The organism is Microcella alkaliphila (genome assembly GCF_002355395.1).
GTDB lineage: Bacteria > Actinomycetota > Actinomycetes > Actinomycetales > Microbacteriaceae > Microcella > Microcella alkaliphila_A.
In genome coordinates this window covers 1305902-1363572 of record NZ_AP017315.1, presented here as the reverse complement: position 1 = coordinate 1363572, position 57671 = coordinate 1305902, and the positions used below count along the sequence as shown (strand labels likewise).

The following is a 57671-nucleotide window of genomic DNA, read 5'->3' as shown; positions in this document are numbered from 1 at the left end:
AACGCAGCTCCGACGAGCGCTCCCCCGAGCGTGATCACCAGCACGGCACCCACTTGCGCTACGGCTTGGCCGAGCGACCCGGTCGCCGCGAAGCCGATGCCCTCCGCCAATAGTGCCACGACGACGCCGCCCGCGCTCAGTCCCGCGAGGATGCCCAGGGCGACGCCCCGCAACGGCCGCCGCGCCCCCCGCACCGCTCCCCCGACGACGCCCGCCGCGAGGCCCGCAGCCGCGACAGCGACGGGCACGAGAGCGACGGCAGCGAGCGCGACCGCGGCCGCCCCGACCACGGTGCCAGCAACGGGGTCGGCTGGGTGCGCGGGGCGTCCGGCGATGCGCACCAGCAGCATCCAGCCGATAGGACCGGCGATAGCGCCGATCAGAACGGAAACGAGGATGCTGACGGTCACCTCATCGAGCCTGCCTTCCGCAGCCACGACAGCGGCCAGGACAGACGACGCACCCAACGTGCACGACGCGAGGGTTCTCGTCATGGGCAGTCGCGGGCCGTGGGGCGAACATTCCGCACTCTCGCGCAGGACGAGCATGACTCCGAGAAGCACGCCAGCGGGCGCGGCGAGACGCGGCAGCGCGCCGCCCAGGTCGACAGCACCGAGCGTCGTTTCGAGCAGCGGAGGCACGGCGACGAGCTGGACGACGGCGACCGGGGCGACGACGAGGGCGGCACCGAGCGCAGCGGTGACGCTCCGTGCGACGACGCCGACTCCCCGCACCAGGAGGAGAGCGATGGCCGCTCCCCCTGCGGCAGCGACCGCCGCCGCGGACGCGGTTCGGGTCGCGTCAAGCGTTCCGGCCAGGGCGAGAACCGCGAGCGCCCCTGCCACTGCCGCGGACGCGGCGGCGATGCCGGTAGCACGCCCGGCACGCCGGGTGGGTGGGGCAACGACGAGGATGGCCGCGATGAGAAGCACCGCCGAGGCGAGCGACGCGACCGCGGACACGCCGGGCAGGGGGGCGAGAGCTGTCACGACGCAGGCGTCCTCTCTCCGGTGGGCACACACACGACGACGGGGCGCCCTCTCGAGTGAGAGTAGCGCCCCGCCGAAGGGGTGGTGCGAGGGGTTACTTCTGCTCGACGAAGTCGTACGCCTCGCCACCGTGGATCACGGTGTCGATGCCGGCGACCTCGTCCTCGTTCTTGACGCGGAAGCCAATCGTCTTCTCGATCGCGAGCCCCAAGATGAAGGCGACGACGAACGAGTAGATCAGCACGCCGAAGGCGGCGATCGTCTGAACGATCAGCTGGCCGAAGTCGCCACCGGTGAACAGGCCGGTGTCGATCGCGAAGAAGCCCAGGTAGAGGGTTCCGATCATGCCGGCAACGAGGTGCAGGCCCACCACGTCGAGCGAGTCGTCGAAGCCGAGCTTGAACTTCAGCTCGATCGCGAGGGCGCTCACGGCACCGGCGATCACGCCGAGCACCAGCGCCCAGCCGGGCGACAGGTTCGCGCACGCCGGAGTGATCGCGACGAGTCCGGCGACGGCGCCCGAGGCGGCACCGACGGCCGTCGGCTTGCCGTCCTTGACCTTCTCGACGACGAGCCAGCCGAGGATCGCGGCAGCGGTGCAGCCCAGCGTGTTGACGATGATGAGGCCGACACCCGCGTTGCCGCCGCCGAACGCCTCGGCGCCCGCGTTGAAGCCAAACCAGCCGAACCACAGGAGCGACGCGCCGAGCAGCACGAGCGGCACGTTGTGGGGCTTGTGGGCACCCTTCTCGAACACGACGCGACGGCCGAGCACGAGGGCAAGGGCGAGCGCCGCAGCGCCGGCGTTGATGTGCACTGCAGTGCCACCGGCGTAGTCGATGACCTCGGGCAGGCCCATCAGCTCGCCGAGCGAGTAAGCCCAACCGCCACCCCACACCCACGCGGCGACGGGGAAGTAGACGAGCGTGGCGAAGAGGCCGACGAAAATCATCCAGGCACCGAACTTCGCGCGGTCGGCGATGGCGCCCGAGACGAGCGCGACGGTGATGATGGCGAAGGTCGCGCCGAAGGTCACGCCGACGAGGCCGTCATTGTCAGCGACCATGCTGCCGAGGGCGAAGTCGGCGAATGGATTACCCGCGAATTGGAACGGGCTGTCGACGGCCGACATCGAGTAGCCGAAGAGAATCCACAGCACGCTCACGAGTCCGAGCGAGCCGAAGCTCATCATCATCATGCTGACGACGCTCTTGGCCTTGACGAGGCCGCCGTAGAAGAACGCGACGCCCGGGGTCATGAGCAGTACGAGGGCGGTGGCCGTTACGGCCCATGCAAGTTCGCCGGTATCCATCAGGTAGTACCTCTCGAGTTCGGATTGCGAGGAAGCGTGACCGAGCTCGGGGGCCTCGTGGTGGCTGAGGTCGCCGTGGTCACACTCGACAGTGTCAACCCGGCGTGTTTCGTCGGCGGTTGCGCCCTGTTTCTGTCGTGTTACACGCGGCGGGCGCAGATTAACATCGCATTTCCGATCTCCGGATGCACGCTGTTACGACCGTTCAGATTCGCTGCGATTCGTCAGGGTCACCGAACGCATCATCGGCCAGCTGGTCGGGCGTGGTGAACGATGCGGGCCGCGCCCCGGTGAGATACCCCGCTCGCGCGAGAGCGAAGCCGCCGATCGAGGAGGTGACGAGCTGGCCGATGATGGCGACGACTCCCTTGATGAGGTTCGCGACCGTCGGGTCGAGAACGAGGAGTCCGACGATGAGCAGTGCGACTCCGAGCCCAGCCGCGGCTGCGATCGCGCAGGCGCGGGTGTAGAAGTCGGGGAGTCGAATTAACCCGATCGCGCCACTCAGGATGATGAAGGCGCCAACGACGAGCATCGCGTTGCCGACGATGGTCTGCACGGTATCGAGCATCAGCGCTTCCTCCCCTGCAGCAACCGCGCGAGCGACAGAATCGTCAGGAAGCCGAGGATCGCCGCGACCAGAATGATGTCCAGAACGGCATCGACACGGAGCAGCAGGCCGAACACCACCATCAATCCCATGAAGGCAAACAGGATAAGGTCGCCAGCGATTGCACTATCCGCCCTGGTAGGACCGAGGACGATCCGCACGATCGCAAGCGCCACTGCCGCGATGAGCATCACCACGACGATGACGGCCACAATGGGGTCAATCATGCGGGGGCGTCCTTTCCTCCGTCGGCTCGGGGCCGCGACCGAGTGGCACGCAGCATGCGCCGTTCGAGATCGACGATGCTGGAACGGAAAGCCTCAGCGTCGGCGTTCACGAACATCCCGTAGACGTAAACATCGCCGCGATCGCGGTTGATCGCCATCATGATCGTGTCGGGGGTGAGCGCCACGAGGATGACCAGCAGGGTCTCCTCGGTCTCCGTCAGATCGTACAGATGAACCTTCACGATGCCTGGCGTGGCAGCTTTCGTGGGAAAGAGCATCACGGCAAGCACCCGAACGCTCGCGACAACGAGCTCACCAAGGAACCAGCCGAGGAAAATCAGGATGCGCAGCGGCCATGCCCACGGGGAATTCATCCGCCAATCACCGCCGTTATGTAACTCGTGGTATCGAGGAGACCGGCGGCCGCCTGCTGAGAGAGCCCGAGGAGAAACTCTGCGCCGATTCCGAGGCATATGGTGATCACCGCGAGTTGGAGAGCGGGAAGCGCGAGGCGGAGCGGTACGCGAGGTCCGTGGTGATCGTGGGCGTCTTCACGACCAGCGACCCACCGGGTAGCGTCGCGTTCACGCGAGCGCTGGACCTCTGCGTCGACGGCCGTCCCGTCAGCGGGTTCGTCATCGAGCAGACCCTCGCGGTTCCGGACACGCGATTCCGCCGCCAGCCGCTCGCTGTCCTGCGGAAGCTTGCCGTTGAATACGGCGGCCCAGATTTTCATCATCGACAGCAGTGTGAACAGGCTCACGACAATCGCGACGATCCCGACGACCACCTGACCTGCGTCGATGGTCGCGAGAATCAGGCTGAACTTCGCGACGAAGCCCGAGAAGGGAGGCAAGCCAGCGAGCGACAGCGCCGCTATCACGAACGCCGCGGTGACCAGCGGCTCGCGCGTGCGCATCCCCCCGAGTCGATCAAGACGCCCGCTTCCGTACGTCTGCTCGAGCGCACCGGTCGACAAGAACAGCGACGCCTTCACAATCATGTGGTGCAAGAGGTAGAAGATGCCGGCCGTCAGACCCAGCTGTGTGAAAAGGCCGACGCCCACGAGGATGTATCCGATCTGGCTCACCATGTGGAAGACGAGAATCGCGCGCATGGTCGGTTCTCCCATTGCGCCAAATACGCCGATCACCATCGTGAGCGACGTGATCACGAGCGCGATGACGAGCCAGGTCGCGTCGCCGTCGAACACCACCGCGTAGATGCGGTAGATCACGTAGATGGCGACTTTCGTGTGCAGACCTGAGAACAGTGCCGTCACAGCGGGCGACGTGACGACGTACGTACGCGCCAACCAGCCGTGCACGGGGAATACGGCTGCCTTCACCGCGATCGCGCCGAGACAGACGGCGGCAGCCACCGCCGTGGCCGGGTTCTCGGCCGCGGCACCCGCCAGCTCGGCCAGATTCACGGTGCCCTCAACGGCGTAAATCAGGCCGACTCCGCCGAGGAACAGCGTCGAGGCGAGGAGGTTTACCGTCACATATAGTCGCGCACCACCGAGGTCGCCCTGGCGGCTCAACACCAACAGCAAGCCGTACGACGGCAACAACATGACCTCGATGAACACGAAGAGGTTGAATAGGTCGCCCGTGAGCAGTGCACCCGCCACACCACCGGCGAGGATCAGCACGAACGAGGCGATCGACGGGCTCTGCGCCTCGCCACTCGCGATCATGTACTGGAAGCTCACGACCGCCAGGATCGACGTGACGGTGAGCACGAGCGACGCGAAGAGATCAGCGACAAACGGAATCGAGATGCCTCCCGGCCACAATGCGACCTGGTGGGCGATGACGGACCCATCGGCGGTCAGCACGACCAGTAGGACTGAGCCAGCGAGCATGGCGAGCAACGACACCATCCCCAGCACGCTGCGTAATACATGCTGTCGGGGCAGCGCGAGCAGAATTCCGCCGACGAGCAACGGAGCCCCGGCGAACAGGGGCAGCAACAACGAGACGACGTCGGTCATGAGCGCGCCTTCCCCAGGTCGTCGTCGACGTCAGCAGGGGTGAGCGAGTCGGGCTCGGTGTCGTCGTCGCGCCGGCCAATCGCCGCGAAGGTCGCCATCACAACGGTGATCGAGAACGCGATGACGATCGCCGTCAGAACGAAGGCCTGAGGCAGGGGGTCAGCGGCCTGTGAGGTGTCACCGCCGAAGAAGGGCGCGTCACGCCGGGCGACGCCTCCCGCCGCGATGAGCAACAGATTGATTGCGTGGGTGAGCAAAATGAAGCCAAAGATGATGCGCATCATGCCGCGCTGCAGGACGAGATAGACGCCTCCCGCCATCAGCAGGCCGATTGTGAGGGCGAGACTCATACGGACACCTCCTCGCGGTCGCGTGCTGCTGATCGTGTCGCGCGCTCGACGATTTCGCCGTGGCGCTCGCGCACCCCACCGAGCTCGTTGAGCACGGCGATCACCATGGCGACAACGGCGAAGTACACACCAAGGTCGAAGATCAGGGCGCTGGTGAAGGCGTACTCACCACCCCAGGGCAAGGGGATGTCGAAGCGGATGGGGCGCAGGAACGACCCGACCGCCATCCCGGCAACACCGGTGAGCACGGCGACGATGATTCCGGAGGCGAAGAGTCCGCGGTACGGCCAGCGGACAGGCGCGAGACGGTCGGCCGATGCGCCCAGGTAGAAGAGGGCGAAGCCCGTCGCCCCGACGAGTGCCGAGATGAAGCCGCCGCCCGGCTCGTAGTGACCGCGCAGCAGCAGGTACAGCGACAGCACGACGATCACGGGCGCCGTCCAGTGCGCCACGACCCGGATGGGCATCGTGTTGTCGTGGCTGCGGGCGAGGGCGGAGGTCTCGGGCACGGCGAGGGCAACGTCGCGCTCGCCGATGAGCCGGCGGGTCCCGAGCACCGCCATCACGACGATGCCGGCGACCGCCACGACCGTGAGCTCGCCGAACGTGTCCAGCGCGCGATAGTCAACGAGGATCGTGTTGACGATGTTCTCGCCGCCGGTGTCGGCGTAGACGTTATCGAGGAAGTACTGCCCGACGGCGGAAATCTCTCTTCTGCCGGTGAATGCGAGTGTCGCGAGAGTTGCCGCAACTCCGACACTGAGAGCGATCGCCGCCGTGACTACCGTCCGTTGCCGCGACACGCGATGGAATCGGCGCGGGAGGCGACGGAGGATCAAGACGAGCGCGACCACCGTCAGCAGCTCGACCAGCAACTGGGTCAGGCCGACGTCGATCGCACCGAGGGCGAAAAACCAGATCGCAACAGCGAAACCGGCACCACCCACGAGCACGAGAGCGGTCAAGCGCGAGCGCACGAGGACAGTCGGAATCACCGTCACCGCAACGAGCGCGAGCAGCACGGCGTCGGTCCACGGCTCATCCGGGTCGACGAGGGTGCCCGCCGTCGGGGCCACGACGATCGCCGCCACCCCAACCATGCCGAGCAGGATCCATGGCGCTCCGAGGTGCAGGGCCTGCCCGTCGGTGCGGGTGAGATCACCCACCCGCGCACCGAGCGCGATGGATCCCGTGCGCAGCTTCTCGACAACGTCGATCGCCGTGAAAGACAAAATGCGACGCTCGAAGACCCGATCGAGCCGTCGACGCTGGCCAACCACAATGAGCCCGAGAACAATGATCGTGATCGACAGTGCCAATTCGAGTGTGAACCCGGCAAATAGCGCAAAGGTGGCCGTGTACGCCTCCCCCGCGGCGGCGCTTCCCGCCGCACCAGTCAGCGGGTGCAGCCAGACGATTGCGGGACCGAGCACGAGGCCGGCGAGCGCGGGCGCGAGGGCCGGGGCGAGAAATGCGGGCGACGCCTCGGAGACCTTCTGGGGCATCCGGTGCGTGTCGAGCGTGTCGTCCACGCGGTCGGTGCCCCGGTAGTCGGTGAATCCACCGAGCAGGATGCGCGCGGTGTACGCGAACGTCGCCGTCGCGGCCAGTACCCCGGTCGCCGCGAGCGCCACACCGAGCCATGCCGGGCCGCCCGGGTCGGCGAGCCCGCCAAGCAGGTACTCCTTGGCGACGAAGCCGAGCAGCGGGAAGATGCCCGCCATCGACAGCCCCGCAAGCAGGGTCGTCGCGAAGGTCACGGGCATGCGGCGCGCCAGCCCCCGCAGCAGGCGAATGTCACGCGTTCCGGCCTGCTGGTCGACGATGCCGACCACCATGAACAGGGCCGCCTTGAACAGCGCGTGACCGAGCGTGTAGAGCGCAGCAGTGGTGAGCGCGCCCGGAGTGCCGATGCCGATGATCGCGACGATGAAGCCGAGCTGACTGACCGTCGAGTACGCCATGATCTCTTTCAGATCAAAGCGGCGCAGGGCAAAGACGGCGCCCATGATGGCGGTGATGAGGCCCGTGGTCACGAGGATCGACTGCCACACGACCGTGCCGGCGAGCGCGGGCGAGAACAGCAGCAGCAGGTAGATGCCCGCCTTCACCATGGCGGCGGCGTGCAGGTAGGCGCTCACCGGAGTCGGGGCGACCATCGCGTCGGGCAGCCACATGTGGAAGGGGAACTGCGCCGACTTGGTCATCGCTGCGACCGCGACGAGCACGGCGACGGCCGCGGTGAACCCGCCATCGGCCTGCCAGGCGTCACTCGCGAGGGCCTCGCTGACGACGGTGGTCCCGGTGCGGGCGATGATCAACACGACGGCGAACAGCAGCGCGAGACCACCCATCGCCGTCACGAGCAGGGTGCGCACGGCGGGGGCGCTCGCCTTGCGTCCCGAGCGGTTGATCAAGAAGAACGAGCAGAGCGTCGTCAGCTCCCAGAACACAAACAGCAGCACGAGGTCGTCGGCGAGAACGAGACCGGTCATCGCGAAGGCGAATAGCAGCATCCAGGCGTAGTAGCCGGTGTGTCGGTGAATGTCACGGCCCGACAGGTAGCGCGCTGAGTACGCCATGACGAGGGCGCCGATGCCGAGCACGATGATCAAGAACAGGGCCGACAGCCCATCGAGCCGAAGGCGCAGAGCGATGTCAAGCGTCGGCATCCACGGCACGGTCTCGGTGATGACGCTGCCCGGTTCGAGAACGTCGGATGCGCGCATCGCCACGGTGACCACGAGGGCTCCGAGCCCTGCCGCGGCAATCCAACCGGCAGCCCGCCCGATGGCAACTGTCGCCGCCATCGTCACGACGACGATCACGAGCGTGGCACCCAGTACCATCGTCAGACTCATGGCGATCCTGCCGGGTGTGCGAATTCAGGTGTCATGAGCTCCTCGGATGCTGATCGTCGCGGTAGTGCACCGCCGCCACAGCGGTACCGCGGCGCGCACTCCGCGCTCCGCATTCGCCGACCAGACTTCCCGGCTCACCTGACTCATAGTCTACCGGCGCGCGCGCGCCGCGCACACTCAGGCAGCGCTCAGCGGGATCAGGGAATAAGCGTCCGCATGCCAATCACGGCATCGACGTGAGCGCGATCATGCGCGATACCGCGCGCAGGTACTTCTTGCGATACCCGCCCGCCAGCATCTCCTCGCCGAACACACGGTCGAGCGGGACGCCGGTGGCGATGATGCGAACCTGCGCGTCGTACAGGCGGTCGACGAGTGCGACGAGACGGAGAGCATCCGTCTGGTTCTCCAGGGTGCGCACTCCGGTGACGGCGACCGCCGTGACCCCCTCAATGAGCCCGACATAGCGGCTCGGGTGCACGGTGGCGAGGTGTCGCAGAATGTCGTCGAACGCGTCCAGCGTGACGGTGCCCGCGACGCCGTCGATCGCGCCCTCCAGCTCGGCCTCGTCGACGGTGACGGCGGTTCCCTCAATGTCGCGCTTGCGGTAATCGACGCCGTCAATGCGCACGGTGAGAAAGCGGTCGGCAAGTGCGTGAATCTCGCGCAGGAAGTCTTGGGCGGCGAACCGACCCTCGCCGAGGGCGTGCGGCGGGGTGTTCGAGGTGGCCGCGATCCGCGATCCGCTCGCCACGAGTTCGCCGAGCAATCGTGACATGACCATCGTGTCGCCCGGGTCGTCGAGTTCGAACTCGTCGATAGCGATGAGCTGTGCGCCGCGGAAGTGCTGCACAGCCTCGCGGTAGCCGAGCGCCCCGACGATCGCCGTGTACTCGATGAAGGTGCCGAAGTATTTGCGGCCACGAGTGCGGTGCCACAGCGACGCCAGGAGGTGCGTCTTGCCGACGCCGAATCCGCCGTCGAGGTAGATGCCCGGTCGCGTGGGCGGCGCGGCTGGCTTGCGCCGGAACAGCCCGCCCTTCGCGGCGGGAGCGCCGTCGACGAACGCGCGCACCGCATCCACCGCCTCCTGCTGGCTGGGATGCTCGGGGTCCGGAACATACGATTCCAGACTCGCCGAGGCGAACTGGGGCGGCGGGACGAGGTGGCCGATGAGTTCGTCAGGCCCCATACCGGGACGGCGGTCGCACAGGCTGAGCGCAGTGGAGAGGGGCACCGGGTTCTCATCTAGTCGGCGGCGGGGAGATCTCAATTCTACTAGCGTGGCGGAATGCTGCTGCGCCGCGTGCTGCCCGTCAACGGCGGCGAGCTCGACCTCGACACACCCGACGTCGACGAGCGCCTCGCCGAGTGGTACCGGCCAACCGGCGCGGGGCTGCGGCTCATGATGGTCACGACCCTTGACGGGCACACGGTCGGCGACGATGGCACCTCCGCGTCGATCAGCTCGGATACCGACCGTCGTGTGCTGCGCGCCGTGCGCGTGCACGCCGGCGCGATCATCGTCGGCGCGGAAACGGTGCGGCGCGAAGCGATCGGGCCGGCCCAGGATTCGGCGATCGTCGTCGTGTCGGGCAGCGGCGCGTTGGAGGGGCACCGACTCACGCCGTCCGCCGCCGAGCGCGAACTGATCGTGGTGACGACGGACAGTGCAGCAGGGCGGGCACGGGCCGCGCTCGGGTCACTCCCCCACGAGCTGCTGACCCTGCCACCCTCCGCCGAGGGCAGGCTCGAGGCGGCCGCGGTGGTCGACGCGGTGCAGGCGCGCGGCTACGACCAGCTCGTCTGCGAGGGCGGGCCGACGCTGGCAACTCAGCTGCGCGCATCCGGTCTCGTGGACGAGGTGTGTCTCACCACCGCGCCGATGCTCGGTGGCCGTGCGCCGTTCTCCGCCGACGACGAGGTGACGCGGCTGATCCCGCGCCAGATACTGGTCGACGACGAGGGGTTCAGCTACGGCCGCTGGGTTCCGGCAGCTGACTGAGCCAGGCGCCGATCGCCCGTTCGAAGCGATGCGGGTCGAAGTTCCACAGTCGCGTGTGGCCGGCGACGGCAAAGCGCTCGAGGCGCACGTCGCCCGGCGCTGCGGCGACAAGACGCAGGATCGGCTCGATGGGCACATCCGGGTCGTCGTCGCTGTGCAGCACGAGCAGCGGCACCCCGAGTTCGGCGGCGCGCGCCGTCGCGTCGAGCCGGTCGAGGTCGATGGGCGCAGCCCTGCCGGTGAGGCGCACTCCCCACGGTTCGCTCAGCACGCGGGTGGCCAGCGCCTGAATCGCGCGCGGCAACCCGCGACGCCGCGCCTGCCGCGAGAGCACCGCGCGCCAGTCGACCGCGGCTGACTCGAGAATCACCCCGTCGACGTATCGAGCCTCGGATGCGCGCAGCACGGTCTGCAGGACCGTCGCGCCACCCATCGACCACCCCATCAAGACGATCTGTCGTGCTCCGCGCTCGCGGGCGAAGCGAATCGCGGCGGCCACATCGCGCCACTCGTCGTCGCCGAGGCCGTAGCGTCCGTCGGGGGACGACGGCGCCTCACCGTCGTTGCGGTAGCTGATCAGAAGGCTCGTCCAGCCGCCCGCACGGGCGGTCGGCACGACACGCAACCCCTCGGCGCGCGTGACCCCGCGACCGTGCACCTGGATGATCCACCGCACGCTGGGGTCGGGAGCCGGCACCAGCCAGGCGGGCGCGGGGCCGAACTCGGTGTCGACGGTGACATCCTCGGCCTCGACGCCGAGGTCGACGGGAGTCAGGTAGTACCAGGCGCCCCAGCGTGCGCGCGTGGCCGTTTCCAGGTCGCCGCGCTCGACCGACAGCAGTTCGCGAATGACGACGCCCGGCCCGCGTCCGACGATCGTGCCCACCCGCGCATGCCCCCGACCGCGGTCGAACCACAGGCTGTAGCGGCCGGGCAGCTCTGTCTCGGAGGTCGCGGAGACGGTCACGGTGCGGGATGCACGGTCCACGCCGTGCAGGATGACCTCCTCCGGCCGCTCCCCCGGCGGCGTGACGACCGCGCGCGCCGCGTTGGCCGCTATCGCGAGAGCCGCGGCGCCGGTGGTGACCGCGATCGCGCCGAGCGCCGCGGTGGCGCCCCCGAGCACCCTCAGTACCGTTCGAGCGGCGTCTGGGCGGGGCCTCGCGGCGAGTCTCACGCGCCGACCGTATCAACTCGGCCTAGCCTCAAGGCGTGCCCGCGACCGAAACTCCTGCCGAGCGCTTCGACGCGATCGTCGCATCGATCGCGCGCGCGACGCCGCGCGATGAGTTGGTCCTCAGCGAGATTCCCGCACCGACGGGACTTGCCCCGTACGCACACGCACTCGCGGCCGATGTGAACCCGGCACACCACGCCGACGACTCCGACCTCGGCACCGGGCGGCTGATCGTCCTTTTCGACCCGGACGAACCGGAGGCGTGGGAGGGGGCGATTCGCATCATCTGCTTTGCGCAGGCGCCGCTCGAACACGACATCGGGGTCGACCCCTTCGTCGCCGACGTCGCCTGGTCGTGGCTCATGGACGGCCTCGCTGTGCGCGACGCACAGTTCACCGCCGAAAGCGGCACGGCGACGAAGGTGCTGTCGACGGGATTCGGCAGCCTTGCCCCGCAGGGCTCCGGCGCCCAGCTGGAGCTGCGCGCCTCCTGGAGCCCCACGAGTGACGATCTCGCCCCGCACGTGGAAGGGTGGACCGAACTCTTGTGCATGCTCGCCGGGTACCCGCCGACGCAGGAGGGTGTGACCCCGATCACCGCGCTGCGGAGGTTTCGTGGCTGAGGAGGCGGACGCGACACCGGTAGACTTGCCGATCGCTCGACCCGCCGAACCGCCGCGGTTGATCGACTCGCGCGACGACTACCTGCGCGCCGTGGAGTCACTTGCCGACGGTGAGGGACCGGTCGCGGTCGACGCCGAACGCGCGAGCGGTTTTCGCTACTCGCAACGCGCGTACTTGATTCAGGTGTACCGCCGGGGCTCACGCACCGCGCTGTTCGACCCGCCCGCGATCGAGCGCTTCGGCGAACTGCAGGAGGCCATCGGGGACGCCGAGTGGGTGCTGCACGCCGCCAGCCAAGACCTCCCGTGCCTGCGCGAGGTCGGCCTCGAGCCGGCAACCCTGTTCGACACCGAGCTGGGCGCCCGACTGGCGGGCTTTCCGCGTGTCGGGCTCGCCGCGGTCGTCGAAGAGACGCTCGGGCTGCACCTGAAGAAGGAGCACTCGGCGGCCGACTGGTCAACCAGGCCGCTTCCGGAGTCGTGGCTGACGTATGCCGCGCTCGACGTTGAGCTCCTCGTCGACGTGCGCGACCGCATCCATGACCGGCTCGAGCAAGCGGGAAAACTCACCGCCGCCGAGCAGGAGTTCGCGGCAGTACTCGCGAAGCCGACACCCGAGCCACGCGCCGAACCGTGGCGTCGGCTGTCCGGGCTGCACTCTGTGCGCGGGCAGCGCGCGCTCGCTGTCGCTCGAGAACTCTGGCTCGCCCGCGATGCGGCCGCCCAGGCGAGCGACATCGCCCCCGGACGGCTGATTCCCGACTCATCGATCGTCGCGGCCGCCCGCGCCATGCCCGAATCGAAACGCGAACTGGCGAGCCTGTCGAGCTTCCACGGCCGCGCATCCCGGTCGCAGCTAGACCGGTGGTGGGCCGCCATCGAAGCCGGACGCACCACCGATGACCTTCCCGCCCTACGCGTGCGGGAAGAGGCGACGCTTCCACCCCCGCGGTCCTGGTCGGATCGAAACCCAGAAGCGGACCGTCGTTTGCGCGCGGCACGCGAGGCGCTCACAGCGATCGGGGACGAGCGCGAGATCCCCCTCGAGAACCTCCTGACACCCGAGATCCTGCGGCGCGTGGCGTGGAGCCCGCCGGCCGAGCTCACGGCAGCAACGATCGGGCAGGCCCTCGCCGCCCTCGGCGCGCGCCCCTGGCAGGTTGACGCAACGGCACTAACAATCGCTTCCGCTTTTGTGGATGCTGACCAATCGGTAGACGAGGACGTCGCGGCCGATTCGTAGGTTCACCCAACCGGCTATCGCCGTGTGGTCCGCGTTCCTAGGCTGGACGAACACCGTTACCGAACTGGGAGGCACTGTGGCCGAACGAGCCGATGTCGTCTTCGTCGATGGGGTTCGCACCCCGTTTGGACGAGCCGGCGAAAAAGGCATGTACTGGAACACTCGAGCGGACGATCTCATCGTCAAGGCCATGATCGGCATGCTCGAGCGGAACCCGGAGCTGCCGAAGGACCGGGTTGACGAGGTCGCGATCGCCGCGACAACGCAGGAGGGCGACCAGGGCTTGACGCTCGGACGCACGGCGGCGATTCTCGCCGGACTTCCGCTCAGTGTTCCCGGATACGCGATCGACCGAATGTGCGCTGGTGCGATGACGGCGGTCACGACCGCGGCGGGCTCCATCGCCTTCGGCGCCTACGACGTGGCGATCGCCGGTGGTGTCGAGCACATGGGTCGCCACCCCATGGGAGGCAACGCCGACCCCAACCCGCGGTTCTTGGCCGAGAAGCTCGTGAGCGCCGACGCCCTCAACATGGGCATCACCGCCGAGCGACTGCACGACCGATTCCCGCAGCTGACCAAAGAGCGCAGCGACCGCTTTGGGATGCGCAGTCAGCAGAAGGTGGCCGCCGCCTACGAGGCCGGGCACATCCAGCCCGACCTGGTTCCCGTCGCGATCCGCAGCGAACAGGGCTGGGGCCTCGCGACCCAGGACGAGGGCTTGCGACCCGAGACCACGATGGAGGGCCTCGCGACCCTGCGCACTCCGTTCCGGCCGCACGGCCGCGTCACCGCGGGCAACGCGTCGCCCCTCACGGACGGCGCCACCGTCAGCCTGCTCGCGAGCGCCGACGCGGCTCGCGAGCTGGGCCTCCCGACCAAGATGCGCCTCGTCAGCTTCGGCTTCGCCGGCGTCCAGCCCGAGGTCATGGGCATCGGGCCGATCCCGTCGACCGAGAAAGCCCTCAAGAAGGCCGGACTCACGATCGACGACATCGGCCTGTTCGAGCTGAACGAAGCCTTCGCCGTCCAGGTGCTGAGCCTGCTCGACCACTTCGGCATCGATGACGACGATCCGCGCGTCAACCCCTGGGGCGGCGCGATCGCGATCGGCCACCCTCTCGCCAGCTCGGGCGTGCGCCTCATGATCCAGCTCGCTCGCCAGTTCGAACAGCACCCCGAGGTGCGATACGGCATGACCGCGATGTGCGTCGGTCTCGGCCAGGGCGGCACCGTGATCTGGGAAAACCCCCACTACGACGGAAAGAAGAAGTGACCGTGGCGAAAAGTGCCGTCAGCCAGTACACCCGCGAACAGTTCGACTCCCTCCTCGCCCTGAGCGACGACGAGGTCGTCACGCACTCGTATGTGCGCGACGTCGCCCTGCCGAGCGGCGGGAACCTCGCCCTCGTGACCCTCGACAACGGGCGCGACCACACACGGCCGAGCACGCTCGGACCGCAGGGACTGCTCGAGCTTGCCGCCGTCCTCGACGAGCTGAGCCAGCGTGCATCCGCCGGAGAGATTAAGGCGGTTGCCGTGACCGGTAAGCCGTTCATCCTCGCCGCCGGCGCCGACCTGTCGAAGGTCGGCGACCTGCCCGACCGCGAGGCGGGGCTCAAGATGGCGCAGCTCGGGCACTACGCCCTCGGCAAGCTGGGTGAGCTGGGTGTGCCGTCGTTCTGCTTCATCAACGGCCTCGCCCTCGGCGGTGGCGTCGAGGTTGCGCTGAACTGCGACTACCGCACGCTCGACTCGAGCGCCGCAGCTCTGGCACTGCCCGAGGTGTTCCTCGGCATCATCCCCGGCTGGGGCGGCGCGTGGCTGTTGCCGAACCTGATCGGCATCGAGAACGCCCTGAAGGTCGTCGTCGAGAACCCGCTTAAGAACAACCGCACCCTGAAGCCCGCGCAGGCGCTCGAACTCGGCATCGCCGACGTGATGTTCTCCCCGGCGAACTTCCTCGAAGACTCGATCCGCTGGGCCGACGGCGTCGTCACCGGGTCGATCAGCGTGAAGCGCCCGAACGCGCCCGGCAAGCTCGAGCGCGCCGTGAAGTGGGATGCGGCGATCGGCATCGCGCGCAAGATGCTCGAGAAGCGCATCGGCACGGTCGCGAAGTCGCCGTACGCCGCTCTCGACCTGCTGAAGGCCGCGAAGTCGAGCGACAAGGCCACCGGATTCGCCGCCGAAGACGAGGCGCTTGCCGACCTCGTGTCCGGCGACCAGTTCGCCGCGTCGATCTACGCCTTCAACCTCGTGCAGAAGCGCGCGAAGAAGCCAGCGGGCGCCCCCGACAAAGAGCACGCGAAGCCGGTCACGAAGGTCGGTGTGCTCGGCGCGGGCCTCATGGCGAGTCAGTTCGCGCTGCTGTTCGTGCGGCGCCTCAAGGTTCCCGTGATCATCACCGACCTCGACCAGGCCCGCGTCGACAAGGGTCTCGAGTACATTCGCGGCGAAATCACCGAGCTCGAGAACAAGGGCCGCCTCGACGCTGACGAGGCCAACCAGCTGCGCGCACTCGTGACCGGCACGGTCGACAAGAACGACTTCGCCGACTGCGACTGGGTCATCGAGGCCGTCTTCGAAGAGCTCACGATCAAGCAAGATCTGTTCGCCGAAATGGAGGGGATCATCTCCCCCGAGGCGGTTCTCGCCACGAACACGTCGTCGCTCTCGGTTGAGCAGATCGGGGCGAAGCTCTCGCACCCCGAGCGTGTCGTCGGCTTCCACTTCTTCAACCCCGTCGCGGTGATGCCGCTGATCGAGGTCGTGAAGACGCCGCACACCGACGAGGCGACGCTCGCCACGGCGATGGCGTCGGCCGCGAAGCTGCGGAAGAACGCGGTCATCACCGCCGACACGCCGGGCTTCGTCGTCAACCGCATCCTCGCGAAGCTCCTCGGCGAGGCGATGCACGCCGTCGAGCAGGGCACCCCCTTCGAGGACGTGGTGGCCGCGCAGAAGCACTTCGGCCTGCCGATGGACCCGTTCGTGCTGCTCGACCTCGTGGGGCTCAAGGTGGGAGCACACGTGCTCGACACGCACCACCGCGCGTTCCCCGACCGGTTCTTCGAGTCGAAGGCTCTGCACGAGCTCGCCGACGCCGGCGTCCTGCTTGAGAAGGACAGCAAGGGGCAGGCGAAGGGCATCGACAAGAAGGCGATCGCGATCGTCGAGAAGCACCGCCCGGCGGATGCTCGCCCCTACTCGGTCGCGGAGCTCACCGCCCGCCTCGAAGACGGCCTCGCCGACGAGATTCACCGGATGCTCCAGGACGGCGTCGTGGAGGCGGCCGAGGACATCGACCTGTGCATGATCCTCGGTGCCGGGTGGCCCTTCCAGATGGGCGGCGTGACGCCGTTCCTCGACCGCGTCGGAGCGTCGGAGCGCGCCTTCGGCGGCACCTTCCACGACCCGCGCATCCAGGGCGTGTCGTAGCGGCACCCCACCGCTGACAGACCGCGGCCCCCGGACCCTCTCGCTGCGAGGGGCCGGGGGCCGTTCGTCGTGATCGAGCGCCTGTGCTACTGCTGAGTGCTGCGGTCGTTCGCCGTCGTGTCGATCGTCGCGTCGTCGGGCAACGGGCGCGCCACCGGAATGCGGGTGCCCAGCACCTGCGCGACGAGGTCGCGCGCGATAGCCTGCGCCGTGAGACCCACCCGCTCGAAGATCTCACCGCGCGTGGCGTGCTCGAGGAATTCGTCCGGCAGTCCCAGCTCATCGACGGCCGTGTCCACACCGGCGGCACGCAGGTCTTGCCGAATACGGGTGCCAATACCGCCGACGCGAACGCCGTCCTCGATGGACACCACGATCCGGTGGTCGCGCGCCAGCTCGATGATGCTGCCCGCGACCGGAACGACCCAGCGAGGGTCCACGACGGTGGCGCCGATGCCCTGGTCGGCCAGTCGGTCGGCGACCTCGAGCCCCAGCTTTGCCATCGGGCCCACCGTCACGATGAGCACGTCCTTGTGCGGCGCCTCACGCAAGACGTCGACGCCGTCGTCGGTGCGACGGACCGCGTCGAACTCGGTTCCGACGCTGCCCTTCGAGAACCGGATGACCGTGGGGGCGTCGTCAACGGAAACCGCCTCTGCGAGTTCCTCGAGCAATCGCGTCGCATCCCGCGGTGCCGCCAGGCGAATGCCGGGAACGACCTGCAGGATCGAGAGATCCCACACCCCGTGGTGGCTCGCGCCGTCGGGGCCGGTCACACCGGCGCGGTCGAGCACGAACGTGACACCCGCCTTGTGCAGGGCGACGTCCATGAGCACCTGGTCGAAGGCGCGGTTGATGAAGGTCGCGTAGACGGCGACGACGGGGTGCAGGCCGCCGTAGGCGAGGCCAGCGGCAGACGCGACCGCGTGCTGTTCGGCGATGCCCACGTCGAAGACGCGGTGCGGGTGCTTCTCGGCGAGCTTGTGCAGCCCGGTCGGGCGCAGCATCGCGGCGGTGATCCCCACGAGGCGGTCGTCACGATCGGCAAGCCGCACGAGCTCATCGGCGAACACGCTCGTCCACGACGGCGCACTCGCGGTCTCGATCGACTCCCCCGTCTCAGGATCGATTTGCCCGACCGCGTGGAACTGGTCGGCGACGTCGGCGAGGGCCGGCTCGTAGCCCTTGCCCTTCTGCGTGATGGCGTGCACGATGACCGGCGCCTCGAACTCTTTCGCCTGCCGCAGGGCGCGCTCGACGTCGCGAATGTCGTGCCCGTCGATCGGCCCGATGTACTTAATGTCGAGGTTCGAGTACAGCGCCTCGTTGTTCGTAAAGCGCGAGAGGAAGCCGTGCAGGCCGCCACGCACGCCGCGGTAGAACGCGCGGCCGGGCGAGCCGAGGTGGTCGAACATGGCCTCGGTGCGGCGCCGGAACGTGCGGTACGACCGGCGCGTGCGCACGCTCGACAGGAAGCGCGCCATGCCCCCGATCGTCGGCGCGTACGAGCGCCCGTTGTCGTTGACGACGATGACCAGGTTGCGGCTGTTGTCATCGGTGATGTTGTTGAGCGCCTCCCAGGTCATGCCGCCAGTGAGGGCGCCATCCCCCACGACGGCGACGACGTGGCGATCGCCCTGGCCGGTCATCTCGTACGCGCGGGAAATGCCGTCCGCCCAGCTGAGCGAGCTGGAGGCGTGAGAGCTTTCCACGATGTCGTGCGGCGACTCCGCGCGTTGCGGGTAGCCGGCCAGGCCGTCCTTCTGACGCAGACGCGAGAAATCTTGGCGGCCCGTGAGGAGCTTGTGCACGTACGACTGGTGGCCGGTGTCCCACACGATGGCGTCGCGGGGCGAGTCGAAGATGCGGTGAATGCCGAGGGTGAGCTCGACGACGCCGAGGTTCGGGCCCAGGTGACCGCCCGTCTTCGACACCTCAGCCACCAAGAACCGCCGAATCTCGTCGGCGAGCTGCTCCAGCTGGGTGAGGGTGAGCGCGTCCAGGTCGCGGGGTTCACGGATCGTTCGGAGCAGCTCCATCCCTTCACGATACGGGGTTCCAGCAGAGCGCGCGCCACAAAGCCACGGCAGTTTTCTGGGGGTTCACTGGATGAATCCGGGATGCGCGAACGGCCCGCTGAACCATGAAGGATTCAGCGGGCCGTTCGACCGCGATGCGCGCCTAGACCAGGCTGCGCAGCACGTACTGCAGGATTCCGCCGTTGCGGTAGTAGTCAGCCTCACCGGGGGTGTCGATACGGACAACCGCGTCGAACTCGAGCGGCTGCTTGCCGGCGGGCGAGTGCGTCGTGGGAGTCGCGACGACCCGAACGGTACGGGGGGTGCGCCCCTCGTTCAGTTCGGTGATACCCGAGATTGCGATCTCTTCCGTGCCATCGAGGCCGAGGCTCTCGGCCGACTCGCCGGCCGGGAACTGCAGCGGCACGACGCCCATGCCGATCAGGTTCGACCGGTGGATGCGCTCGAAGCTCTCAGCGATGACCGCGCGGACGCCGAGCAGGCTCGTACCCTTTGCAGCCCAGTCGCGGCTCGATCCCGAGCCGTACTCCTTGCCGGCCAACACGACGAGCGGCGTGCCGGCCGCCGCGTAGTTCTGGCTGGCGTCGTAGATGAACGACTGGGCGCCGTCGTCGGTCGTGAAGTCGCGGGTGTAGCCACCCTCGACGCCGTCGAGCAGCTGGTTCTTCAGACGGATGTTCGCAAAGGTTCCGCGAATCATGACCTCGTGGTTGCCACGACGCGAGCCGTAGGAGTTGAAATCTTTACGCTCGACACCGTGCTCGGTCAGGTAGCGGCCGGCAGGGGTGTCGGCCTTGATCGAGCCTGCGGGGCTGATGTGGTCGGTGGTCACCGAGTCACCCAGCTTCGCCAGCACCCGGGCGCCCGCGATGTCGACGACCGGAGTCGTCTCCATCGTCATGCCCTCGAAGTACGGAGGCTTGCGCACGTACGTCGACTCGGTGTCCCACTCGAACGTGGCGCCGGCCGGGGTCGGCAGCGACCGCCAGCGCTCGTCGCCGTCGAACACCGAGGCGTACTGCGTGGAGAACATGTCGGTGTCGATGGACGCGTCGATGGTCTTCTGCACCTCGTCGGCGTCGGGCCAGATGTCGCGGAGGTAGACCTCGTTGCCCTCACTGTCGGTGCCGAGCGGGTCGTTCTCGAAGTCGAAGTTCATCGAGCCGGCGAGCGCATACGCGATGACGAGCGGCGGACTCGCGAGGTAGTTCATCTTCACGTCGGGGTTGATGCGGCCCTCAAAGTTGCGGTTACCCGAGAGCACCGCCGTGACGGCGAGGTCGTTCGCGTTGATCGCCTCGGAGATCTCGTCGGCCAGCGGGCCCGAGTTGCCGATGCAGGTCGTGCAGCCATAGCCGACGGTGTAGAAGCCGAGGGCCTCCAGATCGTCGGTGAGGCCGGCCTTCTCGTAGTAGTCGGTGACGACCTTCGAGCCGGGGGCAAGCGTGGTCTTCACCCACGGCTTCGCCTTCAGTCCCTTCTGGGCGGCGTTGCGCGCGAGCAGACCTGCCGCGAGCATGACCGACGGGTTCGAGGTGTTCGTGCACGACGTGATCGCCGCGATCGTCACCGCACCGTGGTCGATCGTGAACTCGCTGTCGCCCACCGTGACATCGACGGGCTTCGACGCGGCGGCTGGCGACTTCGAACGCTCGCGACGCACGCGCTGCTGCTCCGCATCCTCGTCCTCCGGGGTGAAGCCCACCGGGTCGGAGGCCGGGAAGGTGCCTTCGATCGCCGCGTCGACGGCGCTCTGGGTGGCGCCCGCGTAGTCAACGAGGTCGCGTTCGAAGGTTTCCTTCGCCGCGGTCAGCTCGATGCGGTCCTGCGGACGACGCGGACCGGCGATTGACGGCACGACCGTCGACAGGTCGAGCTCCATGTACTCGCTGAACTCGGGCTCGACGCTCGGGTCGTGCCACAGGTGCTGCAGCTTCGAGTACGCCTCGACCAGCGCGACCTGCTCGGCCGAACGGCCGGTGAGGCGCAGGTAGTCGAGGGTGACCTCGTCGATCGGGAACATGGCGGCGGTCGAGCCGAATTCGGGGCTCATGTTGCCGATCGTGGCGCGGTTCGCGAGCGGAACCTGCGCCACGCCCTCGCCGTAGAACTCGACGAACTTGCCGACCACGCCGTGCTGGCGGAGCATGTCGGTGATCGTCAGGACGACGTCGGTCGCGGTGACGCCGGCCGGGATGGAGCCGGAGAGCTTGAAGCCCACGACCTTCGGGATCAGCATCGACACGGGCTGGCCGAGCATGGCCGCCTCGGCCTCGATGCCGCCGACGCCCCAGCCGAGCACGCCCAGACCGTTGACCATGGTCGTGTGCGAGTCGGTGCCGACGCAGGTGTCGGGGTAGGCGCGCAACACGCCGTCGACCGTGCGGGTGTAGGTGACCTTCGCGAGGTGCTCGATGTTCACCTGGTGCACGATGCCGGTTCCCGGGGGCACGACCTTGAAGTCGTCGAAGGCCGTCTGGCCCCAGCGCAGGAACTGGTAGCGCTCACCGTTGCGCTCGTACTCGATCTCGACGTTGCGCTCGAGCGCGTCGGGCGTGCCGAAGAGGTCGGCGATGACCGAGTGGTCGATGACGAGCTCGGCCGGCGCCAGCGGGTTGATCTTCTTCGGGTCGCCGCCGAGCTCGGCGACGGCCTCCCGCATGGTCGCGAGGTCGACGATGCAGGGAACACCGGTGAAGTCCTGCATCACGACGCGCGCGGGCGAGAACTGGATCTCGGTGTCGGGCTCGGCGGACGGCTGCCACGAGCCGAGAGCACGAATCTGCTCAGCGGTGACGTTCTTGCCGTCCTCGGTGCGGAGCAGGTTCTCGAGCAGCACCTTCAGGCTGAAGGGAAGCTTCTCGTAGCCGTCCACGGCGTCGATGCGGAAGACCTCGTACTCGGTCTCTCCGACCGTGAGGGTGTCCTTCGCGGAGAATGAGTTGACTGCGGACACGACGTCCATCCTTTCGCGGTTACGCGACGGGGTGTCCGTCGCATCGGTCGCCTACGACCCCTAATTTATCTTGATGTCGAGATATTTAATGCTAGCACTCGGTCATGCCCGCGAGCGGGCGTACACGGCACGAATCATGAGCCACGTCACCCACAGCACGGCGGCGTAGAGCGGCAGACCCATGAGAAGCCGAGAAGCGGCCAACGCGGTCACGTTCTCGGCGAGGTAGAAGGGAACCTGAACGCCCAGCCGCAGCGAGAACAAGCCCACCCAGAGCCAGGTCGTCAGGGTCAGGATGCTGCGCTTCGCCGGGTCCGATCGCCACTCGGCATCGCCCGTCAACAGTCCCGTGATGACCCCGATGAGGGGGCGCCGGACGGCGAGGCTGATGAGCAGAGCGACGAGCCAGACACTGTTGATCACGAAGCCGAGAACGAAGTTCTCCTCGGCGCGGCCCGTGAAGAGGGCGAGGCCCGCCGAGAGCGCGATCCCGATGAGACCGATGATCGCCGGGGCGATCGGCGTTCGCGTGATGGCGCGCACGAGCACGAAGACCACGGCCACCCCGAGCGGGACGAGGACCGACGGGCCCACCTCGCCGGTGATGGTGAACACGACGAGGAAGAGGAAGCCGGGCAGCAGCGACTCGATGAGCCCGCGCACGCCGCCGACGGCGCCCCATAGTGCGTGGGCGGTCGGTCGCTCCCCCGGCTCGACGCGACCGAAACCCGATCGGCGCGCGGCCTCGGCGAGGGTCGCCTGCAGGTCGGGAGCGTCCGCGCCGGGCTGCTCGTCGCCTGCCGACTCGGCGCCGGTCGCTCGCTCGTCCGCCCGTTCGGTCATGAGGATGCGGTGGGCTGCGGCCCCGCACCGGCACTCGCACCGGCGTCGCCCTGCGCTCCGGCGGGTACCTGCAGAGGGATGAGATCGCGCGGCGGCATGGGCGTCGACCCGCGAACCACCACAATGCTGCGGAACACGTCGTCGATCGCCTCCGCGGCGGCCTGGTCGACCGCGCCCTGCCCGGCGATCACGCCGCGGAGGAACCAGCGCGGTCCGTCAACACCGACAAAGCGGGCGATGCGGGTCGACGCCTGGCCGTCAGCCTGCACGGGAATGCGCGCGAGCAACTCTGGTCCAAACACGCCCTCGCGCTCGCTGATCTCGCCGCCCTGCGAGCGAATCTGCTGCTCGATCTGACCGCGCACCTCGTGCCAGAGGCCCGTGGAGCGCGGAGCCGCGAACGCCTGCACCTGCAGGGTCGAGCCCTGGTAGTCGATGCCGACGGCGACGACACGCTTCGTGGCCTCCTCAACCTCCAGCCGCAGCTGCAGTTCGGGTCGGGGAACGAGCTTGATCGCCCCCAGGTCGACGTAGGGCCGGACGGCGTTCGCCTCGGACTCGTCAAAGGGGCCGTTCTCGGCGCGGTCGGCGGGCGCCGACTTCGCGTCTTCGGGAAGCGGCCCGTCGGTCATGGCGGTGTCAGTCACAGAACTCCTTCACTCGGCGACGGCTCACTACGGTAGCCGCTTGAGCCAAAGCCCGCCTGTCCGCGGTGTGAACCGGGAAGGGAATCGACGGGAATAAACACGGGGCGTTCGACGCGCTGGATCACCAACTGGGCAATGCGGTCACCGGGCGCGACCGAATACGGCTCGCGAGCATCCGTATTGAGGAGCGTGACGCGGATCTCGCCTCGATAGCCCGCATCCACGGTTCCCGGGGCGTTCAGCACGGTGATGCCGTGCTTCGCGGCAAGTCCACTGCGCGGAAGGACGAACGCGGCGTAGCCGTCGGGCAGGGCGATCGCCAGGCCGGTGCCGACCGTCACGCGCTCACCGGGAGCGATGGTCACCGATTCGGATGCGACGAGATCCGCACCCGCATCGCCCGGATGCGCCACCACGGGCGCGCGGTCACCGGTCATCAGAATCTCGACGTCGGGCACTTCTGAAGGCTAGTGCATGGTCGAATAGGGGTATGGAGCAGTTCCGCGAGCGCCTCTGGCCCGCCCTCTGGTGGTACCCCATCATCGCGCTGATTGTGCCGGCGACGCTGCTGGTGTTCGAGCCGATCAGCCTGATTGCCGGCGTTGTGACGGCGACCGCGCTCGTTACCGGCTCCCTCGTTCTCCTGATTGGCTCGGCGCCGACCATTCGCGTGGCCGACGGAACATTGCAGGCGGGAAAGGCGCGCATTCCGGTCGCCCTGATCGGCGACATGCGCGCGGCGGCGGGCGAGGACGCGCGCGCCGAACGGGGCCCGCTTTTGGATGCCCGGGCCTGGCTCCTGCTCCGCGGGGACGTCGGCCCCGTCGTGCGGCTCGATATCACCGACCCTGAGGACCCGACACCGTACTGGGTCGTGTCGACGCGGCGTCCCGAGGAGTTGATCGCCGCGATCAGCGTCGCCCGGGAGAGCGCCGAGGCGTCCGAAGGTCACTAGACGCGGCCCGTGGTCAGCGGCGCCGGTCAGAGAGCCAGAAGCTCAGCGCGAGAACTACGAGCACTCAGCGCAGACGGGACCGAGCTTCTCCTGGTGGTCGAGCTGAGAGCGGTGCTTCACGAGGAAGCAGCTGACACACGTGAACTCGTCGGCCTGCGGGGGCAGCACGACAACGTCGAAGTCGAGGTCGGCCAGGTCTTGTCCGGCGAGCTCGAAGCCCGGATTATCGGCATCATCGACGTCGACAACGCCCGACATCTTGTCGGGAACTCGCTCCTGAAGCGCTTGGATCGAATCGGTGTCATCGTCCGTTTTGCGCGGAGCGTCGTAGTCGGTTGCCATGCCTCATCCACTCTCATGTGTACTGCCGGGGGCCGCGGGGGGCGGCGATAGTTTGCAGGACGCCCCGCCGAAACGCAAACGGGGTTCGCTGTTCGTCCCTGCGTGTCGAAGCAACTTCCGGCACGCCCGCCGTATTCCCTGCCGGGCGGGGATGCCCATGGCATGCTGTGCGCAGCATCCGCGCAGTCGGGAGACAACGCCATGGAAGAACTGACCGTTATTGGCGCCGAGAACGGCGCACTGGTCGTCGTTGGGGACGACGGAACCCGCTACCGGGTGCCGATCACCGAGGCCTTGCACACCGCCATTCGGCAGAACCGCCCGGCTCAGCCCGCCGCGCATCGCGTGTCGCCGCGCGAGATCCAGGCGCAGATTCGCGCGGGCCTGTCGGCCGCCGAGGTGGTTGCCGCCACCGGCGAGGCCCTCGAATACGTCCAGCGCTTTGAGGGCCCTGTGCTCGCCGAGCGCGAGTATGTCGTGACGGCAGCGCGCAGTGTTCCCGTCGCCGTCGCCGCGGACACCGAGTCGGGCGTTGCCGCCCACACCTTCGGGGGCGTCATCGACCAGCGTCTCGACGAGCTCGGGGCGACCGAGATCGCCTGGGCGAGCTGGAAGAAGGACGCGCTGTGGACCATCCGCGTCGCCTTCCTCGACGGTGAGGTGTCGCGCGAGGCGCTGTGGAGCTTCGACCCCAAGAAGTCGACACTGTCGCCCGCGAACCACGAGGCGCAGTCGCTGTCACAGCAGGGCGACGGCCCCACCACCGCTCTGCCGCGCCTCCGCGCCGTGACGACGGACCCCGCCGACGACCAGCCGTCCGGCCGCTTCGACTCGGGCGCCTTCCAGATCGGCCCCGAGGCAGTTGCCCCGGCCACGCCCTCGCGCGTCGGCGTGCGCACGGACCCCGACGACATCCCGCGGCCCGCGATGGGTCAGACCGCCGACCTCCTCGAAGCGCTACGGCGCCGCCGGGGCGAGCGAGAGCCCGCGCCGCAGGACGAGCGTGATGCGGCGCGCGCCGCCCATCCGTCGACCGGCTCCATCCGGGTCATCGAGGTTCCGCTCGATCGCGACGAAGCGGACATGTCTGATACCGCGGATTCGCCCACCCTCATCGGCATGGACGGCGATCTGCCCAACGAAGCTGCGATCCCCGCCTCTTCGAGCGCGGGCTCTCCCTCGGAGCCCCCGGCGAAACCCGCCACCGCCAAGCGCGGGCGCGCGGCGATGCCAAGCTGGGACGAGATCGTGTTCGGCGCTCGTCCGGACGACGACCCGGCTTAAGACCGGACGAACGCGCCGAAGCGCGCCAGCGGCACGCGCGTTTCGGCGTCCGAAAACGAGCCGTGCTGCCCGACCATGGCGAGCGAGCGGTCGGTGGCCGTGCGCTCGTCGTAGTAGACGACGGCGGACCGCGCGGCGACCAGAACGTCACCGATGCGGGAGACGACGCTCGGGTCGACGGCGACCCCGAACCAGCCGGACGCGATCGCCTCGTCGCGGGTGACCACCCACGATCGGGCCGCCTCGCGGGCGGTCCAGCGCGCATGAATGCCCGCCGCCTCCGCCGGGTCGTCCGCCACGAGGTGCAGACAGCGCGGCTCGCCAGCCACGTGGCGCACTCCCCGCCACAGCTCGTCATCGGCGGCGACGACGCGACGGGCGTGCGGGGCGATGTCGAGCATCCCGTGATCGGCCGTCAGGAGGGCGCCCGTGCCGGGCGGGGCGAGCGGCTGGCCGAGCGCCGCATCCAGTTCTTCGAGGCGGTGTAGCCAGCGCGCCGACGTTGTCCCGGCGGCGTGACCAGCCTTGTCGAGCTCAGGCAGGTACGTGTAAATCAGGCACGGCTCGTTGCCAGCGAGAAGGTCGCGCGTGCGATCGAGACGATCGGCGATCGACTCGGCCGAAACAAAGCGCGCTCCGCGCAGCACCGCCCGCGTGAATCCAGAGTCGGCGTAGCGGCGGGCCGCGACAACGATCGGCTCGATCCCGAGGCCCGCCGCGCGCTCAAACAGGGTCTCGTGACGTTGCCACACCTCGGGATGCGCGGACGAGTCCCAGCCGGTCAGCATGTTGACCACGCGGTCACCCGCCGCGTCGTGGGCCGTGTACCCGACGAGCCCGTGCTCGCCCGCCGGGCGCCCCGTGGTGAGGGTCGCCAGTGCCGAAGCAGTCGTCGTCGGGAAAGCCGAGTGGATCGTCCCGCCGCGCCGGGGTATCGCGGCCGTGAGGTGGCGCGCGTGCCCGCGATGGGCCACGAGCGGCTGCGCGCCGAGGCCGTCGACGAGCACTACGGCGGCGGAGCGCACGGCGGGAAGCGCAAGGGGGTTGTCGTCCCCTCGAACCGCCGACAACGCGCTCGACAACACGTCGCCGAGTGTCCGGGTCGAGCCGGGGGGCGCCGGTAGCATGGGCGCCATCCTATGACTCCCCCCGCAGCCCCCCAGCTCCCCGACTCCCCCGCCCCGGCCGAACGCATCGACGATGTCGATCTGGCCGACGAGATGCAGGGGTCATTTCTCGAATACGCCTACTCGGTCATCTACTCTCGCGCTCTCCCCGATGCTCGCGATGGGCTCAAGCCCGTGCAGCGGCGCATCCTCTACATGATGAGCGACATGGGGCTTCGCCCCGAGCGCGGCCACGTCAAGTCGGCCCGCGTTGTCGGCGAGGTCATGGGCAAGCTGCACCCGCACGGCGACGGCGCCATCTACGACGCCCTCGTGCGCCTCGCCCAAGACTTCACGATGCGTGTTCCGTTTGTCGACGGCCACGGCAACTTCGGCTCGCTCGACGACGGCCCGGCCGCCGCCCGCTACACCGAGGCCCGCTTGCGCGCCGCGGCACTCGCCATGGTCGAGAGTCTCGACGAAGACGTCGTCGACTTCGTGCCGAATTACGACAACCAGCTGACGCAGCCCGAGGTGTTGCCGGCCGCCTTCCCGAACCTCCTCGTCAACGGAGCGAGCGGCATCGCGGTCGGCATGGCGACCAACATGGCGCCGCACAATCTCATCGAGGTGGCGGCCGCCGCCCGCTACCTGCTCGACAAACCCGATGCAACGCTCGACGAGCTGATGGCCTTCGTCCCGGGGCCAGACCTACCGACCGGGGGGCGCATCCTGGGCCTTGACGGCATCAAGGAGGCGTACGCCACCGGGCGCGGGCGTTTCACCACCCGCGCGACCGTGAATGTCGAGCAGGTCACGGCGCGCAAGCGCGGCCTCGTGATCACGGAGTTGCCCTACCTCGTCGGCCCCGAGCGCGTGATCGAAAAGATCAAGGACGGCGTGCAGTCGAAGAAGCTGCAGGGCATCAGTGACGTCACCGACCTCACCGACCGCAAGAACGGTCTGCGACTCGTGGTCGGCATCAAGAACGGCTTCGACCCGAATGCGGTGCTCGAGCAGCTCTACCGCTACACGCCGCTCGAGGACGGCTTCTCGATCAACGCCGTGGCGCTCGTCGACGGCCGGCCGCAAACCCTCGGCCTCGTCGAGCTGCTGCGCGTCTACCTTGACCACCGCACGTCGGTGGTCACGCGGCGCAGCCAGTATCGCCTCGACCGTCGCCGTGAACGCCTGCACCTCGTCGAGGGCCTGCTGGTGGCGATCCTCGACATCGACGAGGTCATCCAGGTCATCCGCTCCTCCGACGATGCGGAACAGGCGCGCACCCGCCTCATCGAGATCTTCGACCTCAGCCAGGTGCAGAGCGAGTACATCCTCGAGCTGCGATTGCGTCGACTCACGCGCTTCAGCCGCATCGAGCTCGAGGCAGAGCGCGACCAGCTGCGCGAAGAGATCGCCGAGCTGGAGGCGATCCTCGCCGACCCGGCCCGGGTGCGCGCCCTCGTGGGCGACGAGCTCGACGACGTCGCCGCTCGCCTCGGCACCCCGCGCCGCACGCTGCTGACGGAGGGCATGCCGACCGCGCCGCCCTCGCGCGCTCGCGCCCAGGCGGCCGCCTCGCTCGAGATTGCCGACACCCCCTGCCGCGTGCTGCTGTCAACGACCGGTCGCGCGCTGCGCGTCGACATCGGCGACGAGGATGCGCTCATCCAGCCGCCCACGGACCGCCGGGTCGCGCACGACGCGATCCGCGCATCCGCCGTGACGACGGTGCGGGGGGAGCTCGTCGCGATCACGGATCGTGGTCGTTTCGTGCGGTTCAGCCCGGACGCCCTACCGGCGGTGCCGGCCACGTCGGTGCAGCTCGCCGCCGGAGTGTCGCTCAGCGAGTACGTGGGGCTGACGGACCCGCGCGAACACATCGTGACGATCGTCGATCCGGCGTCGGAGACTCCGCTGGCGCTCGGCACGCGTGGCGGGGTCGTGAAACGACTGGCACCGGGCAGCTACGCGGCTAAGCCGGACGGCGAGGTCATCGGCCTGAAAGACGGAGACTTGGTTGTCGGGGCCGCGCTCGCGACCGACGCGAGCGAGCTCGTTTTCGTGACCTCCGACGCGCAGCTGCTGCGCTTCTCCGCCGAGCTCGTGCGCCCGCAGGGAGCGCCCGCGGGCGGCATGGCGGGCATCAAGCTGGGTGCCGGTGCGAGCGTCATCGCCTTCCACGTCACCCCTCGCGACGAGGCGGTCGAGGTGGTCACCGTGTCGGGGTCGAGTGCGGCTCTGGCCGGTGTCGAGCCGGGGCGTGCCAAGCGCTCGTTCCTCAGCGAGTTCCCGGCGAAGGGTCGCGCAACGGGCGGGGTGCGTGCCCACGCCTTCCTCAAGGGCGAAGACACGCTGCGACTCGCGTTCGTCGGGGTCGATCCGCTGGCGGTCGCGGCCGACGGGAAGGCTCGCACGCTGCCCGAGGGCGGAGCCAAGCGCGACGGCTCGGGCACGCCGCTCGACGCGGCCGTCGACACAATCGGCACGCGCGCAAGCTGACCGCCCCTAAACGTCGATGCGGTCGCGGTCGAGCCCCTGGCCCGCGATGATGAAGTCTTTGCGCGGGGCGACGTCGTTGCCCATGAGCAGCTCAAACACGCGGTTCGCCGCCTCGGCGTCGGAGACGCGCACCCGGCGCAGCGTGCGGTGGGCGCGGCTCATGGTCGTGTCGGCCAACTGGTCGGCATCCATCTCTCCGAGGCCTTTGTAGCGCTGAATGGGGTCCTGGTAGCGCTTGCCCGACTTCTTCAGCGCGGCGAGGACACCCTGCAGCTCTTTCTCGCTGTAGGTGTAGATCGTCTCGTTCGGCTTCGATCCCGGGTTCATGACGACGACGCGGTGCAGCGGCGGCACGGCGGCGAATACGCGACCGTCGTCGATCATGGGGCGCATGTAGCGGAAGAACAGCGTCAGCAGGAGCGTGCGAATGTGGGCTCCGTCGACGTCGGCGTCGGACATGATGATGACCTTGCCGTAGCGGGCCGCGTCGAGATCGAACGAGCGACCGGAGCCCGCTCCGATCACCTGGATGATGGATGCGCACTCGGCGTTCGAGAGCATGTCGCTCACCGAGGCCTTCTGCACGTTCAGGATCTTGCCGCGAATCGGCAGGAGCGCCTGGTACTCGCTGTCGCGGGCGAGCTTGGCTGTGCCGAGCGCACTGTCACCCTCCACGATGAACAGCTCGCTCTCGGCGACGTCGCTCGAGCGGCAGTCGACGAGCTTCGCGGGGAGGGAGGAGTTCTCGAGTGCGTTCTTGCGACGCTGAGTCTCCTTGTGGGCACGCGCCGAGATGCGGCTCTTCATCTCCGCGACGACCTTGTCGAGCACGAGCGCTGACTGCGCCTTGTCGTCGCGCTTCGTGCTCGCAAATCGCGCCTTCAGGGCATCCGACAGCACCTTCGCAACGATCGCCCGCGCAGCCGGCGTGCCGAGAACCTCCTTCGTCTGACCCTCGAACTGCGGCTCGGGGATGCGTACCGTCAGCACGGCCGTGAGGCCGGCCAGCACGTCATCCTTCTCAAGCTTGTCGGTGCCGGCCTTGAGACGCCGCGCGTTTTTCTCGACCTCCGCCCGCAGGGTCTTCAGCAACCCCTGTTCGAAGCCGGCCAGGTGGCTGCCGCCCTTCGGCGTCGCGATGATGTTGACGAAGCTACGCACAGCGGTCTCGTAGCCGGTGCCCCAGCGCAGGGCGATGTCGACCGTGCACTCCCGTTCGAGCTCGGTCGGCGTCATGTGGCCCTGCGCGTCGAGCACCGGCACCGTCTCGGTGAAGTGGCCGCTGCCGGTGATGCGCCAGGTGTCGGTCAGCGGCGAATCCGGCGCGAGGTAGTCGACGTACTCGCTGATGCCTCCCGAGAAGTGGAACGTTTCTGTCCTCGTTTGCTCGCCGCGCTCATCCGTGACGGAGAGGGAGAGCCCCGGCACGAGGAACGCCGTCTGCCGTGCTCGAGCCATCAGCTCGTCTGGCTGGAATTCCGTTCCCTTCGTGAAGATCTGCGGGTCGGCCCAGTACCGGATGCGCGTTCCGGTGACCCCCTTGGCCACCTTCCCGACCACCCGCAGCTCACTGCCCGAGATGAAGGGGGAAAACGGTGCGTCCGGGCGCGGGCCGTCGGCGCCGTCGTCGAAGATGCCGGGCTCGCCGCGATGAAACGACATGGCCCACGTCTTGCCGCCGCGGTCGACTTCGACGTCGAGTCGCTCGGAGAGGGCGTTGACGACCGACGCTCCGACGCCGTGCAGACCGCCCGAGGCGGCGTAGGAGCCGCTACCGAACTTGCCGCCGGCGTGCAGCTTCGTGAACACGACCTCGACGCCCGACAAGCCGGTCTTCGGCTCGATGTCGACGGGTATACCGCGGGCGCTGTCGCGCACCTCGACACTGCCGTCAGCGTGCAGACGAACCTCGATGCTGTCGCCATGACCGGCGAGGGCTTCGTCGACCGAGTTGTCGATGATCTCCCACAGGCAGTGCATGAGGCCGCGGGAATCGGTGGAGCCGATGTACATGCCTGGGCGCTTGCGAACAGCCTCGAGTCCCTCGAGGACGGACAGGTGCCTGGCGGAGTAATCGGATTGAGCCACGATCCTTCAGCGTAGACGCGGGGAGGCAACGGGCTTGCGCACCACTCCGGGAGCTCGCACGACCCCCAGCCAGCAGAGGCGGTCGTCGTTATGCGCTGAGCGAAACGGCGGCCAACTGGCAGGGTTCGGTCGGTGCGGTGTGGTGCAATAGGCCATCCGGAACCCGATCACGACGCGACGAAGGAAGGCCCACCATGACGCAGCTGACGACCGACACTCCGAGCGTCACCGCGCCGGCACCCCTGACCGCGACCGATCGCTGCGACGCGTGCGGCGCGCAAGCCTACGTGCGGGCGACCCTCGCGACGGGTGAACTGCTCTTCTGCGCCCACCACGCCAGCCGGTTCCGCGACTCAATCACGCCGACGGCTCTGTCGTGGCACGACGAGTCGGCGAAACTGCACGACGAACAGCGGGCATAATCACTGAGCGTGACGAACGCTCTCACCCGACTGCGCAATCGCGCCTCCTACGTCCTCGGTCGCGCCCGCAAGCTTGACCTGCCCTCCGTGTGGCAACGGGCCGGAGAGGTGCGCGATCAGCACGGCGTCGCCCGCCCGAAGGTGTTCGCCGACATGATGTGGTCGGCCGCGTTTCGCGAGACGCCGTTCCAGGACTACGTCGACTGGGACTACGCGATCCTCACTCGCGCCGAGCGCGAGACCTTCATGACGCACGCGATCTCGGACCAGATCGCGCGGCGTACGGCGAGCCCCGAACACCGCGGGCTCTTCCACGACAAGATCGCGTTCAACGAGCGCTTCGACGCGCTGCTCGGGCGCGAGTGGCTCGACCTGCGCGTCGCCGGCCCCGACGAGCTGCAGGCGTTCGGTGAGCGACACGGAACCCTCTTCGGCAAGCAGCCGGTCTCGAGCGCCGGTCTTGGCGTGTCCCGGTACAGCGCCGCGGACGTCACCGATTGGCGAGCGTTCCACGCTGAACTGCTCGAGAAGGGCCAGCCGCTCGTCGAAGAGCAGCTCGTGCAGCACCCCGTACTCGCGGCGGTCTGCCCGGGCACCGTGAATACGACCCGCATCACGGCCTTCTTCGACGGCACGCGCACGCACATCCTGTCCGCGGCCCAGAAGTTCGGCCGCGGCCAGGCGAGCGACCAGCAGTCGTTCGGCGGCTTCTACACGATGCTCGACGACAACGGCCACTCCCGGGGGCGCGGCTACGACTCACACCACGGGCTGCACGAGGTGCATCCCGAGTCGGGAGTGTCGATCCCCGACTTCCAGTTGCCGCGCTGGGACGAGGTGGAGGGCTTCATGCAGGAGGTCGGCCGTGTCGTGCCCGAGGTGCCCTACGTCGGCTGGGACATCGTCATCACCCCCGATGACCGTCCGCTCGCCCTCATCGAGGGCAACTGGGGTGCCGGCGTCTACGAGAACAAGCCCAGCGTGACGGGCGTGCGCACGGGGAGCCGTCAGCGCTTTCGCGACGTCATCGGCTTCTAGCGCCCGCCCGCACGGCACGAGGGGCTGGCACTGCCACGCTCACCCGACGTATCGACGCGTCACCCGCGGCGTGAGGCGGGTGACGAGCTCTTCGCCGATCGTGCCCATCTGATCCGCGAGCTCCTGCAGGGTCGGCTCGCCGGCGTCGGCTGGCCCCCACAGGACGGCCGTGTCGCCGACCGCTGCCTGGGGCGCCTCAACGACGGTGGTCAGCGGCTCGACGCGCAGCACACGGCACCGCGCGCCGCCCAGCTGAACCGTGGTGCCCTCCGCGCGCCGCAGCAGGCCGTCGCGGCCGCCGATGGCGAGACGGACACCCGCCTCGCCGACGCTCACGACTTCGGCGGTGAGGGTCATGACGGGACGAAGCCCCAGGTCGGCCGGACCACGGCCGCTGCCCGGAGCGATGCCGGTCAGGAAGGCGCCGATGCGGACCATGTCGCCCCGAGCATCCTCGCGGTCGAAGGCCGCGGCGCTCGCCGCGATGTGCCGGATACGCCGCTCACCGCCCAGCGCGCGCTCGGCCTCGTCCGCGGCGCCGTGCAGTTCAGCGATCGCCCGGGAATCATCGGCGTCCGACGCCTCGGCGAGGTGCGTGAAGATGCCCTCGACGCGCAGAGCACCCGACCGTTCGGCCTCGACCGCACGCCCGACGAGCGCTGACCAGTCGGCCGGTGCGGTGCCACCGCGGTGGAGCCCCGTGTCGACCTGAAGGTGCACACGGGCCCCGTGTCGAGCCGTGCCCGCGGCGGTGATGACGCGGTCGAGTGCCGCCCGATCGGTGACGCCGAGATCGACGCCGGCCCGAACGGCCGCCTCGAGATCGCTATCGACGCTGAGATGCCACGCAAAGGCGCGCACGCGCGGCTGCCGAGTCAGCACGGCGACCGCGGCCGCCGGATCGAGCGTGCCGAACCAGTCGACTCCCTCGTCGACGAGGACCGGGAGCACGCGATCGACCCCGTGACCGTACGCATCGTCTTTGACGACCGCCATCAGCCTGGCAGGATGCACGCGGTCGACGAGGGCGCGGACGTTCGCGCGCAGGGCCGTCAGGTCAACCGTGGCGACCGGTTTGGGCAGCTCACGCGTCATCGCACACCACCGTCGTGATGCGGGGGTCGAGGGCGAGGAGCACCGAGACCGGGTCGTCGTCGACCATCGCGCTCCACTGATCGAGCGGAGTCTCACCACTGCCCGGCCCGAAAACGGAGAGGTGATCTCCGGCGACCAGCGGCACCTCGTCGATGAGCACCACCGCGTCATCCATGGCGACGCGACCGACGATGGGCAGGGCGCGAGCAGTACCCTCCGCTGGCGCGGCGACCATGGTCGCGGTGTTCCCCGCGTGCCGGGGAAGGCCGTGGCCGTAGCCGATCGCGACATCCGCGGCGACGCGGTCGCGGTCGGCGACGAAGGTGTGGCCGTAGGACACTCCCCCTCCCGCCGGGATGGCGTACGTTGACAGGATCACGGCGCTCAGTCGGGGCGAGTGGGCACGAATGCGCTCGCGCAGGGCCGTGACGTCAGCATCGGTGCCGCCGACGCCCCGCAACCGCTCGACGAGTCGTGCCGTGTCGGCGTCGAGCTCGAGCAGACGGGCGGGCTCGGTCGTGCTCACGTTCGACGCTCAGACGGGGCGAACGATACCGAGCGGAGTGCTCTGGTGGCCCTGCCCAAGAGGGTTGTCCTTCAGGATGCGCACGATCCGCTTCTCGCCGGCGGCGTCGAGCGTCGATCCGAGAATATTGCCGCCGAAGTCGTTGATGTCGACGATCGCGACGTCGACCGGCACGCTGAGCGCTGCCTGCAGCGTCTTCGCCACCTCGGCCGGCTTCTCGGGCACCAGAACGACCTGAGTGTTGTAGGGCGGGATGGTTCCGGAGGTCGGACCATCGATGCCGCGCGCCTTAGGGCCGGCGATGCGGTAGAAGTCGCCCGTGCGGCCGACCGCCTTGGTGACGGCGGCGACGGCGGCGGCGAACAGGATGCGCGGGGTTCCGCACTCGCGCAGCGCCATTTCCATCGTCTCGGGCATTCCGAGTCCGATGCCGTGCGAGGTCTTGGTGACGTACTTTGACAGGAAGGTGGCGAGCTTGCGGGGCTGAATGTCGGAGACCGGGTACGAGCGCCCCTGGCTGATCGCGACGATCTTCTCCGTGACGAACAGCAGGTCGCCGGCGCGCAGGTGCTCGGTGGCGTAGCGCGTGACGACCTCCACGATGTCGTCGTCGGTTGTCACCACGTGGGTCTTTACCGGGATGCGCTGAACGGTTTCACCGTCGACCTCGATGGTCAACGCCTTGCCCTCGTTGGGAGACGCGGTCATGGTCCTGCTTTCTGCTCGTCGACGCCCAGACTGCCAGAGACTCTTACTCGAGGTAGTCGCGCAACGCCTGCGAGCGCGACGGGTGGCGCAGCTTCGCCATCGTCTTCGACTCGATCTGGCGGATGCGCTCGCGGGTGACGCCGAACGTGTCGCCGATCTGGTCGAGCGTCTTCGGCATGCCGTCGCCGAGGCCGAAGCGCATGCGAATGACGCCAGCCTCGCGCTCCGACAGCGAGTCGAGCAGGCTCTCGAGCTGCTTCTGCAGCATGGTGAAGCCGACCGCATCGGCCGGCACGACCGCTTCGGTGTCCTCGATGAGGTCACCGAACTCGCTGTCGCCGTCTTCGCCGAGCGGAGTGTGCAGCGAGATCGGCTCACGGCCGTACTTCTGGACCTCGATGACCTTCTCGGGGGTCATGTCGAGTTCGCGGCTCAGTTCTTCCGGCGTGGGCTCTCGGCCAAGGTCTTGCAGCATCTGGCGCTGCACGCGCGCCAGCTTGTTGATGACCTCGACCATGTGCACCGGGATGCGAATGGTGCGCGCCTGGTCGGCCATCGCGCGCGTGATCGCCTGACGAATCCACCAGGTGGCGTAGGTCGAGAACTTGAAGCCCTTCGTGTAGTCGAACTTCTCGACGGCACGAATAAGGCCCAGGTTTCCCTCTTGGATGAGGTCGAGGAACTGCATGCCTCGGCCCGTGTAGCGCTTGGCGAGCGACACGACGAGACGCAGGTTGGCGCCGAGCAGGTGCTTCTTGGCCCGCTGGCCGTCGCGGGCCACCCAGTCGAGCTCACGACCGAGCTGGGTGCGCTTTTCCTTGTCGCTCATCTGCGACAGCTTCTCTTCGGCGAACAGGCCCGCTTCAATGCGCATCGCCAGCTCGACCTCTTCGGCCGCGTTCAAGAGCGCGACCTTACCGATCTGCTTCAGGTAGTCCTTGACCGGGTCAGCGGTCGCGCCGGTGATCGTCGTCGAGTAGACGGGGACCTCGTCGTCGTCGGTGTTGCTGAGAACGATCGCGCCCGTCGGAAGCTCTTCCTTCGGTACGTCCGTGTCGTCGTCCGCGTCATCGTCGGCGGGAGCGCTCGCGAGTGCCGCGGCAGCGTCCTCGTCGTCGGCAGATTCATCCTTCGCCGCGGCGGCCGTGGTCTTCTTGCTGCGCGACGCGGTGGCCTTCGTCGCGGTCGCGGTCTTCTCCGCCGCCGCGGTGTCGGCCTTCGCCGTCGGCTTCTTCGCGGCTGCCGGCTTCTTCGCGGCGCTGGTCGTGGCCGCCGCCTTCTTCGCGGCGGTGGTCGTGGTTGTCGCCTTCTTCGCGGCGGGCTTCTTCGCGGGAGGCTTCGCCGCGGCCTTCTTCTCAGCCGGAGCGTCGCTCGCGCTCGTCGTACGTGTCGCCATGGGCCCCTACTTCCGCGTCTTCCGGGCAGTACAACGACCCATGTCAAGTCCCCGCGATTCGTACGGTGCTGAAGAAGCGGTGTACGGCGGGCGACCGACCGGGTCGCGAACCTCCATTATTGCACGGATGCTCGCACCCTCCGACCAGCGTGGCGCGGGTCAGTCGTCGTCGGCGCGCCGCCGGTGCGCGAGGAATTTCTCCAGCTCGGCGGCGATCGAGTCAGCGCTCGGAACCTCGCCGTCGTCGCCCGTCAAGGGCGAGCGCAAAGCGTTCTCCTCCATGTAGCTGTCGTGGCGTTCCTCGAGGGTTCCGACGAGGCGCTGCAACTCGCTGTTGCCCTCAACCTGATCGTCGACCTTGGCAAGGAACTCGCGCCCCTCTTCGCGCAGGCGGTCGGTCGGCAAGAGCAAGCCGGTCGCGGCCGTGATGCTCTCGAGTGCCGCCACCGCCGCCGCCGGATACTCGGTGTCGCCCAGGTAGTGGGGAATCAGCAGCACGAAGCCCGCAACCGGCTGGTCGGCTTCCTGCAACTTGTATTCGAGCAGGTGCATGGCGTTCCCGGGCACCTGCGTCTGGGGCCGCCAAATCGAGTGCGCATCGGTGAGATCGTTGCGGTTACCGCTGACCGTCGATCCGATCGGCCGCGTATGCGGAACCGGCATGGGGATCGCATTGATCCACGTGGTCGACGCGACCTCCCACTGCTCGACGAGGGCGACGACTGCGTCGGTGAAACCCTCCCAGCGGAAGTCCGGCTCGTAGCCCGTCATCAGGAGGAACGGCGCCCCGAGTTCGTCGCGTGCGAGGCGGATCGCGAGCTCGGGCCGCCGATACTCCGTGAAGCGGGTCTCGTCGAAGAAGAGAATCGGCCGGCGGGCGCGGTAATCGAGCAGTGCATCCCCGTCGAACTCGACGAGCACCTCGGCGTCGAGAGCATCCAGGAGGTACTCGGTGACCTGCTGCACTGCCCCGCCGGCGTCCGTGAAGCCGGTGATCGCTGCCACGAGCGGCAAGCCGCGCGGCACTTCGTCGGCCGGACGACGCAGGCGGTACAGCTCGGAAGGTTCGCGCATGTTTCCCATCGTACGAGCGGCCCCTCGGCGTCACCTGCGCCCCACGCGCGCCGAGAGCGAACAGCCTGCGTCGATACGATGATTCGATGCTTCCTCTCGACGTGACTCGGACGACTGACTCTCCCGCCACCATCGACGCCGACGCCCTCGTCGTGTTCGTGGCCCGCACCGAGAACGGCCCCCGGGTCCTCGCCGACCCTGACGTGGCTGAGCTTCTTGCGGGCGCGCTCGTTGCCGTCGGAGCGACGGGCGCCGCAGAGGAGACGGTGCGCGTGCCCGCGCCCGAGGGCGTTGCCGCCACGAGCATCCTCGCCGCTGGCGTCGGCAGCGAGACGCCCGACGCCGAGAGCGTGCGCCGGGCCGCCGGCGCCGCGACGCGCACCCTGAAGGCGGTCACCGCGATCGCGGTTGTGCCGCCCAGCGACGACGATGTCGCCGCAGCTGTCGAGGGTGCCGTGATGGGCGCCTACCGCTTCGAGGCCGAAGGCCTGCGCGCTCGAGAGGCCGACGACGCGACACGACTCGAGCGCGTGCGCGTCGTGGCGCACGGTGACGAGGCGGATGCGCGGATCACCCGAGCGCTCGTCGCCGCGGAGGCCGTGTGGACGGTTCGCGACCTCGTGACGACTCCCCCGCACGCCCTGTACCCCGAGACGTTCGCACAGCACGCCCAGGAGCTCTCTGCCGAGCTGCCCCTCGAGGTCGAGATCCTCGACGAGGCGGCACTGGCGGCGGGCGGGTTCGGTGGCATCCTCGGCGTCGGTCAGGGGTCGTCGCGCCCGCCGCGCCTCGTCGTCGTTCGCTACAACCGCGACACCGAACTACCGCACCTCGCCCTCGTGGGCAAGGGCATCACCTTCGACTCGGGCGGACTGTCGCTCAAGCCTGCCGCCTCCATGGTCGGCATGAAGTACGACATGACCGGGGCAGCCACCACGCTGGCCGCCACGGTGGCGGCCGCGAAGCTCGGCCTGCCCGTGCGCATCACCGCCTGGCTGTGCCTCGCGGAAAACATGCCGAGCGCGACCGCGATTCGCCCGAACGACGTGCTGACGATTCGCGGCGGGCGCACCGTTGAGGTGCTCAACACCGACGCCGAAGGGCGTCTCGTCATGGCCGACGGTCTCGTTGCCGCGAGCGAAGAGCGCCCCGACGCCATCGTCGACGTGGCGACCCTGACCGGCGCTGCCCGGGTGGCCCTCGGAGAGCGGTACGCGGGTCTCATGGGAGACCCCGAGCTGGTCGCGGCCGTCCAGGAGGCGGCCGACGCGACGGGTGAGCTCGTCTGGCCGATGCCACTGCCGAATGAACTGCGAGCGTTGCTCGCGACCGACGTCGCCGACATCGCGAACGCCAAGCCGGGCAACACCGCGGCGGGCATGCTGCTCGCCGGCGTCTTCCTACAGGAATTCGTGGGGCGCACGTCCGACGAACCGGATGCTCCGCGCATCCCGTGGGCGCATCTCGACATCGCGGGCCCCGCGAACAATTCGGGCGGACCGTTCGGATACACGCCGAAGGGATCGTCGGGCGTCGCGACGCGCCTCCTGATTGCGCTCGCAGACGCGCTCGGCGCAAAGGAGTAGGCTGGGCGATTGGCGCGACCACCCGCGCGACGTCCCCCGGCCGGCACCATAACCAGGCGCCGGCCTCCGCTCGACTGCCAGACCGATGAGGGAGCAATTGCCGGTGACCGAACACAACTTTGACCTCGTGATCCTCGGAGCCGGAAGTGGTGGCTACGCCGCCGCGCTCCGCGCCAGCCAGCTGGGCATGACGGTTGGACTGATCGAGAAGAGCAAGGTCGGTGGGACCTGCCTGCACGTCGGCTGCATTCCGACGAAGGCGCTGCTGCACGCAGCAGAGATCGCTGACGCGGCCCGCGACTCCGACAAATTCGGCGTGCGCGCGACGCTCGAGGGTGTCGACGTGCCGGCGGTCATCCAGTACCGCGAGAGCGTGGTCTCGAGCAAGCACAAGGGCCTGCAGGGCCTGATCAAGGCCCGCGGCATCACGACCATCGAGGGTGAAGGGCGCCTCACCTCGCCGACGACCGTGCAGGTGGGCGAGCACACCATCACGGGCAAGAACGTGATCCTCGCGACGGGTTCGTACCCGCGCACGCTTCCCGGCCTCGAGATCGGCGGCCGTGTCATCACGAGCGAGCAGGCACTGCAGCTCGACTACGTACCCAAGAAGGTCGCCGTTCTCGGCGGCGGCGTCATCGGTGTCGAGTTCGCGAGCGTGTGGCGCTCGTTCGGCGCCGAAGTGGTCATCATCGAGGCCCTGCCGCACCTGGTGCCGGCCGAGGACGAGTCGATCTCGAAGCAGTTCGAGCGCGCGTACCGCAAGCGCGGCATCGAGTTCAGCCTGGGCGTGAAGTTCCAGGGTGTCACCCAGAACGACCAGGGCGTCGTCGTCACGCTCGAAGACGGAAAGACCATCGAGGCCGATCTGCTGCTCGTCGCCGTCGGCCGCGGCCCGGCGACGGCCGGGCTCGGCTTCGAAGAGGTCGGCGTCGAGATGGATCGCGGCTTCGTCCTCACCGACGAGCGCCTGCGGACCAACATCCCCGGCGTCTGGGCCGTCGGCGACATCGTGCCCGGCCTGCAGCTGGCCCACCGTGGCTTCCAGCACGGCATCTTCGTCGCGGAAGAAATCGCCGGACTGAACCCGGTCGTGATCAGCGACACGAACATCCCCAAGGTCACCTACTCGGAGCCCGAGGTCGCCTCGGTCGGCCTCAGCGAGAAGAAGGCGAAGGAGCAGTACGGCGACGACGCCGTGACGACCTACGACTACAACCTCGCGGGCAACGGCAAGAGCCACATCCTCGAGACGGCGGGGTCGATCAAGGTCATCCGTGTCGTCGACGGCCCGGTTGTCGGCGTGCACATGATCGGCGCTCGCGTCGGCGAACTCATCGGCGAGGCGCAGTTAGCCGTCAACTGGGATGCGCACCCGGAGGATGTCGCTCCGCTCCTGCACGCGCACCCCACGCAGCACGAGGCCCTCGGCGAAGCATTTATGGCGCTGGCCGGCAAGCCCCTGCACGCGATCTGATATACGGCCAGAATTAGGCTGAGACAACCCACAAGGTTCAAAAGGAGCATCACTGATGAGCGAATCCGTCAACCTCCCCGCGCTCGGCGAGAGCGTCACCGAGGGTACGGTCACCCGCTGGTTGAAGAACGTCGGCGACCGCGTCGAGGTTGACGAGCCGTTGCTCGAGGTCTCGACCGACAAGGTCGACACCGAAATCCCGTCGCCCATCGCCGGCGTCATCGAGGAGATCCTCGTTGCCGAGGACGAGACCGTTGAGGTCGGCGCTCCCCTCGTGCGCATCGGTGACGGCTCCGGCGGAGGGGGTTCGACCGACGTGCCCGGCGCCGATGCCGAGGTGGAGGCTGCTCCGAGCGCTCCGGCTGAGCCGAGTGCGGCTGCCCCGAGCGCGCCGGCTGAACCGGCGCCGAGTGCGGCTCCGGCACCCAGTGCAGCTCCCGCTCCCAGCGCAGCCCCCGCCCCGAGCGCAGCCCCCGCCCCGAGCGCAGCCCCCGCACCCAGCGCAGCCCCCGCCCCGAGCGCCGCCCCCGCACTCAGCGCGGCACCGGCACCGAGCGCGGCCCCCGCACCCAGCGCAGCGCCTGCCCCGAGTGCAGCGCCGGCGCCGAGCGCCGTCCCGGCCTCCTCGCACGATGCCCCCGCGCAGGCGGGCAGCAACGCCGGCTACATCACGCCGATCGTGCGGAAGCTCGCCGCCGAGCACGGTGTCGACCTCGCGTCGATCACGGGTACCGGCGTCGGCGGCCGCATTCGCAAGCAGGATGTGCTCGCCGCCGCGGAGTCGTCGGGCTCGGCGGCTGCCGCCCCCGCGACGTCGGCTGCACGCGAGCCGCTCGAGGCGTCGCCCCTGCGCGGCACCACCGTGTCGATGTCGCGTCTTCGCAAGGTCATTGCCGAGCGCGCCGTCGTGTCGATGCAGTCGACCGCGCAGCTTACCTCGGTGGTCGAGGTGGACGTCACGAAGGTGGCAGCTCTCCGCTCGTCGGTGAAGGACGCCTTCCTCGAGGCGACCGGAACGAAACTGTCGTTCCTGCCGTTCTTCGCGAAGGCGGCGACCGAGGCCCTCCGTGCATTCCCGATCATCAACGCGACCGTCGACGGCGACTCGATCGTCTATCCCGACACCGAGAACCTGTCGATCGCCGTCGACACCGAGCGGGGGCTGCTGACCCCGGTCGTTCGCGGTGCCGGCGACAAGTCGATCGCCGAGTTGGCGGGCGACATTGCCGACCTCGCGGCACGGACGCGCGACAACCAGCTGAAGCCCGACGAACTCGCCGGAGGCACGTTCACGCTGACCAACACCGGTTCGCGTGGCGCGCTATTCGACACCCCTGTCGTCTTCCTTCCGCAGGTCGCGATCCTCGGAACTGGCGTTGTCACGAAGAAGCCGACCGTCGTGACGATTGACGGCGAAGACGTGATTGCGATCCGCTCGATGGTCTATCTCGCACTGTCGTACGACCACCGCATCGTGGACGGAGCAGACGCCGCCCGATTCCTCACCGCCGTCAAGGCGCGTCTGGAAGAGGCCGACTTCGACGCCGATCTCGGCATCTAGGTCCACGCGTCTCGAATACGCCATCCGGCCTCGCTTCTGATCATCAGAAGCGAGGCCGGAGTCGTTTCCGGAGCCGTCAGGGAGACAACCACGGCGTCACCCGATCGCTCCAGCACGATGACGTCGACCCGATCACTGTCAACCAGGGGTGCGAGCGCGGCAAGGACGGAGTCTCGTCCGGCCGCCCGCGATTCCGCGGCGCTCGACGACGCGTGCAACGCATTGTCACAGAGCAGCCGTAGCTCGTGTACGCATGATTGCCACCTCCGCACGAGCTCGCTCACCACGATGAGCCAATCGTCAGGATGTGCCATGAGAGTCGGATCGTCGGCGTCCTCCGCACGACCGTCGAACGCGTCGTCCGCGGGGCTGATGCGCGTCTCCGGGTGGTCGGTCGTCGCCTCCGCGACACCCGACGACCCGCCCCCGGACGGCGAGGGCACCACCGCCACGATGACGACCGCGGCGACAACCGCCACGCCCGCTGCCGCCATAATCAGCGATCGGCGCGGGAGGCGCGTCGCCGCGGCGCGAATGCGCTGACAACGCTCCGTCATGTCGGACACCGCACGCTCCACGAGCGTCGTAACCGTCTGCGGGAGGCCCACCTGCTGCGTCACGCGCGCGAGGGTCGCCGTGACGCCGATGCGCTCGTGGTGGGGCTCCTGCTGGCCATCGTCAGTGACCGCTCGCCTGTGCGCCGCCGAATCTGCACCGGGCGCTGCACCGACGAGCGGCTCGGCAGCGCTCCAGCGCAGGAGAACATCGGGGTCGTCGAGGGCATCGACGATCTCGGGCAGCGAAGCGGCTGTGTCGGAGAAGCCCGCCGCGTCCAGCGCGCGAACGGCCGCGAGACGCACTCTTTCCAGCGCCTGGACATCGGCCAGGTGCGCCGGATCTTTGGCGCGGAGATGCGTCGGGAGCGGCGCCGCGCGAAACGCGCCCGCGAGCTCGGCGATGATGGGGCGCCCGTCGGCCGTCACCACGATGCGGCCAATGTCGGGCCCGCCCAGGACGGCACCGAGGTCGTGCGCGGTGCGCAGCGTGACCACCATCGGGTGCAGGAGCGTCACCGTGCGACCGGGCGTGCACCAGCCGGGCGTAGCGAGTAAGCCGTCGAGCCGCTCCCCGGTCACGAGGGTGCGAATGATGCGCAGGGTGCCGTCGGGGTCGATCGCGAGGTCACGCACGGAGGGCAGATGGGGCGACGGGCACTCCCCCATCACGCGCACCTGGTGTTCCCACGCACCGCGTGAGGCCTCCGGAACCACGAGGAGTTCGGCGGCCCCCGTTCCATCATCAACGACGGCGCGATGAACCTCACCCTCCGCGGAGCGGTGCCGCACGACGCGGTATGACTCTGCCCCCGGCGCCTGCATGGGGTGAGAATGTCAGCCCGACGATCCACACGGTGCGACCGTCGCCCACGCTCGGGAGAGCGTGCCGGCATGCGCCGGCGGGGAGGAGCCAGCCGGCGACCCCGTATCCTTGAGGTATGGCACGTCGCGACTCCAGCAGCCCGAAGGCACCCAAGGAACCCGGCCGCATCAAGCAGATGTGGCAGGTCTTCCAGATGACGCGGCGGATGGACAAGGCCGCACCCTGGTGGATGCTTCTGTGGTTCCTGCTCCCCCTGACGGCGGGCGTCGTCCTTGCCATTGTGATCGCCGGCGGCAGCATTCTCGGAATGGTGCTGTACATCATCGCCGGTGTCATGGGCGGTATTCTCGGCCCGCTCGTCGTGCTCGGCCGACGAGCCGAAAAGGTCGCCTACCGCCAGATTTCGGGCCAGCCGGGCGCCGTCGGCGCCGTGCTCCGAAGCTCGTTGCGTCGCGCATGGCAGTCGAGCGAGATGCCAGTGGCGATGAGCCCCAAGAGCCAAGACGCGGTCTACCGAGCCGTCGGGAAGCCGGGCGTGATGCTCATCGGAGAAGGTCCCAAGAGCCGCACCAAGCGCATGCTCGAAGACGAGCGCCGCAACGTCAATCGCATCGTGCCGAACGTTCCCGTGCACTTCGTTTACGTCGGGCCGGACGAGGACTCCACGAAGCTGGAGAACCTCGCCAAGACGCTCAACAAGAACAAGAAGGTGCTCACCAAGGCCGAGGTGCTCGCCGTGAACAATCGACTGACGTCGCTCAGCCGCTCGAGCACGTTGCCCATCCCGAAGGGCATCGACCCGATGAAGGTGCGCGCGCCGAAGCCCCGCTAGTCAGCACGTCCTAGTCGCTCGTCGCCGCCAGCCACTCGCGGCGTAGTAGTGCGTAGCATTCCCGTTCGAACGTGCGGGGCTGAACTGCGTCCGCCCCTACGGCCACGTCGCCAAAATGCGCGGCCGCGACCGGGCGTAAGCCGCTGGCACGGATAGCGAGTTGCATCCACTCGCCGGGCGCGGGCAGGTCTCCGCTCGGCTGCGCCGCCACGAGCGACTCGGCGCTCGCACGGTCGTAATCCACCGACCACGATTGGTATCGCGCAACCTCAGGATCATGCCGCCGGGCTACTAAAACACTCGGCGCATGTACTCCGCGTTCTGCGAGTAGCCCAAGCGGTCGTAGAAGCCTCCCGCACGGCGTGCCGCGACCGTGATCTGGCGAACGCCGCGGCGGATGCACTCAGCCTCGACGGCGTGAACGAGAGCCGTGCCAAGATCGAGGCCACGAGCATCCGAGTCGACGACGATCTCTTGAAGCTGCGCCGACGGGCCGTTGGTGGACAGCAGGCGGGCGACGGTCGTCAAGGCGTAGCCCGCGACCTCACCGGAATCCTTTTCCGCCACGAGGAGGAAGATCGCGTCGTCTTCGCCGGCGGCGACCACGTCACGGAACGACTCGTCGAAGGCACTGCGCACGGGAACGAACGCTGCACCCAGCTGCTGCACGAGGGAGAAGACCGCATCCGCGTCTTCGGGCCGGGCACGCCGAACGTCACTCATGCGAGGCGGCTCAGCGTCCGAAGTTGCCGCGGTAGTACTCGTACACCCAGCCGACCAAGCCGATCAGGGCGATGACGGCCGCGTAGCCCACGATCCAGAAGTCGATCGCGAGCCCCAGGAAGACGAGCGAGGCGCCACCGGCCAGGATGATCGGCCACCAGCTCCACGGGGGGAAGAAGCCCTGCTCGGCATCGCCGTCATCGATATCGGCGTCGAGGCGGTCCTCCGGCAGCTCGCCGCCCTGGTTGCGGTAGACGAGGCGCAGGTAGAAGGCCATGAACGCCGACATGATGCCGCAGAGGCCGATCGCCACCGCACCGACCCACTCCACCTGGCCGGTGTCGATGATCGCCCAGGAGATGTAGACGACGTCGAGGACGATGAAGAAGCCGAGAAGGACCCAGAAGAGGTTGATGTTGGTCTTCACGGGATCACTTCACCTTGTTGTCGTCGATGTCGAGCGTGGGTGCGTCTGGCGCGTCCTTGCCCGGCCCGATGCCGATCGGGATGCCGGCCTCGGGGTGGTTCAGGTCGAACGCCGGCGACTCGGAGCGGATACGCGGGATCGACGTGAAGTTGTGGCGCGGAGGCGGGCAGGAGGTCGCCCACTCGAGCGAACGACCGTAACCCCACGGGTCGTTGACCGTGACCTTCGGAGCCCGACGCGCGGTGATGTACACGTTCAGCAGGAACGGAATCATCGAGGCCGCGAGCAGGAACGACCCGACGGTCGACAGCTGGTTCATCCAGGTGAAGCCGTCCTCGACGAGGTACGTGGCGTAGCGGCGGGGCATGCCCACGACGCCGAGCCAGTGCTGCACGAGGAAGGTCGCGTGGAAGCCGACGAACAGCACCCAGAAGTGGATGTGGCCGAGACGCTCGTTGAGCATCTTGCCCGTCCACTTCGGCCACCAGAAGTAGAAGCCGGCGAACATCGCGAACACGACGGTTCCGAAGACGACGTAGTGGAAGTGCGCCACGACGAAGTAGGAGTCGGAGACAGCGAAGTCGAGCGGGGGCGAGGCGAGGATGACGCCCGTCAGGCCACCAAACACGAAGGTGATGAGGAAGCCCAGCGACCACACGAGCGGGGTCTCGAACGTGACGGAGCCCCGCCACATAGTGCCGATCCAGTTGAAGATCTTCACGCCGGTGGGCACCGCGATCAGCATCGTCATCAGCGCGAAGAACGGCAGGAGCACCGAACCGGTCACGTACATGTGGTGCGCCCACACGGTGATCGACAGCGCCGCGATGGCAATCGTCGCGTACACCAGGGTCTTGTAGCCGAAGATCGGTTTGCGGCTGAAGACCGGGAAGATCTCGGACACGATGCCGAAGAACGGCAGCGCGATGATGTACACCTCGGGGTGGCCGAAGAACCAGAACAGGTGCTGCCACAGGATGGCTCCACCGTTGGCGGCGTCGAAGACGTGCGATCCGAACATCCGGTCCGAACCGAGGGCGAACAGGGCGGCGGCGAGGACGGGGAACGCCATCAGCACGAGCAGCGACGTCACCAGCGTGTTCCACGTGAAGATCGGCATGCGCCACATGGTCATGCCGGGCGCACGCATCGTGATGATCGTGGTGATGAAGTTCACCGCACCGAGGATCGTTCCGAAGCCGGATATCGCCAGGCCGAAGACCCAGAGGTTACCCCCGAGCCCCGGCGAGAACGTCTGACTCGACAGTGGCGCGTACGCAAACCAGCCGAACGATGCCGCACCCTGCGGGGTCAGGAAGCCGGCGACCGCGATCAGCGAACCGAACGAATACAGCCAGTAGGCGAAAGCGTTCAGACGCGGGAAGGCGACGTCGGGTGCACCGATCTGCAGGGGCATGAGCACGTTGGCGAAGCCGGCGAACAGCGGCGTCGCGAAAATCAGCAGCATGATCGTGCCGTGCATCGTGAAGAGCTGGTTGTACTGCTCTTTCGTGGCGACGATCTCGAGGCCCGGCGCGAAAAGCTGCGCGCGGATGACGAGCGCCATCACACCGCCGATGAGGAAGTAGACGAACGACGTAATCAGGTACATGTACCCGATGGTCTTGTGGTCGGTGGAGGTGATCCATCCGACGAAAACGTTGCCCTTACGCCCGACGGTAGGCGAGATCGCCCCCGGAGCGCTGCCGGAAACGTTGGGGCGAGGTGCGGTCGTGGTCATGTGGCCGCTTACTCCTCTTCGCTCGTGCCGGCGGGTGCGATGACCGGCGGGTTCGGGGCGGTGTTGAACTCCGGTCCGAGGCGTCCCTCGAAGCCGCGGTCACGAAGAGCCTGCATCTGGGCCTCGTACTCTTCGACCGAGACGACCTCGACGTTGAAGAGCATGAGCGAGTGGAACTCTCCGCAGAGCTCGGCACACTTGCCGACGAAGCTGCCTTCGCGCTCAGGGATGAAGAACCAGTGGTTGGTGCGGCCGGGGATCATGTCCTTCTTGTAGAGGAAGTCGATGATCCAGAATGAGTGGATGACGTCGCGCGACTCGAGGATGATCTCGACCTTCTGCCCCACGGGGAGGTACAGGGTCGGCAGCGACTCGACGTCAATGGTGTTGTTCGGGCCCGTCTCCTGGGCCTGGATGCCCGAGTAGTAGACGTTGTCGGTCAGGTAGTTGAAGTCCCACGCCCAGCGCTTGCCGTAGACCTCGATCTGAACGTCGGGGTCTTCCAGCGGCGCCTCGATGGCGGCCTGGTCGCGGGCGGTGAAGGCGAAGAAGCCGAGCACGAGGATCAGCGGCGCGACGGTGTAAAACACCTCGATCGGCATGTTGTAGCGCAGCTGCACCGGCAGGCCGGTCTGACCCCGACGGCGGCGGTAGACGACGGCGGCCCAAATGATGAGGCCCCACGTGATCACACCGACGACGAGCAGCACAATCCAGGAGGTCACCCACAGGCCGATGACGCGGTCGACCTGGTTGGTCGTTCCCGGCTCGGTCGGGAGCCAGCCCAGTTGCATCTGGGTCGTGCACCCGGCTAGGGCGATCGTGGTGATGACGGCGAGGGGAATCGCCGTCCATCGAAGACGTCGGTTGGAACGCACCGGTGACCTCTCGTCGAGACGGGGGTTGTGAATCGCTGTTCAGTCTACGTTACGCGGCGGCTCGGTCCGGGCCCACGACGCTCCGAGATCCCTGCCAAACCGGGAATTGGGGCACCCTAACGATGTGGTATCGGCAGGGCCGGTGCGTTCGCCGCGTCGGCGTCAGTGGAAACTGTCGCCGCACGCGCAGGAACCCTGCGCGTTGGGGTTGTCGATCGTGAAGCCCTGCTTCTGGATCGTGTCTTCGAAGTCGATCGATGCGCCCTCGAGGTACGGCACGCTCATCTTGTCGACGACGACTTCAACGCCGCCAAACTCGCGTGTCGCGTCGCCGTCGAGCAGGCGCTCATCGAAGTACAGCTGGTAGATCAGCCCCGAGCAACCCCCGGGCTGAACGGCCAGGCGCAGCCGCAGGTCGTCACGGCCCTCCTGGTGAAGCAGCGATGCCACCTTTTCGGCGGCCGTGTCGGTGAGCGTGACGCCGTGGGCGGGAGCCGTGGTTGCGGTGTCGGTCATGGTGTTCCTCCGAAGCTGTGGGGACTGCGCACTCAGTGTACGTCTGTCGCCTGGGCGCGCTCGGACAGCCGCGCGAGCAGCACGGCCTCCGTGAGGATGGCGCGGCGCAGCACCCCCAGGTGCAGCGACTCGTTCGGACTGTGCGCGCGCGATTCGGGGTCTTCCACACCGGTCACCAGCACGTGTGCGTCGGGGAACACCTCGGCAAGGTCGGCGATGAACGGAATCGAGCCGCCGACGCCAGTCAACTGCGGCTCGGCACCCCAGGCATCACGCATGGCCTGCAGCGCCTCATCCGCGCCCCAGCCACTTGTGTCAACGAGGAACGGGTTGCCGAGATCAACATGGCCGAACTCGAGGTGCGCCCCAAACGGCGCGTGAGCGAGGAGGTGATCCCGGATCGCCTCGAAAGCCTCGGCCGCGCTCTGACCGGGCGCCACCCGCGCACTGATCTTCACGGAGACGCTCGGCTGCAGCGTGTTGGACGCGTTCTGCACGCTCGGGGCGTCAATACCGGTGACCGTGATCGCCGGCTGCGCCCAGACGCGGTGCAGCAGTGCGCCGCGGCCGATCGGAGAGACCCCCTCGAGCAGGCCCGCCTCGTGACGGAAGCGCTCGAGGTCGTCGGCAGGCACCTCCTGCTCATGGGTCGTCAGGCCAGCGACGGCGACCGAGCCATCCTCGTCGTGGAGGGTGGCAAGCAGGCGCACCGCGGCGAGCATGGCGTCCGGCGCCGCTCCCCCGAGCATCCCGGAATGCGACGCGTGCGCGAGCGTCGAGATGGTGAGCGTGAAAGCGGCGTTGCCGCGCAGCCCGATCGTGAGCGAGGGGATCTCGGTCGTCCAGTTGTCGCTGTCAGCGACAACGATCACGTCGGCGGCGAGCGTCTCACGGTGGGCGTCCAGGAGGGCGCGGAAGGACCGCGAACCGAACTCCTCCTCCCCCTCGACGAAGACGACGATGCCGACGTCGGGATCGCCGACCGTGTCGATCAGGGCGCGAATCGCGGCGACATGGGCGATCACGCCGGCCTTGTCGTCGGCGGCGCCGCGCCCGTACAGGCGGTCGCCGCGCACGGTCGGCTCGAACGGCGGCGACTGCCACAGGGCGTCATCGCCCGGGGGCTGCACGTCGTGGTGGGCGTACAGCAGCACCGTCGGCCGGCCGGTCTCAGGCTCGCGCCGGGCGAGCACGGCGGGCTGCCCGGTGTGGTCGGTGCCGGGAATCGGAGCGCTGACGACGTCGACGCGGTCGAACACCCCGAGCCCCCGGAGCAGCTGGGCGACGGCCTCAGCGGAGGCGGCAACGTGGGCCGGATCGAAACCGTCCCAGGACACCGAGGGGATGCGCACGAGCTCCGACAGCTCGGCGATCGTCTGCGGCATCCGGTCGCGCACGGCATCGGCGAGTGCGGCGAGGGTCGTGGGGGCGGTCGGGGCGGGCCGGTCGTCACGGGTCATGCCGGTACCCTAGTGGTCTTGGATTCAACGGAAGGACGAGCCGCCGTGGCCCGCAGGAACGACGCCAGCAGCACCCCGAGCGCCGCCGAGCAGGCGTCCGCTGACGCCCTTGCCGAGGCGGAGGCAGCATCGACCGGCAAGAAGGGTCGCCCGACGCCGACGCGGAAGGAGCGCGAGGCGGCACGCAAGCGCCCGCTCGTTCCTGACGACCGCAAGCGCGCTCGCGTCGAGAACCGTCAGCGCATGGCCGAGGCGCGCGAGCGTGCCCGCGAGGGGCTCGCCCGCGGCGAGGAGCGCTACCTTCCCCAGCGCGACCGCGGTCCGCAGCGGCGCTATGTGCGCGACTACGTGGACGCGCGCACGAGCTTCGGCGAGTTCATGATCCCGGTGATGTTCCTCGTGATCATCGCCACGTTCCTGCCGAGCGTTGACGCGCAGTTCATCGCGATCATTTCGCTGTGGGGTTTCTTCCTCATTGCGATCATCGACAGCATCCTGCTCGGCTATCTCGTCAAGCGCCGCCTGCGCAAGAAGTTCGGCGAGGACAAGGTCGAGAAGGGCGTCGGCTGGTACGCCGGCATGCGCGCGCTGCAGCTGCGCGTGCTGCGGCTGCCGAAGCCGCAGGTCAAGCGCGGCGAGTACCCGGTCTAGACGATATGGGTCTTCGGTCTGGTTCTTGAGGCTGGGACCTCGATTCGCGTATTCGTGGGTTGCCAGCTGTCGAGGGCTGGCCTATCCACCAGGCGAATGGAGGCCCCAGTTGAGAATCCAGCGTACGAGCGTCGGTCTGGACGTGCACGCCCGTAGCGTCGTGGGATGCGCAATCGATGAGGACACCGGGGAAGTGATCCGTCACCGTTTCGGCTACGACCCCGCAGCAGTTGTGGAGTGGGTGCGGTCGCTGCCCCAGCCGGCGGCGGTGACCTATGAGGCCGGGCCGACCGGGTTCGCTTTGGCCCGGTTGTTCACCGCCGCAGGCATCGAGTGCTTCGTGGCGGCGCCGTCGAAGTTGCAGCGCCCGGTCGGGGATCGAGTCAAGACCGACGCCAGGGACGCGATGCATTTGGCAAGACTGCTGCGACTGGGTGAGATCGTCGCGGTTGCCGTGCCCACGATCGAGCAGGAAACCGCCCGCGACTTGGTGCGAGCCCGGGAGGACAATCGGGGTGAGCTGATGGCTGCACGGCATCGGCTCTCGAAGCTGCTGTTGCGCCACGGGATCATTTATGACGGCAAGCAGGCGTGGACCGGCGCGCATGATGCCTGGCTGCGTCGGCAGAGGTTCGACCATCCCGGACTGCAGGCTGCGTTCGATGCCGACTACGAAGCAGTGCAGCAGGTGCGCGCCCGCAAAGACCGACTCGACGCGATCATCGAGCAGATGGCCGCGGCCAGCACCTACGCGCCCGTGGTGCGACGCCTGGGGTGCTTGCGTGGGATCTCGACCTTGACCGGGTTCGGCCTCGCGGTCGAGATCGGCAACTGGGAGCGCTTCACCGGATCCAGCATCGGAGCGTTCGTCGGGCTGGTGCCCTCAGAGCACTCCTCCGGACAGTCCCGCTCGCAAGGCTCGATCACCAAGACCGGCAACACTCACGCCCGCCGCCTGCTGGTGGAAGCGGCCTGGCATCACCGCAAGCCCTATCGTCCCGGAGCGGTGATGCAGGCCCGGTGGGCTGCCGCGCCCAGCCTTGCAGCGTCCCGCGGCGACGACGGCAACCGGCGCCTGCATCAGAAATGGCAGCACTTCACCGCACGCAAGAAGCGGCCCACGATCGCGAACGTCGCCATCGCCCGCGAGCTCGCCGGCTGGTGCTGGTCCTTGGCCGTGATGCCCGACTGACCTGGGCCCCCTGACCGGTCGGTTCAGACGGCAGGTGACGGCAGCGCGAGGAGCGACCCGCGGAACAGCTATGAGCAGCCCGCCCGAAGGGCAGGCGACGCTCGATCCTAGACAAGCGGAACCGCTCCAGCCGAACAGCACGTCCTGCGGTAACCAACCCGCGCATATCAGTCTGACCGCGCGTCGCCCACGACACGCACGACACCCACACCGCCCGCGCCGACCACACGAAAGAGCGCCCGGAGCATGATCACTCCGGGCGCTCTTTCCCCTGCCACTTGACAGGAATCAGCCACATATCAGCTGGTCGGGCGGGCGGATGCGCGGGCAAGGCCCCGCAGGATCTGGCGCGCCCAGCCCGGCCCGCGGTACAGGAAGCCTGTGTATCCCTGGATGAGCGTGGCGCCCGCCTCGAGCCGCTCGCGCGCGTCGTCGGCGGTCTCGATGCCACCGACCGAGATGACGCAGTAGTCGGCGGGCACGGCCGCACGAATGACGCGCAGCACCTCACGTGAGCGCGCGCGCACCGGGGCGCCGCTGAGACCGCCGGCACCGGCCGCTTCCACACGCTGCGGGTCGCTGACGAGACCGTCACGGCGAATCGTGGTGTTGGTCGCGATGATGCCGGCGAGGCCCTTCGCGACGGCGAGCCGCGCGACGCCCTCGACGGCTTCGTCGTCGAGATCGGGGGCGATCTTGACGAGAACGGGAGTGGTTCCCGCCTCCTCAAGCACGGCATCCAGGAGCGGGCCGAGCAGTCCGTCCTCTTGGAGGCCACGAAGCCCCGGAGTATTCGGCGACGACACGTTCACCGCCAGATAGTCGGCGACCGGCGCCATGAGCCGCGCGCTCTGCCGGTAATCGTCAATCGCGTCGGCGACCTCGACGACACGGGACTTACCGATGTTGGCACCGATGATGGGACGCTCGCGGCGCGCCCGCTCACGCTCGACACGGCCAGCGGCCGCCGCCGCTCCCCTGTTGTTGAAGCCCATCCGATTGATCACCGCGCGGTCGGCGATCAGGCGGAACAGTCGCGGCTTCGGGTTTCCGTCCTGCGGGATCGCCGTGACGGTCCCCACCTCGACGTGGCCGAAGCCGAGCGCCCAGAGTCCGCGAATCAGCTCGGCGTCTTTGTCGAAGCCGGCCGCCATTCCCCACGGCGATTCGAAGTGCAGGCCCAGCGTGTCGACGGCGAGCGATGCCGGCGGACGGGTTGCAACGCGCACTAGGCGGGTCAGGCCGAGGCGCGGGATGGCGCGGATGACGCCCGCGGCCAGGTGGTGGGCGCGCTCCGGGTCCATGCGACTGAGGACGGAGCGGAAGAGAACGTCGTACGCGCCCATCAGTCGGCGTTCGTCGCTCGACCGGCGTCTTCGCTGCGCAGTTGGGCGATCGCCGCCTCGAAGTCGTCGAGGTTGTCGAACGCCTGGTACACGCTCGCAAAGCGCAGGTAGGCGACCTCGTCGAGCTGGCGCAGCTCCGGCAGGATCGCCAGGCCGATGTCGTTGGCGTCGAGCTGGGAGGCGCCGGTCGCGCGGAGGTTCTCCTCGACGCGCTGAGCGAGCTGGGCGAGGTCGCCGTCGGTGACCGGGCGCCCCTGGCACGCCTTGCGCACCCCCGCGACGATCTTGTCGCGGGAGAAGGGCTCGGCGACACCCGAGCGCTTGACGACCGACAGTGACGCGGTCTCGGTGGTGGAGAAGCGGCGACCGCACTCGGGGCACTGCCGGCGGCGGCGAATCGCAAGCCCGTCATCGCTCGTGCGGGAGTCGACGACGCGGCTGTCGGAGTACCGGCAGAAGGGGCAGTGCATGGTGTGTGAGCCTAGTCGAGCGTGGCGTCGGGCCCCGAGAAGCGCGCGGTGATCGCGGCACCGTGCGCAGGCAGCTCTTCCGCGTGGGCAAGCGCCACAACGTCGTCAGCGACGGCGCGCAGGGCACCGCGGGTGTACTCGACCACCTGCTGGGCGCGCAGGAACGTGTAGGCGCCGAGTCCTGCCGAGAACCGCGCCTGGCCGCCGGTCGGGAGGACATGGTTCGACCCCGCGGCGTAGTCACCCAGGCTTACGGGTGTGTGAGCGCCGACGAAGATGGCACCCGCGTGGCTGAGCGCGGGTAGAAGCGCGTGGGGGTCTGCCACGTGCAGCTCGAGGTGTTCGGGCGCGTACGCGTCAGAGAACCGGCACGCGACGGCGAGATCGTCGACGATGACGATCGCCGACTGCTGGCCCTGCAGGGCCGTCGTGACGCGGTCAGCGTGCGGGGTCGCGTCCGCGGCGGCGGGCAGGGCGGCCGCGACGGCGTCGGCAAGCGATGAGCTCGTCGTCACGAGCACGGCGCTTGCCAGCTCATCGTGTTCGGCCTGGCTGAGCAGGTCGGCCACGACGAGGTCGGCCCGCGCCGTCTCGTCGGCGATGATGAGAATCTCGGTGGGGCCGGCCTCCGAGTCGATGCCGACGACGCCGGTGACCGCGCGCTTGGCGGTCGCCACAAAAAGGTTGCCGGGGCCCGTGATGACCTGAACCGGCTCGAGGCCGACACCGGGAACGCCGTAGGCGAGTGCGCCGATCGCGCCCGCACCGCCCATCGCGTACACCTCGTCGATACCGAGCAGCGACGCGGCCGCGAGGATCGTGGGATGCACGGAGCCGCCGAACGCTTCCTGCGGTGGGGAGGCGAGGGCGATCGAGGCGACGCCCGCGCCCTGGGCAGCCAGGACGTTCATCACGACGCTCGACGGGTAGACCGCCTTGCCGCCGGGCACATACAGCCCAACGCGGTCGACGGGGCGCCAGCGCTGAACGATCGTTGCCCCGGGGGCGATCTCGGTGCGCACCTCCGGAGGAACCTGCGCCGCCGTGCCGCGCCGAACGCGATCGATCGCAGTGAGCAGCGCCGAGCGGACGGCGGGGTCGAGTTCACGCTCGGCGCGCGCGATGTCGTCGGCCGACACTCGAATGCTCGTGGGACGGACCCGATCGAAGCGCTCGGCCTGCTCGAGCAGCGCGTCCGCGCCGCGCTGACGGACGTCGGCGATGATCGCGTCCACCGCGTCGACGGCGGAGGCGACGCTCGATGCGGACCGCGGAACGAGGGTCAGCAGCTCGGCGTCCGTAAGGCGACGACCGCGCAGGTCAATGGTCTGGATCATGGCTCCCCCATCGTACTGAGCGGCCGCCTCGGGAATACCCGGGCGGCAATACGGTTGACTGACGACGTGACCACTCCCCAAGCTCCCGATGCATCCGGCTTCGACGCGTTCGCGCAAGCGTTTCGACGCCACGCGGCGGGGGTGGCGATCATCACCGCCGTGACCCCGGAGGGTCGCCCGGTCGGATTCACCGCCACGTCTCTCGCCTCCCTCGCCGCGACCCCGCCGCTCGCAACCTTCAACATGGCGCGGACGGCAAGCAGTTGGCCCGCGATTGAGCAGACGGAGTACGTCGCGATTCACATCCTCGGCGAGCGGCAGTTCGGTGTGGCGCAGATCCTGGCCGGTGACAACGCCAAGCGATTCGACGGCGACCACTGGGAGCCAGGGCCGCACGGGTTGCCGATCATTCGCGACGTGCCCGCGTGGATGGTTGGACGGATCGTCGCCCGCACGCCCGTTGCCGACAACGCCATGATTGCCGTGCAGATCACCGAGGGCGCACTCGGAGCCCCCGACGAGCCGCTGACCTACCACGAGCGCGCGTACCGCGCCCTCGGCGCTCCGCTGCGTTAGGCGAGCGCGCGCGGGCCGAGCAGGCTCTTTACCTCGCCGAAGAATCCGGCGGTCGTGTCGATGCGGTGGGGCAGCTCGAAGACGCGCGCGGTGTCGTCGCGCACGAGGCGCAGCCTCACCTCGGTGTCGCCGCGGTGACGATTCAGCACGGCATCGAGCTCGGCGACGACGTCGACGGTCGCGCGCTGTTCCCGCACCGACAGCACGATCGGACCGGAATCGGTGCTCACCCCGAAGTCGGGCGTGCGCAGCAAGTTGGCCTGCAGCGTGATGCCGTCGTCGCGGTGGTTGACGCGACCCGTGACGACCACGATGGTGTCGGCAACGAGACCCTGGGCGAACTCTTGGTACGACTTGCCGAGGAACATGACGGTGAGCTCCCCGCCGAAGTCTTCCAGCGTGATCATCCCGTAGGGGTTGCCTGACTGTCGGGCGACGCGGTGCTGGACGCTCGTGATCAGCCCCGCGACAGTGACCTTCTCGCCGTCGTCGGGAGGGTTGTCGTTGAGCTCCGCGATGCCGACGCCGGCGTGCTTGGCCAACGCGCTCTCGAGTCCCGCGAGCGGATGGTCGGAGACGTACAGGCCGAGCATCTCGCGCTCGAAGGCCAGCTTGTCTTTCTTCGCCCACTCCGGCCGTGCCGGGACGGTGGCGGCCGTCGCCTCCCCCTCGTCGAACAGGCTGTCGAAGTCGAAGCCGATGTCGCCCTTGTCTTCCGCCCGCTTCTCTTTGACGGCCGCCTCGACCGCCCCCTCGTGGATCTCCATCAGGGCGCGGCGCGTGTCGCCGAGGGAGTCGAACGCACCAGCCTTGATGAGCGACTCGATCGCGCGCTTGTTCGCAACCGGCGTCGGCACCTTCTTCAGAAAGTCGTGGAAGCCCGTGAAGCGGCCCTTCTCGTCGCGAGCCTGACGGATGCCCTCGACGACGTTGTGGCCGACGTTGCGCACGGCGCCGAGCCCGAAACGGATGTCGTCGCCGACGGCGGCGAAGTACTCGATGGACTCGTTGACGTCGGGCGGCAGAACGGTGATGCCCATGCGGCGGCACTCGTTCAGGTACACCGCCATCTTGTCTTTCGAGTCGCCGACGCTCGTCAGTAGGGCAGCCATGTACTCGGCCGGGTAGTGCGCCTTCAGGTAGGCGGTCCAGTAGGACACGACACCGTAGGCGGCCGAGTGCGCCTTGTTGAACGCGTAGTCCGAGAAGGGCAGGAGGATGTCCCACAACGTCTTCGTCGCCTCGGGCGAGTAGCCGTTCGCGGCCATGCCCGCCTGGAAGCCCTCGTACTGCTTGTCGAGCTCGGACTTCTTCTTCTTGCCCATGGCGCGGCGCAACAGGTCGGCTTGGGCGAGTGTGTAGCCGGCGAGCTTCTGGGCGATCGCCATCACCTGCTCTTGGTAGACGATGAGGCCGTAGGTCGTGCCGAGCACCTCTTCGAGCGGCTCGGCCAGCTCGGGATGGATGGGCGTGATCGGCTGACGGCCGTTCTTGCGCAGTGCGTAGTTGGTGTGGCTGTCGGCACCCATCGGCCCCGGACGGTACAGCGCGAGCACGGCGGAGATGTCTTCGAAGTTGTCGGGCTTCATCATGCGCAAGAGCGAGCGCATGGGGCCGCCATCGAGCTGGAAGACCCCGAGTGTGTCGCCGCGGGCCAACAGTT

General features: G+C 68.4%; 51 protein-coding genes (2 of these 51 running past the window's edge). 17 read left to right on the top strand and 34 right to left on the bottom strand.

Going from position 1 to position 57671, the window contains the following annotated elements:
• The 9 genes from CPY97_RS06660 to zapE all read right to left on the bottom strand — a co-directional run.
• Window positions 1–989, bottom strand: partial view of a hypothetical protein gene (locus tag CPY97_RS06660; protein WP_096421321.1) — the 5' portion only. The gene continues 79 nt to the left of window position 1, outside the view; the window shows 989 of its 1068 coding nt (coding positions 1–989); the start codon lies at window positions 987–989; its stop codon lies off the left edge, out of view.
• Between the two features lie 94 nt (window positions 990–1083).
• On the bottom strand, window positions 1084–2301 hold the full coding sequence (locus CPY97_RS06655; RefSeq protein ID WP_096421320.1) for an ammonium transporter: 1218 nt from the start codon (window positions 2299–2301) through the stop codon (window positions 1084–1086).
• A 205-nt stretch (window positions 2302–2506) separates the two neighbouring features.
• Window positions 2507–2872 (bottom strand): monovalent cation/H(+) antiporter subunit G, encoded by a 366-nt coding sequence (mnhG, locus tag CPY97_RS06650; RefSeq protein ID WP_096421319.1) that lies wholly within the window; start codon window positions 2870–2872, stop codon window positions 2507–2509.
• A complete protein-coding gene (locus CPY97_RS06645; RefSeq protein WP_197702212.1) occupies window positions 2872–3138 on the bottom strand; it encodes a monovalent cation/H+ antiporter complex subunit F in 267 nt (88 codons plus the stop codon). The genes mnhG and CPY97_RS06645 overlap by 1 nt, the downstream gene beginning before the upstream one ends.
• Window positions 3135–3512: a Na+/H+ antiporter subunit E gene (locus CPY97_RS06640; RefSeq protein ID WP_161494092.1), complete on the bottom strand. Its 378-nt coding sequence runs from the start codon at window positions 3510–3512 to the stop codon at window positions 3135–3137. The genes CPY97_RS06645 and CPY97_RS06640 overlap by 4 nt, the downstream gene beginning before the upstream one ends.
• Window positions 3509–5134 (bottom strand): monovalent cation/H+ antiporter subunit D family protein, encoded by a 1626-nt coding sequence (locus CPY97_RS06635; RefSeq protein ID WP_096421317.1) that lies wholly within the window; start codon window positions 5132–5134, stop codon window positions 3509–3511. The genes CPY97_RS06640 and CPY97_RS06635 overlap by 4 nt, the downstream gene beginning before the upstream one ends.
• Window positions 5131–5484 (bottom strand): sodium:proton antiporter, encoded by a 354-nt coding sequence (locus CPY97_RS06630; protein WP_096421316.1) that lies wholly within the window; start codon window positions 5482–5484, stop codon window positions 5131–5133. The genes CPY97_RS06635 and CPY97_RS06630 overlap by 4 nt, the downstream gene beginning before the upstream one ends.
• Window positions 5481–8345 (bottom strand): hydrogen gas-evolving membrane-bound hydrogenase subunit E, encoded by a 2865-nt coding sequence (gene mbhE, locus CPY97_RS06625; RefSeq protein ID WP_096421315.1) that lies wholly within the window; start codon window positions 8343–8345, stop codon window positions 5481–5483. The genes CPY97_RS06630 and mbhE overlap by 4 nt, the downstream gene beginning before the upstream one ends.
• A gap of 223 nt (window positions 8346–8568) precedes the next feature.
• A complete protein-coding gene (gene zapE, locus CPY97_RS06620) occupies window positions 8569–9537 on the bottom strand; it encodes a cell division protein ZapE (RefSeq protein ID WP_096423462.1) in 969 nt (322 codons plus the stop codon).
• Window positions 9538–9636: 99 nt separating this feature from the next.
• Between zapE and CPY97_RS06615 the strand changes: the two genes are divergently transcribed.
• Window positions 9637–10350 (top strand): dihydrofolate reductase family protein, encoded by a 714-nt coding sequence (locus CPY97_RS06615; protein WP_096421314.1) that lies wholly within the window; start codon window positions 9637–9639, stop codon window positions 10348–10350.
• Here CPY97_RS06615 and CPY97_RS06610 read toward each other — a convergent pair.
• Window positions 10316–11527 (bottom strand): alpha/beta hydrolase family protein, encoded by a 1212-nt coding sequence (locus CPY97_RS06610; protein ID WP_096421313.1) that lies wholly within the window; start codon window positions 11525–11527, stop codon window positions 10316–10318. The two genes, CPY97_RS06615 and CPY97_RS06610, sit on opposite strands and share 35 nt — an antisense overlap.
• A 35-nt stretch (window positions 11528–11562) precedes the next feature.
• Between CPY97_RS06610 and CPY97_RS06605 the strand changes: the two genes are divergently transcribed.
• The 4 genes from CPY97_RS06605 to CPY97_RS06590 all read left to right on the top strand — a co-directional run bounded on the left by CPY97_RS06605 (window position 11563) and on the right by CPY97_RS06590 (window position 16834).
• Window positions 11563–12150 carry a DUF3000 domain-containing protein gene (locus CPY97_RS06605; protein ID WP_096421312.1) on the top strand — a complete coding sequence of 196 codons (588 nt, stop codon included), beginning with the start codon at window positions 11563–11565 and terminating at the stop codon, window positions 12148–12150.
• A gap of 25 nt (window positions 12151–12175) precedes the next feature.
• Window positions 12176–13393, top strand: coding sequence for an HRDC domain-containing protein (locus CPY97_RS06600; protein WP_419866120.1), 1218 nt, complete (start codon window positions 12176–12178; stop codon window positions 13391–13393).
• A 76-nt stretch (window positions 13394–13469) separates the two neighbouring features.
• Window positions 13470–14669 (top strand): thiolase family protein, encoded by a 1200-nt coding sequence (locus tag CPY97_RS06595; protein WP_096421311.1) that lies wholly within the window; start codon window positions 13470–13472, stop codon window positions 14667–14669.
• 2 nt (window positions 14670–14671) lie between these two features.
• Window positions 14672–16834 (top strand): 3-hydroxyacyl-CoA dehydrogenase NAD-binding domain-containing protein, encoded by a 2163-nt coding sequence (locus CPY97_RS06590; protein ID WP_096423458.1) that lies wholly within the window; start codon window positions 14672–14674, stop codon window positions 16832–16834.
• An 86-nt stretch (window positions 16835–16920) separates the two neighbouring features.
• Here CPY97_RS06590 and dxs read toward each other — a convergent pair whose 3' ends face one another.
• The 5 genes from dxs to dut form a co-directional block, all read right to left on the bottom strand.
• Window positions 16921–18873, bottom strand: coding sequence for a 1-deoxy-D-xylulose-5-phosphate synthase (gene dxs / locus CPY97_RS06585; protein WP_096421310.1), 1953 nt, complete (start codon window positions 18871–18873; stop codon window positions 16921–16923).
• 142 nt (window positions 18874–19015) lie between these two features.
• Window positions 19016–21829, bottom strand: a complete 2814-nt coding sequence (gene acnA / locus CPY97_RS06580) for an aconitate hydratase AcnA (RefSeq protein ID WP_096423456.1) — start codon at window positions 21827–21829, stop codon at window positions 19016–19018.
• 102 nt (window positions 21830–21931) lie between these two features.
• Window positions 21932–22672 (bottom strand): DUF3159 domain-containing protein, encoded by a 741-nt coding sequence (locus tag CPY97_RS06575; protein ID WP_096421309.1) that lies wholly within the window; start codon window positions 22670–22672, stop codon window positions 21932–21934.
• Window positions 22669–23304, bottom strand: coding sequence for a DUF3710 domain-containing protein (locus tag CPY97_RS06570; protein WP_096423454.1), 636 nt, complete (start codon window positions 23302–23304; stop codon window positions 22669–22671). The genes CPY97_RS06575 and CPY97_RS06570 overlap by 4 nt, the downstream gene beginning before the upstream one ends.
• Window positions 23305–23315: 11 nt before the next feature.
• On the bottom strand, window positions 23316–23756 hold the full coding sequence (gene dut, locus CPY97_RS06565; protein WP_096423452.1) for a dUTP diphosphatase: 441 nt from the start codon (window positions 23754–23756) through the stop codon (window positions 23316–23318).
• A gap of 53 nt (window positions 23757–23809) precedes the next feature.
• Here dut and CPY97_RS06560 point away from each other — a divergent pair, with 53 nt between their 5' ends.
• Window positions 23810–24274, top strand: a complete 465-nt coding sequence (locus CPY97_RS06560) for a DUF3093 domain-containing protein (protein WP_096421308.1) — start codon at window positions 23810–23812, stop codon at window positions 24272–24274.
• Between the two features lie 54 nt (window positions 24275–24328).
• On the opposite strand, the gene CPY97_RS06555 is transcribed toward CPY97_RS06560, so the two are convergent.
• A complete protein-coding gene (locus CPY97_RS06555) occupies window positions 24329–24616 on the bottom strand; it encodes a DUF4193 domain-containing protein (protein WP_096421307.1) in 288 nt (95 codons plus the stop codon).
• 102 nt (window positions 24617–24718) lie between these two features.
• Here CPY97_RS06555 and sepH point away from each other — a divergent pair, with 102 nt between their 5' ends.
• On the top strand, window positions 24719–25900 hold the full coding sequence (gene sepH, locus CPY97_RS06550) for a septation protein SepH (RefSeq protein ID WP_150129213.1): 1182 nt from the start codon (window positions 24719–24721) through the stop codon (window positions 25898–25900).
• On the opposite strand, the gene CPY97_RS06545 is transcribed toward sepH, so the two are convergent.
• A complete protein-coding gene (locus CPY97_RS06545; RefSeq protein ID WP_231924070.1) occupies window positions 25897–27027 on the bottom strand; it encodes an alkaline phosphatase family protein in 1131 nt (376 codons plus the stop codon). The two genes, sepH and CPY97_RS06545, sit on opposite strands and share 4 nt — an antisense overlap.
• A gap of 12 nt (window positions 27028–27039) precedes the next feature.
• Here CPY97_RS06545 and CPY97_RS06540 point away from each other — a divergent pair, with 12 nt between their 5' ends.
• The gene (locus CPY97_RS06540; RefSeq protein WP_096421304.1) at window positions 27040–29508 is read left to right on the top strand and encodes a DNA gyrase/topoisomerase IV subunit A; all 2469 of its coding nucleotides are present in this window, start codon (window positions 27040–27042) and stop codon (window positions 29506–29508) included.
• A gap of 6 nt (window positions 29509–29514) precedes the next feature.
• On the opposite strand, the gene CPY97_RS06535 is transcribed toward CPY97_RS06540, so the two are convergent.
• Complete coding sequence (locus CPY97_RS06535; RefSeq protein WP_096421303.1) at window positions 29515–31596, bottom strand: DNA gyrase/topoisomerase IV subunit B; 2082 nt, start codon at window positions 31594–31596, stop codon at window positions 29515–29517.
• Between the two features lie 194 nt (window positions 31597–31790).
• On the opposite strand from CPY97_RS06535, the gene CPY97_RS06530 reads away from it, so the two are divergent.
• The gene (locus tag CPY97_RS06530; protein ID WP_096421302.1) at window positions 31791–32018 is read left to right on the top strand and encodes a DUF7455 domain-containing protein; all 228 of its coding nucleotides are present in this window, start codon (window positions 31791–31793) and stop codon (window positions 32016–32018) included.
• A gap of 9 nt (window positions 32019–32027) precedes the next feature.
• The gene (locus tag CPY97_RS06525) at window positions 32028–33056 is read left to right on the top strand and encodes a sugar-transfer associated ATP-grasp domain-containing protein (protein WP_173826869.1); all 1029 of its coding nucleotides are present in this window, start codon (window positions 32028–32030) and stop codon (window positions 33054–33056) included.
• 39 nt (window positions 33057–33095) lie between these two features.
• Here the strand turns inward: CPY97_RS06525 and CPY97_RS06520 are convergent, their stop codons facing one another.
• From CPY97_RS06520 to CPY97_RS06500, 5 genes are all read right to left on the bottom strand, one after another.
• Window positions 33096–34151 carry an alanine racemase gene (locus CPY97_RS06520; protein WP_096421301.1) on the bottom strand — a complete coding sequence of 352 codons (1056 nt, stop codon included), beginning with the start codon at window positions 34149–34151 and terminating at the stop codon, window positions 33096–33098.
• Complete coding sequence (locus tag CPY97_RS06515; RefSeq protein WP_096421300.1) at window positions 34141–34677, bottom strand: alanine racemase C-terminal domain-containing protein; 537 nt, start codon at window positions 34675–34677, stop codon at window positions 34141–34143. Before CPY97_RS06515 ends, CPY97_RS06520 begins: the two co-directional genes overlap by 11 nt.
• 9 nt (window positions 34678–34686) lie before the next feature.
• Entirely contained in the window at window positions 34687–35385 is a 699-nt protein-coding gene (locus CPY97_RS06510; RefSeq protein ID WP_096421299.1) for a coenzyme F420-0:L-glutamate ligase, read from the bottom strand.
• 43 nt (window positions 35386–35428) lie between these two features.
• Window positions 35429–36781: an RNA polymerase sigma factor gene (locus CPY97_RS06505; protein ID WP_096421298.1), complete on the bottom strand. Its 1353-nt coding sequence runs from the start codon at window positions 36779–36781 to the stop codon at window positions 35429–35431.
• A 159-nt stretch (window positions 36782–36940) separates the two neighbouring features.
• Window positions 36941–37855, bottom strand: coding sequence for a proteasome assembly chaperone family protein (locus tag CPY97_RS06500; protein WP_096423448.1), 915 nt, complete (start codon window positions 37853–37855; stop codon window positions 36941–36943).
• Between the two features lie 86 nt (window positions 37856–37941).
• Here CPY97_RS06500 and CPY97_RS06495 point away from each other — a divergent pair, with 86 nt between their 5' ends.
• From CPY97_RS06495 to sucB, 3 genes are all read left to right on the top strand, one after another.
• Window positions 37942–39441 carry a leucyl aminopeptidase gene (locus CPY97_RS06495; RefSeq protein WP_096421297.1) on the top strand — a complete coding sequence of 500 codons (1500 nt, stop codon included), beginning with the start codon at window positions 37942–37944 and terminating at the stop codon, window positions 39439–39441.
• Window positions 39442–39544: 103 nt separating this feature from the next.
• The gene (gene lpdA, locus CPY97_RS06490; RefSeq protein ID WP_096421296.1) at window positions 39545–40918 is read left to right on the top strand and encodes a dihydrolipoyl dehydrogenase; all 1374 of its coding nucleotides are present in this window, start codon (window positions 39545–39547) and stop codon (window positions 40916–40918) included.
• Between the two features lie 55 nt (window positions 40919–40973).
• Entirely contained in the window at window positions 40974–42479 is a 1506-nt protein-coding gene (sucB, locus tag CPY97_RS06485) for a 2-oxoglutarate dehydrogenase, E2 component, dihydrolipoamide succinyltransferase (protein ID WP_096421295.1), read from the top strand.
• Here sucB and CPY97_RS06480 read toward each other — a convergent pair.
• A complete protein-coding gene (locus CPY97_RS06480) occupies window positions 42476–43858 on the bottom strand; it encodes a hypothetical protein (protein ID WP_096421294.1) in 1383 nt (460 codons plus the stop codon). The genes sucB and CPY97_RS06480 overlap by 4 nt on opposite strands.
• A 116-nt stretch (window positions 43859–43974) precedes the next feature.
• Between CPY97_RS06480 and CPY97_RS06475 the strand changes: the two genes are divergently transcribed.
• The gene (locus tag CPY97_RS06475) at window positions 43975–44691 is read left to right on the top strand and encodes a DUF4191 domain-containing protein (protein WP_096421293.1); all 717 of its coding nucleotides are present in this window, start codon (window positions 43975–43977) and stop codon (window positions 44689–44691) included.
• 291 nt (window positions 44692–44982) lie between these two features.
• Here the strand turns inward: CPY97_RS06475 and CPY97_RS06465 are convergent, their stop codons facing one another.
• The 6 genes from CPY97_RS06465 to CPY97_RS06440 form a co-directional block, all read right to left on the bottom strand.
• Window positions 44983–45414, bottom strand: a complete 432-nt coding sequence (locus CPY97_RS06465) for a GNAT family N-acetyltransferase (RefSeq protein WP_096421291.1) — start codon at window positions 45412–45414, stop codon at window positions 44983–44985.
• A gap of 10 nt (window positions 45415–45424) precedes the next feature.
• Window positions 45425–45841, bottom strand: coding sequence for a cytochrome c oxidase subunit 4 (locus tag CPY97_RS06460; protein ID WP_096421290.1), 417 nt, complete (start codon window positions 45839–45841; stop codon window positions 45425–45427).
• 4 nt (window positions 45842–45845) lie between these two features.
• Window positions 45846–47582: a cytochrome c oxidase subunit I gene (gene ctaD / locus CPY97_RS06455; RefSeq protein WP_096421289.1), complete on the bottom strand. Its 1737-nt coding sequence runs from the start codon at window positions 47580–47582 to the stop codon at window positions 45846–45848.
• An 8-nt stretch (window positions 47583–47590) separates the two neighbouring features.
• Window positions 47591–48460 carry a cytochrome c oxidase subunit II gene (gene coxB / locus CPY97_RS06450; RefSeq protein WP_096421288.1) on the bottom strand — a complete coding sequence of 290 codons (870 nt, stop codon included), beginning with the start codon at window positions 48458–48460 and terminating at the stop codon, window positions 47591–47593.
• A gap of 162 nt (window positions 48461–48622) precedes the next feature.
• Window positions 48623–48976, bottom strand: a complete 354-nt coding sequence (locus CPY97_RS06445) for a HesB/IscA family protein (RefSeq protein ID WP_096421287.1) — start codon at window positions 48974–48976, stop codon at window positions 48623–48625.
• A gap of 32 nt (window positions 48977–49008) precedes the next feature.
• Window positions 49009–50436, bottom strand: a complete 1428-nt coding sequence (locus tag CPY97_RS06440; RefSeq protein ID WP_096421286.1) for a dipeptidase — start codon at window positions 50434–50436, stop codon at window positions 49009–49011.
• 45 nt (window positions 50437–50481) lie between these two features.
• On the opposite strand from CPY97_RS06440, the gene CPY97_RS06435 reads away from it, so the two are divergent.
• Together CPY97_RS06435 and CPY97_RS06430 are read left to right on the top strand one after the other, a co-directional pair.
• Window positions 50482–51087, top strand: coding sequence for a DUF3043 domain-containing protein (locus CPY97_RS06435; protein WP_096421285.1), 606 nt, complete (start codon window positions 50482–50484; stop codon window positions 51085–51087).
• Between the two features lie 109 nt (window positions 51088–51196).
• The gene (locus CPY97_RS06430; protein WP_096420833.1) at window positions 51197–52279 is read left to right on the top strand and encodes an IS110 family transposase; all 1083 of its coding nucleotides are present in this window, start codon (window positions 51197–51199) and stop codon (window positions 52277–52279) included.
• Window positions 52280–52578: 299 nt separating this feature from the next.
• Here the strand turns inward: CPY97_RS06430 and CPY97_RS06425 are convergent, their stop codons facing one another.
• The 3 genes from CPY97_RS06425 to hisD are packed head-to-tail and all read right to left on the bottom strand — an operon-like array spanning window position 52579 to window position 55432.
• Window positions 52579–53625 carry a quinone-dependent dihydroorotate dehydrogenase gene (locus CPY97_RS06425; RefSeq protein WP_096421284.1) on the bottom strand — a complete coding sequence of 349 codons (1047 nt, stop codon included), beginning with the start codon at window positions 53623–53625 and terminating at the stop codon, window positions 52579–52581.
• Complete coding sequence (gene nrdR, locus CPY97_RS06420) at window positions 53625–54095, bottom strand: transcriptional regulator NrdR (protein ID WP_096421283.1); 471 nt, start codon at window positions 54093–54095, stop codon at window positions 53625–53627. Before nrdR ends, CPY97_RS06425 begins: the two co-directional genes overlap by 1 nt.
• 11 nt (window positions 54096–54106) lie before the next feature.
• Window positions 54107–55432 carry a histidinol dehydrogenase gene (hisD, locus tag CPY97_RS06415; RefSeq protein WP_096421282.1) on the bottom strand — a complete coding sequence of 442 codons (1326 nt, stop codon included), beginning with the start codon at window positions 55430–55432 and terminating at the stop codon, window positions 54107–54109.
• 66 nt (window positions 55433–55498) lie between these two features.
• On the opposite strand from hisD, the gene CPY97_RS06410 reads away from it, so the two are divergent.
• Window positions 55499–56008 (top strand): flavin reductase family protein, encoded by a 510-nt coding sequence (locus CPY97_RS06410; protein WP_173826868.1) that lies wholly within the window; start codon window positions 55499–55501, stop codon window positions 56006–56008.
• Here the strand turns inward: CPY97_RS06410 and dnaE are convergent.
• Window positions 56005–57671 carry the final stretch of a DNA polymerase III subunit alpha gene (gene dnaE, locus CPY97_RS06405; RefSeq protein WP_096421281.1) on the bottom strand. The gene runs 1843 nt beyond the window's last position, so 1667 of the gene's 3510 nt are visible here — the last part of the coding sequence; its start codon lies beyond the right edge, outside the window — the gene reads right to left on this strand; its stop codon occupies window positions 56005–56007. The two genes, CPY97_RS06410 and dnaE, sit on opposite strands and share 4 nt — an antisense overlap.

Excerpts from the sequence above, each read along its gene's own strand:
- CPY97_RS06655 (WP_096421320.1), bottom strand. The coding sequence starts at position 2,301 with ATGGATACCGGCGAACTTGCATGGGCCGTAACGGCCACCGCCCTCGTA.
- mnhG (WP_096421319.1), bottom strand. The coding sequence starts at position 2,872 with ATGCTCGATACCGTGCAGACCATCGTCGGCAACGCGATGCTCGTCGTT.
- CPY97_RS06645 (WP_197702212.1), bottom strand. The coding sequence starts at position 3,138 with ATGATTGACCCCATTGTGGCCGTCATCGTCGTGGTGATGCTCATCGCG.
- CPY97_RS06640 (WP_161494092.1), bottom strand. The coding sequence starts at position 3,512 with ATGAATTCCCCGTGGGCATGGCCGCTGCGCATCCTGATTTTCCTCGGC.
- CPY97_RS06635 (WP_096421317.1), bottom strand. The coding sequence starts at position 5,134 with ATGACCGACGTCGTCTCGTTGTTGCTGCCCCTGTTCGCCGGGGCTCCG.
- CPY97_RS06630 (WP_096421316.1), bottom strand. The coding sequence starts at position 5,484 with ATGAGTCTCGCCCTCACAATCGGCCTGCTGATGGCGGGAGGCGTCTAT.
- mbhE (WP_096421315.1), bottom strand. The coding sequence starts at position 8,345 with ATGAGTCTGACGATGGTACTGGGTGCCACGCTCGTGATCGTCGTCGTG.
- zapE (WP_096423462.1), bottom strand. The coding sequence starts at position 9,537 with ATGGGGCCTGACGAACTCATCGGCCACCTCGTCCCGCCGCCCCAGTTC.
- CPY97_RS06615 (WP_096421314.1), top strand. The coding sequence starts at position 9,637 with ATGCTGCTGCGCCGCGTGCTGCCCGTCAACGGCGGCGAGCTCGACCTC.
- dxs (WP_096421310.1), bottom strand. The coding sequence starts at position 18,873 with ATGGAGCTGCTCCGAACGATCCGTGAACCCCGCGACCTGGACGCGCTC.
- CPY97_RS06575 (WP_096421309.1), bottom strand. The coding sequence starts at position 22,672 with ATGACCGAACGGGCGGACGAGCGAGCGACCGGCGCCGAGTCGGCAGGC.
- CPY97_RS06570 (WP_096423454.1), bottom strand. The coding sequence starts at position 23,304 with ATGACCGACGGGCCGCTTCCCGAAGACGCGAAGTCGGCGCCCGCCGAC.
- dut (WP_096423452.1), bottom strand. The coding sequence starts at position 23,756 with ATGACCGGTGACCGCGCGCCCGTGGTGGCGCATCCGGGCGATGCGGGT.
- CPY97_RS06560 (WP_096421308.1), top strand. The coding sequence starts at position 23,810 with ATGGAGCAGTTCCGCGAGCGCCTCTGGCCCGCCCTCTGGTGGTACCCC.
- CPY97_RS06555 (WP_096421307.1), bottom strand. The coding sequence starts at position 24,616 with ATGGCAACCGACTACGACGCTCCGCGCAAAACGGACGATGACACCGAT.
- CPY97_RS06545 (WP_231924070.1), bottom strand. The coding sequence starts at position 27,027 with ATGCTACCGGCGCCCCCCGGCTCGACCCGGACACTCGGCGACGTGTTG.
- CPY97_RS06540 (WP_096421304.1), top strand. The coding sequence starts at position 27,040 with ATGACTCCCCCCGCAGCCCCCCAGCTCCCCGACTCCCCCGCCCCGGCC.
- CPY97_RS06530 (WP_096421302.1), top strand. The coding sequence starts at position 31,791 with ATGACGCAGCTGACGACCGACACTCCGAGCGTCACCGCGCCGGCACCC.
- CPY97_RS06520 (WP_096421301.1), bottom strand. The coding sequence starts at position 34,151 with ATGACGCGTGAGCTGCCCAAACCGGTCGCCACGGTTGACCTGACGGCC.
- CPY97_RS06510 (WP_096421299.1), bottom strand. The coding sequence starts at position 35,385 with ATGACCGCGTCTCCCAACGAGGGCAAGGCGTTGACCATCGAGGTCGAC.
- CPY97_RS06505 (WP_096421298.1), bottom strand. The coding sequence starts at position 36,781 with ATGGCGACACGTACGACGAGCGCGAGCGACGCTCCGGCTGAGAAGAAG.
- CPY97_RS06500 (WP_096423448.1), bottom strand. The coding sequence starts at position 37,855 with ATGCGCGAACCTTCCGAGCTGTACCGCCTGCGTCGTCCGGCCGACGAA.
- CPY97_RS06495 (WP_096421297.1), top strand. The coding sequence starts at position 37,942 with ATGCTTCCTCTCGACGTGACTCGGACGACTGACTCTCCCGCCACCATC.
- sucB (WP_096421295.1), top strand. The coding sequence starts at position 40,974 with ATGAGCGAATCCGTCAACCTCCCCGCGCTCGGCGAGAGCGTCACCGAG.
- CPY97_RS06480 (WP_096421294.1), bottom strand. The coding sequence starts at position 43,858 with ATGCAGGCGCCGGGGGCAGAGTCATACCGCGTCGTGCGGCACCGCTCC.
- CPY97_RS06475 (WP_096421293.1), top strand. The coding sequence starts at position 43,975 with ATGGCACGTCGCGACTCCAGCAGCCCGAAGGCACCCAAGGAACCCGGC.
- CPY97_RS06465 (WP_096421291.1), bottom strand. The coding sequence starts at position 45,414 with ATGAGTGACGTTCGGCGTGCCCGGCCCGAAGACGCGGATGCGGTCTTC.
- ctaD (WP_096421289.1), bottom strand. The coding sequence starts at position 47,582 with ATGACCACGACCGCACCTCGCCCCAACGTTTCCGGCAGCGCTCCGGGG.
- CPY97_RS06445 (WP_096421287.1), bottom strand. The coding sequence starts at position 48,976 with ATGACCGACACCGCAACCACGGCTCCCGCCCACGGCGTCACGCTCACC.
- CPY97_RS06440 (WP_096421286.1), bottom strand. The coding sequence starts at position 50,436 with ATGACCCGTGACGACCGGCCCGCCCCGACCGCCCCCACGACCCTCGCC.
- CPY97_RS06425 (WP_096421284.1), bottom strand. The coding sequence starts at position 53,625 with ATGGGCGCGTACGACGTTCTCTTCCGCTCCGTCCTCAGTCGCATGGAC.
- nrdR (WP_096421283.1), bottom strand. The coding sequence starts at position 54,095 with ATGCACTGCCCCTTCTGCCGGTACTCCGACAGCCGCGTCGTCGACTCC.
- hisD (WP_096421282.1), bottom strand. The coding sequence starts at position 55,432 with ATGATCCAGACCATTGACCTGCGCGGTCGTCGCCTTACGGACGCCGAG.